This window comes from Actinomadura sp. NPDC000600 (assembly GCF_040492135.1).
Lineage (GTDB): Bacteria > Actinomycetota > Actinomycetes > Streptosporangiales > Streptosporangiaceae > Spirillospora.
Map to the genome: position 1 here is coordinate 1 of NZ_JBEUPD010000018.1, position 57,671 is coordinate 57,671.

46 protein-coding genes, 1 tRNA gene and 2 pseudogenes (1 of these 49 running past the window's edge) are annotated in these 57,671 nt (G+C 71.0%); 29 read left to right on the forward strand and 20 right to left on the reverse strand.

The genetic code is table 11. The features are described from left to right. Positions 1 to 351: 351 nt before the first annotated feature. Positions 352 to 1,989 carry an MFS transporter gene (locus ABWI07_RS24785; protein ID WP_353819957.1) on the forward strand — a complete coding sequence of 546 codons (1,638 nt, stop codon included), beginning with the start codon at positions 352 to 354 and terminating at the stop codon, positions 1,987 to 1,989. On the opposite strand, the gene ABWI07_RS24790 is transcribed toward ABWI07_RS24785, so the two are convergent. Next, positions 1,986 to 3,275, reverse strand: coding sequence for an adenosylmethionine--8-amino-7-oxononanoate transaminase (locus tag ABWI07_RS24790; protein ID WP_149262792.1), 1,290 nt, complete (start codon positions 3,273 to 3,275; stop codon positions 1,986 to 1,988). The genes ABWI07_RS24785 and ABWI07_RS24790 overlap by 4 nt on opposite strands. Positions 3,276 to 3,295: 20 nt before the next feature. After that, positions 3,296 to 4,774, reverse strand: a complete 1,479-nt coding sequence (locus ABWI07_RS24795) for a CCA tRNA nucleotidyltransferase (RefSeq protein ID WP_353819958.1) — start codon at positions 4,772 to 4,774, stop codon at positions 3,296 to 3,298. Positions 4,775 to 5,155: 381 nt separating this feature from the next. Between ABWI07_RS24795 and ABWI07_RS24800 the strand changes: the two genes are divergently transcribed. From ABWI07_RS24800 to ABWI07_RS24825, 6 genes are all read left to right on the forward strand, one after another. Beyond that, the gene (locus ABWI07_RS24800; protein ID WP_149262790.1) at positions 5,156 to 5,695 is read left to right on the forward strand and encodes an aminoacyl-tRNA deacylase; all 540 of its coding nucleotides are present in this window, start codon (positions 5,156 to 5,158) and stop codon (positions 5,693 to 5,695) included. Positions 5,696 to 5,768: 73 nt separating this feature from the next. Beyond that, the gene (locus ABWI07_RS24805; RefSeq protein WP_353819959.1) at positions 5,769 to 8,360 is read left to right on the forward strand and encodes a DUF6049 family protein; all 2,592 of its coding nucleotides are present in this window, start codon (positions 5,769 to 5,771) and stop codon (positions 8,358 to 8,360) included. Positions 8,361 to 8,382: 22 nt separating this feature from the next. Continuing rightward, positions 8,383 to 10,071 carry a murein biosynthesis integral membrane protein MurJ gene (gene murJ, locus ABWI07_RS24810; RefSeq protein WP_353819960.1) on the forward strand — a complete coding sequence of 563 codons (1,689 nt, stop codon included), beginning with the start codon at positions 8,383 to 8,385 and terminating at the stop codon, positions 10,069 to 10,071. Between the two features lie 164 nt (positions 10,072 to 10,235). Next, on the forward strand, positions 10,236 to 11,855 hold the full coding sequence (locus tag ABWI07_RS24815; protein WP_353819961.1) for a protein kinase family protein: 1,620 nt from the start codon (positions 10,236 to 10,238) through the stop codon (positions 11,853 to 11,855). A 186-nt stretch (positions 11,856 to 12,041) separates the two neighbouring features. Continuing rightward, a complete protein-coding gene (gene sigM, locus ABWI07_RS24820; protein WP_149262788.1) occupies positions 12,042 to 12,650 on the forward strand; it encodes an RNA polymerase sigma factor SigM in 609 nt (202 codons plus the stop codon). Then, complete coding sequence (locus ABWI07_RS24825; protein ID WP_149262787.1) at positions 12,647 to 13,429, forward strand: anti-sigma factor family protein; 783 nt, start codon at positions 12,647 to 12,649, stop codon at positions 13,427 to 13,429. Before sigM ends, ABWI07_RS24825 begins: the two co-directional genes overlap by 4 nt. A 223-nt stretch (positions 13,430 to 13,652) precedes the next feature. On the opposite strand, the gene ABWI07_RS24830 is transcribed toward ABWI07_RS24825, so the two are convergent. Beyond that, the gene (locus ABWI07_RS24830) at positions 13,653 to 14,225 is read right to left on the reverse strand and encodes a dienelactone hydrolase family protein (protein WP_149262786.1); all 573 of its coding nucleotides are present in this window, start codon (positions 14,223 to 14,225) and stop codon (positions 13,653 to 13,655) included. Positions 14,226 to 14,397: 172 nt separating this feature from the next. Here ABWI07_RS24830 and trxB point away from each other — a divergent pair, with 172 nt between their 5' ends. Both trxB and trxA read left to right on the forward strand, forming a co-directional pair. After that, a complete protein-coding gene (trxB, locus tag ABWI07_RS24835) occupies positions 14,398 to 15,351 on the forward strand; it encodes a thioredoxin-disulfide reductase (RefSeq protein WP_149262785.1) in 954 nt (317 codons plus the stop codon). Between the two features lie 161 nt (positions 15,352 to 15,512). Then, positions 15,513 to 15,827 carry a thioredoxin gene (gene trxA / locus ABWI07_RS24840; RefSeq protein ID WP_149262784.1) on the forward strand — a complete coding sequence of 105 codons (315 nt, stop codon included), beginning with the start codon at positions 15,513 to 15,515 and terminating at the stop codon, positions 15,825 to 15,827. Between the two features lie 91 nt (positions 15,828 to 15,918). Here the strand turns inward: trxA and ABWI07_RS24845 are convergent, their stop codons facing one another. Beyond that, entirely contained in the window at positions 15,919 to 16,536 is a 618-nt protein-coding gene (locus ABWI07_RS24845; protein ID WP_149262783.1) for a GNAT family N-acetyltransferase, read from the reverse strand. Between the two features lie 260 nt (positions 16,537 to 16,796). On the opposite strand from ABWI07_RS24845, the gene ABWI07_RS24850 reads away from it, so the two are divergent. The 3 genes from ABWI07_RS24850 to ABWI07_RS24860 all read left to right on the forward strand — a co-directional run bounded on the left by ABWI07_RS24850 (position 16,797) and on the right by ABWI07_RS24860 (position 21,487). Further along, positions 16,797 to 18,029, forward strand: coding sequence for an aminotransferase-like domain-containing protein (locus ABWI07_RS24850; protein ID WP_149262919.1), 1,233 nt, complete (start codon positions 16,797 to 16,799; stop codon positions 18,027 to 18,029). A 23-nt stretch (positions 18,030 to 18,052) separates the two neighbouring features. Then, a complete protein-coding gene (locus ABWI07_RS24855; protein ID WP_353820061.1) occupies positions 18,053 to 18,997 on the forward strand; it encodes a D-alanine--D-alanine ligase family protein in 945 nt (314 codons plus the stop codon). Positions 18,998 to 20,128: 1,131 nt separating this feature from the next. After that, positions 20,129 to 21,487, forward strand: coding sequence for a nitroreductase family deazaflavin-dependent oxidoreductase (locus ABWI07_RS24860; RefSeq protein ID WP_353820062.1), 1,359 nt, complete (start codon positions 20,129 to 20,131; stop codon positions 21,485 to 21,487). 205 nt (positions 21,488 to 21,692) lie between these two features. Here ABWI07_RS24860 and ABWI07_RS24865 read toward each other — a convergent pair whose 3' ends face one another. The 3 genes from ABWI07_RS24865 to rsmG all read right to left on the reverse strand — a co-directional run bounded on the left by ABWI07_RS24865 (position 21,693) and on the right by rsmG (position 24,519). After that, on the reverse strand, positions 21,693 to 22,685 hold the full coding sequence (locus ABWI07_RS24865; RefSeq protein WP_353819962.1) for a ParB/RepB/Spo0J family partition protein: 993 nt from the start codon (positions 22,683 to 22,685) through the stop codon (positions 21,693 to 21,695). Further along, a complete protein-coding gene (locus tag ABWI07_RS24870; protein ID WP_149262917.1) occupies positions 22,682 to 23,497 on the reverse strand; it encodes a ParA family protein in 816 nt (271 codons plus the stop codon). Before ABWI07_RS24870 ends, ABWI07_RS24865 begins: the two co-directional genes overlap by 4 nt. Positions 23,498 to 23,841: 344 nt before the next feature. After that, on the reverse strand, positions 23,842 to 24,519 hold the full coding sequence (rsmG, locus tag ABWI07_RS24875; RefSeq protein WP_149262780.1) for a 16S rRNA (guanine(527)-N(7))-methyltransferase RsmG: 678 nt from the start codon (positions 24,517 to 24,519) through the stop codon (positions 23,842 to 23,844). A 185-nt stretch (positions 24,520 to 24,704) separates the two neighbouring features. Between rsmG and ABWI07_RS24880 the strand changes: the two genes are divergently transcribed. After that, positions 24,705 to 25,163 (forward strand): DUF6458 family protein, encoded by a 459-nt coding sequence (locus tag ABWI07_RS24880; RefSeq protein WP_353819963.1) that lies wholly within the window; start codon positions 24,705 to 24,707, stop codon positions 25,161 to 25,163. Between the two features lie 324 nt (positions 25,164 to 25,487). On the opposite strand, the gene ABWI07_RS24885 is transcribed toward ABWI07_RS24880, so the two are convergent. From ABWI07_RS24885 to rpmH, 5 genes are read right to left on the reverse strand one after another with little or no spacing between them, the layout of a single operon-like run. Continuing rightward, on the reverse strand, positions 25,488 to 25,973 hold the full coding sequence (locus ABWI07_RS24885) for a Jag family protein (RefSeq protein ID WP_149262778.1): 486 nt from the start codon (positions 25,971 to 25,973) through the stop codon (positions 25,488 to 25,490). Positions 25,974 to 26,010: 37 nt separating this feature from the next. Beyond that, positions 26,011 to 27,015, reverse strand: a complete 1,005-nt coding sequence (gene yidC / locus ABWI07_RS24890) for a membrane protein insertase YidC (RefSeq protein WP_353819964.1) — start codon at positions 27,013 to 27,015, stop codon at positions 26,011 to 26,013. Continuing rightward, on the reverse strand, positions 27,008 to 27,376 hold the full coding sequence (gene yidD, locus ABWI07_RS24895; protein ID WP_149262776.1) for a membrane protein insertion efficiency factor YidD: 369 nt from the start codon (positions 27,374 to 27,376) through the stop codon (positions 27,008 to 27,010). The genes yidC and yidD overlap by 8 nt, the downstream gene beginning before the upstream one ends. Continuing rightward, positions 27,373 to 27,720 carry a ribonuclease P protein component gene (rnpA, locus tag ABWI07_RS24900; RefSeq protein ID WP_353819965.1) on the reverse strand — a complete coding sequence of 116 codons (348 nt, stop codon included), beginning with the start codon at positions 27,718 to 27,720 and terminating at the stop codon, positions 27,373 to 27,375. Before rnpA ends, yidD begins: the two co-directional genes overlap by 4 nt. A 34-nt stretch (positions 27,721 to 27,754) precedes the next feature. Beyond that, the gene (rpmH, locus tag ABWI07_RS24905) at positions 27,755 to 27,892 is read right to left on the reverse strand and encodes a 50S ribosomal protein L34 (RefSeq protein WP_021592695.1); all 138 of its coding nucleotides are present in this window, start codon (positions 27,890 to 27,892) and stop codon (positions 27,755 to 27,757) included. A 606-nt stretch (positions 27,893 to 28,498) separates the two neighbouring features. On the opposite strand from rpmH, the gene dnaA reads away from it, so the two are divergent. The 9 genes and pseudogenes from dnaA (at position 28,499) to ABWI07_RS24950 (ending at position 41,342) form a co-directional block, all read left to right on the forward strand. Next, on the forward strand, positions 28,499 to 30,595 hold the full coding sequence (dnaA, locus tag ABWI07_RS24910; RefSeq protein WP_353819966.1) for a chromosomal replication initiator protein DnaA: 2,097 nt from the start codon (positions 28,499 to 28,501) through the stop codon (positions 30,593 to 30,595). A 665-nt stretch (positions 30,596 to 31,260) separates the two neighbouring features. Further along, positions 31,261 to 32,403, forward strand: coding sequence for a DNA polymerase III subunit beta (gene dnaN / locus ABWI07_RS24915; RefSeq protein WP_149262773.1), 1,143 nt, complete (start codon positions 31,261 to 31,263; stop codon positions 32,401 to 32,403). 75 nt (positions 32,404 to 32,478) lie between these two features. Next, a pseudogene (gene gnd / locus ABWI07_RS24920) lies at positions 32,479 to 33,423 on the forward strand (phosphogluconate dehydrogenase (NAD(+)-dependent, decarboxylating)); the annotation flags it as partial. Between the two features lie 177 nt (positions 33,424 to 33,600). Further along, positions 33,601 to 34,743, forward strand: coding sequence for a DNA replication/repair protein RecF (gene recF / locus ABWI07_RS24925; protein WP_353819967.1), 1,143 nt, complete (start codon positions 33,601 to 33,603; stop codon positions 34,741 to 34,743). After that, entirely contained in the window at positions 34,740 to 35,258 is a 519-nt protein-coding gene (locus tag ABWI07_RS24930) for a DciA family protein (RefSeq protein WP_353819968.1), read from the forward strand. The genes recF and ABWI07_RS24930 overlap by 4 nt, the downstream gene beginning before the upstream one ends. A gap of 357 nt (positions 35,259 to 35,615) precedes the next feature. Next, positions 35,616 to 37,553, forward strand: a complete 1,938-nt coding sequence (gyrB, locus tag ABWI07_RS24935) for a DNA topoisomerase (ATP-hydrolyzing) subunit B (protein ID WP_353819970.1) — start codon at positions 35,616 to 35,618, stop codon at positions 37,551 to 37,553. Positions 37,554 to 37,635: 82 nt separating this feature from the next. Then, positions 37,636 to 40,140, forward strand: a complete 2,505-nt coding sequence (gene gyrA, locus ABWI07_RS24940; RefSeq protein WP_353819971.1) for a DNA gyrase subunit A — start codon at positions 37,636 to 37,638, stop codon at positions 40,138 to 40,140. Between the two features lie 663 nt (positions 40,141 to 40,803). Then, positions 40,804 to 41,178 (forward strand): annotated as a pseudogene (locus ABWI07_RS44500) (DUF3566 domain-containing protein); the annotation flags it as partial. Between the two features lie 90 nt (positions 41,179 to 41,268). Further along, positions 41,269 to 41,342, forward strand: a tRNA-Ile gene (locus tag ABWI07_RS24950). 626 nt (positions 41,343 to 41,968) lie between these two features. Here the strand turns inward: ABWI07_RS24950 and ABWI07_RS24955 are convergent. The 4 genes from ABWI07_RS24955 to ABWI07_RS24970 form a co-directional block, all read right to left on the reverse strand. Then, complete coding sequence (locus tag ABWI07_RS24955; RefSeq protein WP_353819973.1) at positions 41,969 to 42,889, reverse strand: hypothetical protein; 921 nt, start codon at positions 42,887 to 42,889, stop codon at positions 41,969 to 41,971. A 226-nt stretch (positions 42,890 to 43,115) separates the two neighbouring features. Next, a complete protein-coding gene (locus ABWI07_RS24960) occupies positions 43,116 to 43,892 on the reverse strand; it encodes an ABC transporter permease (RefSeq protein WP_353819974.1) in 777 nt (258 codons plus the stop codon). Beyond that, on the reverse strand, positions 43,889 to 45,412 hold the full coding sequence (locus ABWI07_RS24965; protein WP_353819975.1) for an ABC transporter permease subunit: 1,524 nt from the start codon (positions 45,410 to 45,412) through the stop codon (positions 43,889 to 43,891). Before ABWI07_RS24965 ends, ABWI07_RS24960 begins: the two co-directional genes overlap by 4 nt. Then, entirely contained in the window at positions 45,409 to 46,344 is a 936-nt protein-coding gene (locus ABWI07_RS24970) for an ATP-binding cassette domain-containing protein (RefSeq protein WP_353819976.1), read from the reverse strand. Before ABWI07_RS24970 ends, ABWI07_RS24965 begins: the two co-directional genes overlap by 4 nt. A gap of 182 nt (positions 46,345 to 46,526) precedes the next feature. Between ABWI07_RS24970 and ABWI07_RS24975 the strand changes: the two genes are divergently transcribed. The 3 genes from ABWI07_RS24975 (at position 46,527) to ABWI07_RS24985 (ending at position 49,698) form a co-directional block, all read left to right on the forward strand. Continuing rightward, positions 46,527 to 47,189, forward strand: a complete 663-nt coding sequence (locus ABWI07_RS24975) for a response regulator transcription factor (RefSeq protein WP_353819977.1) — start codon at positions 46,527 to 46,529, stop codon at positions 47,187 to 47,189. Then, positions 47,186 to 48,337, forward strand: a complete 1,152-nt coding sequence (locus ABWI07_RS24980; protein ID WP_353819978.1) for a sensor histidine kinase — start codon at positions 47,186 to 47,188, stop codon at positions 48,335 to 48,337. Before ABWI07_RS24975 ends, ABWI07_RS24980 begins: the two co-directional genes overlap by 4 nt. A 125-nt stretch (positions 48,338 to 48,462) precedes the next feature. Next, the gene (locus ABWI07_RS24985; protein ID WP_353819980.1) at positions 48,463 to 49,698 is read left to right on the forward strand and encodes an epoxide hydrolase family protein; all 1,236 of its coding nucleotides are present in this window, start codon (positions 48,463 to 48,465) and stop codon (positions 49,696 to 49,698) included. 61 nt (positions 49,699 to 49,759) lie between these two features. Here ABWI07_RS24985 and ABWI07_RS24990 read toward each other — a convergent pair whose 3' ends face one another. The 3 genes from ABWI07_RS24990 to ABWI07_RS25000 all read right to left on the reverse strand — a co-directional run bounded on the left by ABWI07_RS24990 (position 49,760) and on the right by ABWI07_RS25000 (position 52,045). Next, the gene (locus ABWI07_RS24990) at positions 49,760 to 50,110 is read right to left on the reverse strand and encodes a hypothetical protein (protein ID WP_149262760.1); all 351 of its coding nucleotides are present in this window, start codon (positions 50,108 to 50,110) and stop codon (positions 49,760 to 49,762) included. A gap of 170 nt (positions 50,111 to 50,280) precedes the next feature. Further along, positions 50,281 to 50,784 (reverse strand): DUF1269 domain-containing protein, encoded by a 504-nt coding sequence (locus ABWI07_RS24995; protein ID WP_149262759.1) that lies wholly within the window; start codon positions 50,782 to 50,784, stop codon positions 50,281 to 50,283. Between the two features lie 400 nt (positions 50,785 to 51,184). Next, on the reverse strand, positions 51,185 to 52,045 hold the full coding sequence (locus tag ABWI07_RS25000) for a dioxygenase family protein (protein WP_353819981.1): 861 nt from the start codon (positions 52,043 to 52,045) through the stop codon (positions 51,185 to 51,187). 343 nt (positions 52,046 to 52,388) lie between these two features. On the opposite strand from ABWI07_RS25000, the gene ABWI07_RS25005 reads away from it, so the two are divergent. The 4 genes from ABWI07_RS25005 (at position 52,389) to ABWI07_RS25020 (ending at position 56,127) form a co-directional block, all read left to right on the forward strand. Beyond that, a complete protein-coding gene (locus ABWI07_RS25005) occupies positions 52,389 to 53,126 on the forward strand; it encodes a bleomycin resistance protein (RefSeq protein WP_353819982.1) in 738 nt (245 codons plus the stop codon). 793 nt (positions 53,127 to 53,919) lie between these two features. Next, positions 53,920 to 54,153 carry a hypothetical protein gene (locus tag ABWI07_RS25010; protein ID WP_149262757.1) on the forward strand — a complete coding sequence of 78 codons (234 nt, stop codon included), beginning with the start codon at positions 53,920 to 53,922 and terminating at the stop codon, positions 54,151 to 54,153. After that, a complete protein-coding gene (locus ABWI07_RS25015) occupies positions 54,110 to 55,051 on the forward strand; it encodes a helix-turn-helix transcriptional regulator (protein ID WP_353819983.1) in 942 nt (313 codons plus the stop codon). The genes ABWI07_RS25010 and ABWI07_RS25015 overlap by 44 nt, the downstream gene beginning before the upstream one ends. A gap of 125 nt (positions 55,052 to 55,176) precedes the next feature. Next, positions 55,177 to 56,127: a DMT family transporter gene (locus ABWI07_RS25020; protein WP_353819984.1), complete on the forward strand. Its 951-nt coding sequence runs from the start codon at positions 55,177 to 55,179 to the stop codon at positions 56,125 to 56,127. Positions 56,128 to 56,318: 191 nt separating this feature from the next. Here the strand turns inward: ABWI07_RS25020 and ABWI07_RS25025 are convergent, their stop codons facing one another. Beyond that, positions 56,319 to 57,671: the 3' portion of a M64 family metallopeptidase gene (locus tag ABWI07_RS25025; RefSeq protein WP_353819985.1), read on the reverse strand. 441 nt of this gene lie beyond the right edge of the window; 1,353 of the gene's 1,794 nt are visible here — the last part of the coding sequence; the start codon falls outside the window, past its right edge; its stop codon occupies positions 56,319 to 56,321.

The window sequence follows — 57,671 nt, forward strand, 5'->3', positions numbered from 1 at the left end:
GGCGGAGCGCTAGAGCGCTCCGCCCCCCACAACTACGCGTGCGATCGCTGGCATCGCTCCGGCTCGCCTTGCGGCTCGCTGCGCGATCAGATTCTCGCTTCGCTCGAATCTGCCTTCGGACGCGATCGCGATCATCGAGGTCGTCGCGTGGTTGCGGCGTCGGCTGGGGTCGGCGCGTCCGCGTGGGCAGCGGGCTGCAGCGGGTGGTCGGGTGACGCTCGGGGGTGAGGGCGGCGCATCCCCGCAGCCGCGACCGGAGGGCCGTGTCACCGATGGCCGCGTTTCTCGGCGATGGAGGGGCTTCAGGTCGAAGGAGAGAAATGCATAGAAAACACGACATACGCTGATCTGATGCGGGCGGGTGAGTTGCGGGGGATCTTGGGAGGGCGGGATTTTCGGCGTCTCTACGGGACCCGGCTCGCCTCGCAGTTGACCGACGGCGTGTTCCAGGTGGCGCTCGCCGGATACGTGTTCTTCTCGCCCGAGCGGCAGGCCACGGCGGCCAAGGCGGCGGCCGCGTTCGCGGTGACGCTGCTGCCCTACTCGGCGCTCGGGCCGTTCGCCGGGGTGTTCATCGACCGGTGGCGGCGGCGGCAGATCCTCGTCTGGACGCCGGTGCTGCGCGCGCTGCTCGTGCTGCTCGTCGCCGGGCTCGTGGCGGGCGGGCAGGACGGGCTCGGCTTCTTCCTCGGCGTGCTCGTCGTGCTGGGCGTGAACCGCTTCTTCCTCGCCGCGCTGTCGGCGGCGCTCCCGCACGTGGTGCGCCGCGACCAGCTGGTCACGGCGAACGCGTTCACGGTCACGTCCGGGACGATCATCGCGTTCGCGGGGGCGGGCGCCGGCTACGGCCTCCGGCGGGTGTTCGGCGCCGGGCACGACGGGACGGCGCTGATCCTCGTGGTCGCGGCGGCGCTGTTCCTGCTGGCGGGGCTGATCGCGACGACCCTGCCGAAGGGCCTCCTCGGTCCGCACCGGACTTCCGAGGACGTCGCGCCCCGAGCGACTGCCCTAGCGGTGGCGGAGGCGACCCCAGCGACCGTGCCCGGGGTGGCGATGTCGGACACGTCACCCGCGTCGGAGACGGCCATGCCGGACGCGACGCCCGGCTCCGCGACGCCCGTGTCGGATGCCTCGCCCGGGCACGCGACGCCCGTGTCGGCCGCGTCGCCCATCCCAGGCGCACCCATGTCGAACGCCGCGGCTGGGGCGGGGACGCCCATGCCGGACGGGGCGGAAGTGCCGGGCCTGGCAGACGTGTCCGGTCGGGCGGAAGCGTCGGGCCGGGCGGACGTGTCGGAGGGGTCCGGCGGGGTCGGGGCGGGCGGGTCCGAGGCGCCGCGGGTCGTCGAGGTGCTGGGTGGTGTGCTGGGCGGGCTCGCGGACGGGGCGCGGCACATCGCGCGGCGGCCGCAGGCGGCGCTGGCGCTCGGCGCGATCTCGTTCCACCGGTTCCTGTACGGCGTCGTCCTGATCATGACGCTGCTGCTGTGCCGCAACCACTTCGCCGGCGACCCCGACCGCGGGCTGGAGACGTTCGCGCTGATGCTGGGGGTGTCCGGCGCCGGGTACTTCGCGGCGGCGCTGATCACCCCGCCGGTGGTGCGGCGCATCAGCAAGCAGGCGTGGGTGGCGTGGCAGCTCGGCGGGGCGGCGGTGGGCCTGCTCGTGCTGGGCATGCCGTTCGCGGAGCGCCCCTGGGCGGCCGGCGCCTTCCTCCTCGGCGTCGTGTCGCAGGGCGTCAAGCTGTGCGTCGACACGACGTTGCAGGAGACGATCGAGGACGCCTACCGGGGACGGGTCTTCGCCGTCTACGACATGCTGTTCAACGCGACGTTCGCCGCTGCCGCCGCCGCTGCCGCGACATGGCTGCCCGCTGACGGCCGCGCCACCGTCACCCTCCTCGCGGTGGTAGCCGCCTACGGGATGGGCGCGGTCGCCTACTGGACGGCGGCGTCCCGCATGCGCGGCCCCGCATACGCCCTGCGTTAGAGCGACTCCGCGATGGCCTGGAGGGCGGCGGCGATGTGGTGGACCTCGTCCTCGGTGCACACGTACGGCGGCATCGTGTAGACGAGCTTGCCGAAGGGCCGCAGCCATACTCCGTGCGCCATGGCGATCTCCTGCACGGACTGGACGTCCACCGGCTCGCGCGCCTCGACCACGCCGATCGCGCCGAGGACGCGGACGTCCGCCACTCCGGGGAAGTCGGCCGCGCCGTCGAGCTCGCTGGTCAGGACCGCCTCGATGGCGTCGACCTCGTCCCGCCAGTCGCGCGACAGAAGCAGGTCGATGGACGCGGACGCGACGGCCGCGGCCAGCGGGTTGGCCATGTAGGTGGGGCCGTGCATCAGCACGCCCGCCTCGCCGGAGGTGATGCCGTCGGCGACGCGGTCGGTGCACAGGGTCGCGGCCATCGTCATGTAGCCGCCGGTCAGGGCCTTGCCGAGGCACATGATGTCGGGGACGACCTCGGCGTGGTCGCAGCCCCACAGCTCGCCCGTCCGGCCGAAGCCGGTGGCGATCTCGTCGAGGATCAGCAGCAGGCCGTGCTCGTCGGCGATGTCGCGCAGGGCCTGGAGGTACTCGGGGGCGTAGAAGCGCATGCCGCCGGCACCCTGGACGATCGGCTCCGCGATGATCGCGGCGAGTTCGCCGGCGTGCTCGGCGGCCAGCTCCGCGAGCCCGCCCAGGTACGCCTCGTCGGGGTCGGCGCTGTAGCCGAGCGGGGGCGGGGGCGCGAAGACGTGCTGGGCGAGGACGTCGGTGAACATGTGGTGCATCCCGTTCACCGGGTCGCAGACGGCCATGTCGCCGAACGTGTCGCCGTGGTAGCCGCCCCGGACGGTGAGGAGCCGGCGCCGCTCGGGACGCCCCTGCGAGCGCCAGAACTGCAGCGCCATCTTGATCGCGACCTCGACCCCGACGGATCCGGAGTCGGCGAAGAACACCTTGGTCAGCGGCTCGGGGGTGATCTCGACCAGCCGCTCGGCGAGCCGCACGGCGGGCGGGTGCGTGAGCCCGCCGAACATCACGTGCGCCATCTTGCCGAGCTGCCCGGTGACGGCCGCGTTCAGCTTCGGGTGGTTGTAGCCGTGCACGGCCGCCCACCACGACGACATGCCGTCGATCAGCTCGGTGCCGTCCGCGAGGGTGAGCCGCACACCGCTCGCCGACACGACCGGCAGCGCGGACACCGCCGCCGGCATCGGCGCGTACGGGTGCCAGATGTGCTCCCGGTCGAACTCCAGCATCCGCTCGGTCTCGCGGGGGCTCATCCGGCCCAGTTGAAGCGGGATCACTCGCCGTCCCCCTCGCGATCGGCGGCCGGGGCGCCGACGCCCTCGGCGGCGGCCCAGCGGCGCAGCTCCTCGGCCGCCGCCTCCTTGCCGATCATGCCGCGGTCCAGGCGGAGTTCGAGGAGGAACTTGTAGGCGCGGCCGACGAGCGGGCCGGGGGCGATGCCGAGGATCTCCTGGATCTCGTTGCCGTCGATCTCCGGGCGGATCGCGGCCAGCTCCTCCTCTTCGGCCAGCCGCTCGATCCGCACCTCCAGGTCGTCGTAGGTGCGGCGCAGCCGGTCGGCCTTGCGCTTGTTGCGGGTCGTGCAGTCGGCGCGCGTCAGCTTGTGGAGGCGGGACAGGAGGGGTCCGGCGTCGCGGACGTACCGGCGGACGGCCGAGTCCGTCCACTCGCCGGTGCCGTAGCCGTGGAACCGCAGGTGCAGCTCCACCAGGCGGGAGACGCCGGAGATGACGTCCTTCGGGTAGCGCAGGGCGGTCAGCCGCTTGCGGGTCATCTTCGCGCCGACGACCTCGTGGTGGTGGAACGAGACGCGCCCGCCCGGCTCGAACCGGCGGGTCTTCGGCTTGCCGATGTCGTGCAGCAGCGCCGCGAGCCGCAGCACGAGGTCGGGGCCCTCCTTCTCCTGCGCGATCGCCTGCTCCAGGACGATCAGCGAGTGCTCGTAGACGTCCTTGTGCCGGTGGTGCTCGTCGATCTCCAGCCGCAGCTTCGGCAGCTCGGGCAGGACGTGCGCGGCGAGGCCGGTGTCGACCAGCAGCGCCAGGCCCTGCCGCGGGTACCGGCCGCAGAGCAGCTTGGACAGCTCGTCGCGGACGCGCTCGGCCGACACGATCTCGATGCGGCCGGCCATGTCCTTCATCGCGCGGACGACGTCGGGCGCGACGGTGAAGCCGAGCTGCGAGGTGAACCGGGCGGCGCGCATCATCCGGAGCGGGTCGTCGCTGAAGGAGTCCTCCGGGCGGCCGGGCGTCCGCAGCACCTTGCGCTGCAGGTCGGCCAGGCCGCCGAACGGGTCGACGAACTCGTGGCCGGGCAGCCGGGCCGCCATCGCGTTGACGGCGAAGTCGCGGCGGCGCAGGTCCTCCACCAAGGAGGTGCCGTAGGAGACCTCCGGCTTGCGGGACTTCGGGTCGTAGGACTCGCTGCGGTAGGTGGTGATCTCCAGCTCGACGCCGTCCTTGCGCAGGCCGACCGTGCCGAACTCGATCCCGATCGTCCAGTGCGCGTCCGCCCAGCCGCGGATGATCTCCAGGGTGCGCTCGGGCGGGGCGTCGGTGGTCAGGTCCACGTCCTTGGTGGGACGGCGCAGCAGCGCGTCCCGGACGGGCCCGCCGACCAGCGCCAGCTCGTGACCGGCCGCCGCGAACCGGGCGCCGAGCTCGTCGGCGACGGGCGCGATCCCGCGCAGCAGCTCGGCGATCGCGGTGCGCCGCGAGGACTCTGGGGTCACGTTCTGGTCAGGCACGGCCATCGAGCGTATTTCCTTGGTTGACGGGCTGACAAAGGACTTTCTGGCGAGCGCCGGGGTCCGCGCGGAAGTCTTTTCGGGGCCGAAGAAGGACAGGGCCCTTCACGTGCCGCGATCCCCGGGTTACGTTTCGGGCACCCCGATGACGCCCTGCGCGACCCGGTGAGCCTCCCGTACGACAACGGTAGCGGGATCCAAAAGGGCCACGGTCCGCCGCACGTGCGGTTGAGGCGCGTCGAGAGGGTCCGCGTGCCGTGCGCCAGGGATGAGACCGGCCGTTCCGGGTATGTGGGGGCTTTCCCCACTAAGTGTGCGAAGCACGAGGCCACAGGGATACCAGATCCGGGGATGAGCGGGGTCGACCCCCGCGGGACGGAGCCGAACATGAAGGACGCTCTCACCATCCACCGCGCGCTGCTCGGGTGGGAGACGGCGCATGAGATCGTGCGGCTGCCCCTCTCGATGACCTGGGCCGACGAACTGCCCAGGGCCCTCGGCCTGCCGCCGGACCGGTGCCTGGTGACGCGCGTCTACTCCTGCGAGGGCGATGGGCGCGGCCGGTCCTTCCTGGCCGGGGCGATCGTCCCGGCGGGGCGGTGGCCGTCCGCCGAGGCGGTGCGGCGCGGCGTCGGCGCCCGCAGCGTCCGGCACGCGCACGCGGACGTGGTCAACGCCGTCACCGAGTACGCCGCGGGCCTGGTCTGCCCGCTGCTCCTGCCCGACTCGATGCCCCTGCTGATCGACCGCGGCCTCGTGAACGGGCCCCACGCGAGCGACATCGTCTACACCGCGACCGGGGAGGCGTCCACGGCGCTCGGCATCAAGGCCGACGTCCTCTACTCCCTCTGCCGCGCGGAACCCGCCGACCTGCTGGCCCCGCGGGGCGCCGCGCCCGCGCCGGGCCTGGACCACGCGACGACCTGAGCCGCCCGTCAGGCGCGGCGGCGCCGGACGCCCCCTCCGGGACCGCCGCGGGCGGGCCGCGCCGGGCAACGCCATGAACATCGACGGACTACCATCGGGGCCGTGGTGCGGGAAATCAACGCCCGCCGTCCGCAGCCTGTCCTCGTGTCGCCGGACGGTTCGTGGACGGGCCCGGCGTGAGGGCGGACACGGCGTGAAAGCGGTCGGACGCGCGTTGGCGCTGGCCGCGCTAATGCCTTGTCTCGCGATGGCGGCCTCCCCGGCCATGGCGTCCCCCGCCGCCGTCCGGGCGCGGACCCCCGCCAAGGCCCCGGCCGGCGCCCCCGCGGCGACCCAGGCGCGCGCGCAGGTGGCGCTCGCGCTCACCAAGATCACCCCAAAGACCGTCACCGCGAAGTCGAAGATCGAGATTTCCGGAGCGGCGCGGAACCGTACCGAGCACGCGCTGGCCGGCCTCACCATGCGGCTGCGCTACAGCGCCCAGCCCGTGACCAGCCGGAGCCAGCTCGACCAGCTCGCGACCGGGCAGCAGACCGCGCTGCCCAACGTCGCCCCGCAGCAGCAGCCGCTCGCGCAGGCGTCCAGGCCCGGCGTGACCCAGGGCTGGAGCTTCCGGACCACGGCGCGGCAGCTGGGCCTCCGCGAACCCGTCGGCACCCCCGGCGTCTACCCGATGCGCGTCGAGGTGGTGAACTCCGCGCAGCAGGTCGTCGGCGGCCTCACGACCTTCCTCACGCTGATGCCGAAGCAGCGCAGCTTCAAGCCGGTGGCGGTCGGCTGGGTGCTGCCGCTGATCGACCGGATGCACCGTGCCAACGACCGCACGTTCATCGACGACGACCTCGGCAAGGAGCTGGCGCCCGGCGGCCGGCTCCGCAGGCTCGTGGACGCGGCCGCCGCCACCAACACGCCCGTCACGTGGGCCATCGACCCGGCGCTTCTGGACGACGTGAGGCAGATGGCGTCCGGCGCCTACTACGTGAAGGCGCCCGGGGCCAAGAAGGCCGTCCGCAAGGAGAAGAGCACTGTCGCGGCGACGTGGCTGACGGCCCTGAAGAGCGCCTCCAAGGGCGATCCCTACTTCGTCCTCCCGTACGGCGACGCCGACATCACGGCGCTCGTCCGGCACAAGATGAACCGCGACGTCCGCATCGCGTTCGACGCGCGGAACACGAGCCTCGTGGCGGAGATCCTCGGCCGCCGGCCCGACGCGCGCATCGCCTGGCCGGCGTCCGGCCTCGGCGGGCCGGACACGCTCGGGGCGCTCGCCAGGTACCCGCTGAAGGACGGCGGGTCGCTGCTGATGAGCAGCGCGCAGTTCGACAACCCCCCGTCGGGCGCGCAGCCGAACGCGACCACCGCGCTCCAGACGCAGCTCGGGGTCAGGAAGGCGCTCGTCTACGACCAGGCGGTCACCCAGATCCTCGGCGAGGGGTCGCGGTCGGCGTCCCGGGCGCTGCTGAGCGAGCAGCGCTTCCTCGCCGAGACCGCGATGATCGCCGCGGAGGCGCCGAGCGTCCCGCGGACGCTCGTCGTCGCGCCCGACCGGCACTGGGACCCCGCCGACGGGCTCGCCAAGAACCTGCTCACCTACACCAAGGGCGCGGGCTGGCTGCGCGAGGTCCCGCTGCGCTCGGTCGAGGCCGCCCAGCCGCAGGACCGCCCTCTCCGCGCCTACTCCGACAGCGACGAGAAGTACGAGCTCGGCGACGTCCACCTCCGCCAGACCGGGGCCATCGCGACGCGGGCGGCGACGTTCCAGGCCGTGATGACCGGCCCGGTCAAGATCTCCTACGAGCGCGCCGTGCTGCGGCTGGAATCGGTCGCCTGGAGGTCCTCGCAAGGGCGCGCCAAACGGGCCCGCAGGGAGCTGGAGGACGAGCTCAGGGCCGACATGCAGCTCGTCCGCGTCGTCCCGCCGAAGAACAGGCGCGTGCTCATGGGGGGCAGCTCGGGCAGGCTCCCCGTCCTGGTCGAGAACCGGCTGACCGGCCAGGCGGTGAAGGTCAGGCTCGTCGTGACCTCGAAGAACACCGCCAAGCTCCAGCTGGGAGGTCTGGAACCCGACGACGCGGTCATCGAGCTCGGGCCCGGGGAGCGGGCCCAGCGGTGGATCCCGGCGCAGGCGGCCGGAAACGGCAACTTCGACGTCCGCCTCGATCTACAGATTCCCGACGCGGGCGGCCGGACGTACGGTGACGGCGAGACCATCACGGTCACCGTGACCGGGTACGGGCGGCTCGCCCTGCTCATCACCGGCGGCGGACTTGCCGTACTCTTCGTGGGCGTCGGAGTGCGGGGCATCAGAGCGAGGCGCCGCCGGAAAGCGGAGGCAGCCGGTGACGGGTCGACCGGAATGGGATCGACAGGGACAGGGGAACCAGGGAGCGGGCTCCCCGGCCCCGGGTTCTCAGGGTCCGGCATACCCACCGCCGAGTACTCCGGGTCCCCAGGGGCAGGGATACCGGGCGCAGGGGTACCCGCAGGGCCGTCCGCCCCAGGGTCCGGGCCCTCAGGGGCCGCAGGGACCGGCGCCGACGGGCGGACCGGGCGCGGGGCAGGGCCCGCAGGCGCCCGTCCCGAGGACCCCGCCGCCGTACCCGGGACCGCCGCCGACGGGCAGGCCGCCGGGCGCGGCGAACATCGCCGCCGAGACGGCGGTTGACATCCCCCTCCCAGGCGGAGGCGTGCCCGGCGCCGACACCACCGTGGTGGACACGCCGCCGGCGCAGGAGGGCAAGGGCTCGTCCGGCATCCTGAAGTCCGGCGCGATCATGGCGGTGGGCACGCTCGCGTCCCGCGTCACGGGGTTCCTGCGCACCGCCGTCATCGTCGCCGCGCTCGGCACCGGGCTGCTCGCCAACGCCTACAACACCGCCAACACCATCCCCAACCAGATCTACGACCTGCTGCTCGGCGGCATCCTCACCAGCGTCATCGTCCCCCTGCTGGTGCGGGCCAAGCAGCGCGACCAGGTCGCCGGGGAGCAGTACGAGCAGCGCGTCTTCACCCTCGCGGTGATCGGCCTCGGCATCCTCACCGTCGTGTCGGTGCTGCTCGCGCCGCTGTTCATCGACGTCCTGGCGGGCAGCTACGACGGCGACCAGCGCGCGGTCGCCATCCTGTTCGCGCGGTTCTTCCTCCCCCAGCTGTTCTTCTACGGCGTCGGGGCGTTCGCCGGGGCCATCCTCAACACGCGCGGCAGCTTCGGCGCGCCGATGTGGGCGCCCGTCCTGAACAACATCGTCGTGATCGCGGTCGGCGGCGCGTTCCTCGCGATCACCACCGGCCGCGTCGACCCGTCCAGCATCACCGACCAGCAGCTCATGCTGCTGTCCATCGGCACGACCGGCGGGATCGTCCTGCAGACGGTCGCGCTGTGGCCGTCGCTGCGCCGCGTCGGGTTCCGGTGGCGGCCCCGGCTGGACTTCCACCGCGGCGAGCTCGGCGAGGTCGGGCGGATGGCCGGCTGGACGCTGCTGTACGTCGTCGCCGCCCAGGGCGCGTTCGCCGTCGTCACCGCGCTGACGAACCGGGCCGGGAAGCTGGCGTTCCAGCAGGGCCTCGGCGAGGGCTACGGCTACACCCCCTACTTCAACGCCTACCAGCTCTTCCAGCTGCCCTACGCGATCGTCGGGGTGTCGGTGATCACCGCGCTGCTGCCGCGGATGAGCCGGTTCGCCGCCGAGGGCAAGACCGCCGACGTGCGCGCCGCGTTCTCCAGCGGGCTCCGGCTCTCCTCCGTGATCATCATGCCGGCGGCGGCGCTGATGCTGGTGCTCGGGCCCGAGATCACCACCGTGCTGTTCGCGCACGGCAACACCAACGCCGACGACGCGCTGGTGATCGCGCGGGTCATGCAGATGTTCGCGGTCGCACTCGTCCCGTTCTCCATCTACCAGCTGATGCTGCGGGTCTTCTACTCCTACGGCGACACCCGGACGCCCGCCCTGATCGGCCTCGTCGTCACCTCCTTCAACATCGCGATGGCGTTCACCGCCTCCAGCGTCCTCGACCTCAAGTGGATCGTGGTCGGCATCGCGGGCGGGTTCGCGCTCAGCAACCTGGTCGGAACGATCACCTGCTGGCTGGTGCTGCGCCGCAAGCTCGGCGGCATGGACGGGCGCCGCATCATCGGCGGCCACCTCAAGCTGCTCGTCGCGATCTGGCCGCTGATCGGGTTCGCCTACGCCGCCCACACGGTCGCGGACGCGCTGGGCGGCACCGACACGATGCTGCCCGCGCTGGTCACGCTGGTCGCCGGATCCGTCGGCGGCGGGCTGCTGTACGTGCTCTTCGCCAGGCTGATGCGGGTGGAGGAGATCCAGACGACCATCGCCACGTTCGCCCGCCGGCTGCCCGGGCGCGCAAAGTAAAAAAGGACGCGCGGCGATAAGGCGGCCACTCGCGTGAGTAACCACTACCATGTGGGGGACTACGGCTTGCGGGGCGACACCCTGGGGAACGCAAAGAGGAGGGTCGGAGGCGTAAGCTGCCACGCCACGAACATGGGATCTGACCACCTGTGCAGGACGTTGCCGTGAGCACGTCAGTCATCGAGCCCGGCACCCGTCTCGCCGGCCGCTACCGGCTCGAGGAGCGCATCAGCGACTCGGGCGGCTCGTCGCTCTGGAAGGCCATCGACGAGATCCTCGCGCGGGCGGTCGCCGTCCGCACCTTCGACGCCGAGTTCCCCCGGATCGCCGAGGCGGTCACGTCCGCGCGCTCGGCCAGCCGGCTGACCGACCCGCGCCTCACCCAGGTGTTCGACGCCGACGACTCGGGCGAGAGCGCCTACATCGTCAGCGAATGGGTCGCCGGCGAGACCCTGGAGGGCATGCTCGGCAAGGCCCCGCTGGAGCCCGGCCGCGCCGCGACCCTGCTGTACGAGGCGTCCGAGGCGCTCGCCGCCGCCCACGCCGCCGGGCTCTCGCACCTGTGCCTCACCCCCCGCGACCTCGTCTGGACGACCGGCGGCACCGTCAAGATCCTCGGCGTCGCCACCGACGCCGTCCTCTGCGACCGCGAGTCCGACGACGCCGCCGCGGAGGACGTCCGCGGCCTCGGCCGGATGCTGTACGCGGCGCTCACCGCCCACTGGCCCGGCGACGAGGACGGCTCCGCGCTGCCCGCCGCGCCGGCGTCCGACGGCGTCCCGCACGCGCCCCGCCAGGTCCAGGCCGGCATCTCGCATGCGATCGACGCGATCGTCTGCCGCTGCCTCGGGATCGGCACGGGCGAGCCTCTCGCGTCCCCCGCCGAGCTGGCCAAGGCGCTGCGCGGCGTCCCGCGCACCCCGCTGCCCCTGTTCGCCGGGCTCGGCCACACCCCGCCCGCGGCCCCGCGCCAGACGGCCCCGCCGAGGCGTCCCGCGGCCCCTCCGTCGCCGCCGCCGGCGGCGACGCAGCCGCACCAGCAGCACCGGGCGCCCGCGCCCGAACCGTCCGCGGCCTCGCACGTCCCGCCGCCGCGTGCCCAGCGGCACGCCGCCCCGCCCCCGCCCCCGCCGGCGACGTCCACCCGGACGACGCCCACGCACGGCCACGGCGGCCCCAAGCGCCAGACCAACCGCGCCCTGATCGGCGTCGCGGCGGCCGCGCTGACCGTCATCGTCGGGCTCGGCGCCTGGGCGCTGTCAGGTCCCGGCGGCGACGACCCCAAGGGCGGCCACCCCAGCGACAACTCCCAGACGAGCTCCCCGCCCAAGCCGTCCGTCGTGAAGCTCGTCCCGCAGGACATCGATCCCGCTGAGCGCCCCGTGGGCGGCCACCTCGACGGCACGATCGGCAAGAACCTCCAGACGGTCATCGACGGCAGGCCCAGCGGCGCCTGGGAGACGCAGAGCTACGCCGACGCCGACTTCGGCCGGTACTCGAAGGGCCTCGGCGTGCTGCTCGACATGGGCAAGCCCGTCAAGGTCGCCAGCGTGAAGGTCAGCTCCCCGGTGAGCTCCGGGACGCTGCAAGTCCGCGTCGGCGACTCGCAGACCCCGACCGATCTGCAGCGCGTCGGCGAGCAGACGCCCACCGGGGGAGAGGTGACCATCACCGCGAACCCGCAGGCCACGGGCCGCTACGTGGTCGTGTGGTTCACCAAGCTGCCGAGCGGCCCGTTCAAGGGGAAGCTCGGTGAGGTCACCGTCTACGGGACGGCCGGCTGATCACGTTCCGGCAAGGGCCCGACATGAGCTGTGACGTGGAGCGGCGCATGTCTGTATCGTGCCTGTGAGCAGATTGTCCCCTCGCCCCCAGGAACCCGTGGTGCCTACCTCAGCAGCCGGTCGCGGACGCCCGGCGCCGGCCGGGCGTCCCGAACGAGAAAGCGGTCGCTCATGACGTCGGTGAGCATGCGTCGCGTAGGCGAAGTTCCCGACAAGGAGCTCCTCGCCCGGCACGCCCAGGGGGACCCGCACGCCTTCGCCGAACTCGTGCACCGCCACCGCGACCGCATGTGGGCGGTCGCGCTGCGCACCCTCGGCGACCCGGAGGAGGCGGCCGACGCGCTGCAGGACGCGTGCCTCTCCGCGTTCCGCGCCGCCGGGCGGTTCCGCGGGGACGCCGCCGTCACCACCTGGCTCCACCGCATCGTGGTGAACGCCTGCCTCGACCGCGTCCGGCGCAAGTCCGTCCGGCCGGCGACGCCGATGGGCGACGACGCGACGTTCGACGCCGTCGCGCCCAAGATGCCCGACCCGACCGACGCGCACGGCGTCTCCCTCGACGTCCGCACCGCCCTGGAGCAGCTCCCGTACGAGCAGCGGGCCGCCCTCGTCCTGGTCGACATGATGGGCTACTCGGTCGACGACGCCGCGCAGGTCATGGAGGTCCCGCCCGGGACGATCAAGAGCCGGTGCGCGCGGGGCCGCGCCCGGCTGGCGCCCCTTCTCGTCCACCACCGGAACCGACGCGAGCCCAGGAACGTCGGAGGTGTGGAAGGAGGTGGCATGCCCAAGTGAACCCCGCACACCTCGACTACGACGTCCTGGCCGACCTGGCCGAAGGACTCCTCGAAGACGACGAAGCCGCCTCCGTCAACGCGCACCTGGAAACCTGCGCCGACTGCCGGGAGCTGTCCGCCGACCTTGCGGACGTCTCCCGGATACTGGCGGAGGCACCGATGCCGCCCATGCCCGCCGAGCTGGCCGAACGCATCGACACCGCCCTCGCGGCGGAGTCGATGCACACCGCCACCGTGGCGAGCCTGGAGCAGCGGCGCGGAAGGCGCCATTGGCGGATACTGTCGGCGGCCGCGGCGGCGGTCGTCGTGCTCGGCGGCGGAGCGACGGTCGGCAAGGTCGCGCTGGACGGCGCGAGCAGCAGTGACAGCACGGCGCACCAGCCGGCCCCGCAGCACTCCCTGACCGATCCGAGTTCCGGCACCGGATCAGGGGTGCCGAAGGTCGCGCCCGGCGAACCGGCGCCCGCGTTCAAGGTCGCCCACAGCGGTACCGACTACCGGTCCGGCACGCTGGGCGAGCAGGTCGGCGGCGTCGTCACCGGCGAGCAGAAGCTGCGCGCCGAGGCCGCCGCGCCCGACCCCCGGCTCCACGGGTGCGTCACGGGCGTCGCCGGTTCGCAGGCGCCCTTGCTCGTCGACCAGGCGAGTTACGAGGGAAAGCCGGCGATCATCATCGCCGCACCCGGCGACCAGCCCGGCAAGCGCGACATCTGGGTCGTCGGACCGGACTGCTCACCGCAGTCCCACCACCTGCTGAAGCAGCTGAAGAACGCCTGACCCGCCAAGCCCCGAACCGGGCACCCACCTGTTGAGGCCATGGACGGCCGACCCCGTCCATGGCCTTTCACATGACGCAGGGTCCGGCTGAGACGCTCGGTCCTCTATGTGATGCCGACTCCGCAAGGGAAGTTCGCGGAGCCCGCACCAGCAATTGCCAGGCCCCCACCCCGGGTCACTCGCCGGGGTGCCGCAACGGTGCCCTGGCGATGCGGGGCGGGGGTCAGAGGGAGGCAAGGAAGTCCAGGGCCGTCGCCCAGGCGCGTTCGGCCGCCTCGGCGTCGTAGTCGGGCAGGTCCGGGTCGGTGAACAGGTGGCCCGCGCCGCGGTAGCGGAACACCTCCACGTCCGCGCCCGCCTTGCGCATCCGCAGGTACCACGCGTTCAGCCAGTCGACGGGCTCCCAGGTGTCGGGATCGGCGACGTGCAGCTGCACCGGGATGTCGGTGGTCGCGTCCTCCGCGATGTCGGACGTGCCGTGCATCAGCAGCAGCCCGCCTGCCTTCTCGTCGGCGAACGCGAGGTTCTGGGCGATGGAGCCGCCCAGCGAGAACCCCGCGTAGACGAGCCCGCCCTCCCCCATCAGCGGCGCGGCCGCCACGACGCCCCGGTGCAGCAGCTCGTCCCGCCCGATCTCGTCCTTGATCGCGATCCCGGCCTCGGCGTCGTCGACGACACGCCCGTCGTAGAGGTCGGGGACATGCACCTCGTGCCCGGCCGCACGGAGCCGGTCGGCCGCCTGGTGCACCGCGGGCCGCAGCCCGTACATCGAGTGGAAGAGCAGAATGCGTGCCATGCGCCACAGCCTAGAGCGCCTCCGGCCCCCGGCCGGCGGGCGGACAGTCCCCGGCCGGCGGGCGGACGGCCCGGCGCCGCGTGCCGGGGAATCAGCGGGGCCTAGGATCGGTTGACGCGACTGTGAGGCCGGGTCGTGCGGCACCGACGGCCAACGAGGAGAGGCAAGAACTGTGAGCGACGTCCGTAACGTCATCATCATCGGCTCGGGCCCCGCGGGCTACACGGCCGCCGTCTACGCGGCCCGCGGCGACCTGAAGCCGCTGGTGTTCGAGGGTTCGGTGACGGCCGGCGGTGCGCTGATGAACACCACCGACGTGGAGAACTTCCCCGGCTTCCCCGACGGGATCATGGGTCCCGACCTGATGGACAACCTGCGCAAGCAGGCCGAGCGCTTCGGCGCCGAGCTCATCACCGACGACGTCACCGAGGTCGACCTGACCGCCGACCCGAAGGTCGTCAAGGTCGGCGACGAGACCCACCTCGCCAAGACCGTGATCGTCGCGACCGGCTCCGGGTACCGGGAGCTGGGGCTGCCGGACGAGAAGCGGCTGTCCGGGCGCGGCGTCTCCTGGTGTGCCACCTGTGACGGGTTCTTCTTCCGCGAGCAGGACATCGCCGTCGTCGGCGGCGGCGACACCGCCATGGAAGAGGCGATCTTCCTGACCAAGTTCGCCCGCTCGGTGACCGTGGTCCACCGCCGGGACGAGCTGCGCGCGTCCAAGATCATGCAGGACCGGGCGTTCGCCAACGAGAAGATCAAGTTCCTGTGGGACAGCGAGGTCGCCGCGATCCACGGCGACGACCGGGTGACCGGGGTGACGGTCCGCAACACCAGGACCGGCGCGGAGTCCAGCCTGGAGATCACCGGGCTGTTCATCGCGATCGGCCACGACCCGCGCAGCGAGCTGTTCGCGGGCCAGCTGGAGACCGACACCGACGGCTACCTGCTGGTCGACGCCCCCACCACGAAGACGAAGATCCCCGGCGTGTTCGCCTGCGGCGACGTGGTCGACCACATCTACCGGCAGGCCATCACCGCCGCCGGCAGCGGCTGCTCGGCCGCCATCGACGCCGAGCGCTGGCTGCAGGACCGGGACGCCGCCGAGACCGTCCCGCAGGCCTGACCGCAACGCGGGCCGCCGGCCGCACCACCGGCCCGACCCCCCGCGGCACCCGACCTCACCACCACCCGCCGCCGGCCCGGCGTTTCCGCCGGGCCGGCGCTGCGGTGGGCTGCATCGAGCGGGGGAGCGTCCCCGCCCCACGCGAGAACCGAAGGAGACCGATGAAAGCCGTGACCGACGCCGACTTCGCGTCCGAGGTGCTGGAGAACGACAAGCCCGTTCTCGTCGACTTCTGGGCGGAATGGTGCGGCCCGTGCCGGATGGTGGCGCCGATCCTGGAGGAGATCTCCAAGGAGCACGGCGACAAGCTCCAGATCGTCAAGCTGAACATCGACGAGAACCCGCGGGTCCCGCAGCAGTACGGCGTCATGCAGATCCCGACGATGAACGTCTACAAGGGCGGCGAGGTCGTCAAGCAGATCATGGGCGCCAAGCCGAAGGCCGCGCTGCTGAGGGATCTCGCCGAGTTCATCTGAGCCTTCCCGAGTCGCCTCCCGTCTCCCGCGGCGAGCGCGAGTGTGGCCCGCACTCCACCCGGAGTGCGGGCCACACGCCGTTCAGAAGGCCTCAGACGGGCCGCAGCGCCCCTTCCGGGGTCATGGAGCCCAGGAGCCGTTCGAGCGCCACCTCGACGTCCTCACGCCACGACAGCGCCGACTTCAACTCCAGCCGCAGCCGCGGGTACCGGTGGTGCGGCCGGACGGTCTTGAACCCGACCGACAGCAGGTAGTCGGCGGGCACCATGCACCCGCCCTCCTCGCCCTTCAGGTCGCCGAACGCCTCGATCGCCTTCACGGCGCGGCGCGTCAGGTCCTTCGCGACGCCCTGGACGAGCATCCGCCCGATGCCGCCGCCCGCGAACTCCGGCAGGACGTGCGCCGTCATGAGCAGCACCGCGTCCGCGCTCACCGGGCTCGTCGGGAACGCGACCGAACGCGGCACGTACAGCGGCGGCGCGTACATCACGAAGCCCGCCGGGACGTCGTCCACGTAGACGATCTTGCCGCAGCTGCCCCACTCGAGGAGGGTGGAGGAGATCCACGCCTCCTTCTCCAGCCCCGCGTCGCCGCTCTCCTGGGCACGGTCCCGGCTCACCGGATCCAGCTCCCAGAACACGCAGCCGCGGCAGCGGTGCGGCAGATCATCAAGGTTGTCCAGCGTGATGTTGACGAGACGACGCGACACCGGGTCGGCACCCCCTGCTGCGATCCTCGCCCGCCGGCCTGGACCCGTGGCGGCGGAAGTTCCCGGCAACCATCCGGGACCCGCGGGCATCGTATCGGACAGGAGTTTCCCCAATGCCGCGGCACGCCACACCCGGGCGCCTCGCCGCGTCCCCCATGACGTAGTTTGCATGGAAGCCGTTTCCGCCCCGGAGGTGCCTCGTGGAACAGCACTCGCGCACGGATGCCTATGCCGACCGTTACGCCGCCCGTGCCGCCGGCATGGTGCCGTCGGAGATCCGGGCCCTGTTCGCGATGGTCGCCCGCCCCGAGGTCGTCTCGCTCGCGGGCGGCGCGCCCTACGTCTCCGCGCTCCCCCTCGACGCCGTCGGACAGATGATCGGCGAGCTCGTCGCCGGCCGGGGCGCCGAGGCCCTCCAGTACGGCTCCGCCCAGGGCGACGAGCAGCTCCGCGAGCACATCTGCGAGGTCATGTCGCTGGAGGGCGTCCAGGCGTCCGCGGACGACGTGGTCGTCACCGTCGGTGCACAGCAGGCGCTCGACCTCATCACGAAGATCTTCGTCGACCCGGGCGACGTGGTCCTCGCGGAGGCCCCCTCCTACGTCGGCGCGCTCGGCACGTTCGCCGCCTACCAGGCCGACGTGGTCCACGTGCCGTTGGACGAGGGCGGCCTCATCCCGGCCGCGCTGCGCGAGACCCTCGCACGCCTCCGCGCCCAGGGGCGCCGGGTCAAGTTCCTCTACACCGTCCCGACGTTCCAGAACCCCGCGGGCGTCACCCTCACCACGGCCCGCCGCGCCCAGATCCTGGAGATCTGCGCCGAGTACGACGTCCTGGTCGTCGAGGACAACCCCTACGGGCTCCTCGGCTTCGACGGCGAGCCCATGCGGGCCCTCCGCGCGGACGACGCCGAGCGCGTCATCTACCTCGGCTCGTTCTCCAAGACGATCGCGTCCGGGCTCCGCGTCGGCTGGGTGCTGGCCCCGCACGCGGTCCGGGCGAAGCTCGTGCTGGCCGCCGAGTCCGCGATCCTGTGCCCGTCGAACTTCTCCCAGCTCGCCGTCCGCGAGTACCTCGCGACCCAGCCGTGGCGAGAGCAGATCAAGGACTTCCGGGAGCTGTACCGGGCGCGCCGTGACGCGATGCTGGAGTCCCTTGACCAGCTCATGCCCGAGGGTTGCACCTGGACCCGCCCCGCGGGCGGCTTCTTCGTCTGGCTCACCCTCCCCGAGGGCCTCGACGCCAAGGCGATGGCGCCCCGCGCGATCGCCGAGCGCGTCGCCTACGTCCCCGGCACCGGCTTCTACGCGGACGGCACCGGCCACCGGCACATGCGCCTGTCGTACTGCTTCCCCGAGCCGCACCGGATCCGCGAGGGCGTCCGCCGGCTGGCCGGGGTGGTGGAGCAGGAGATCCGCCTCCGGGAGACCTTCGGAGGAACCACCGGCGGCTCGTCCACCGGCGTCCAGACGCCGGGCCCGGACGTCGTCTGACTGTTTCACGTGAAACGAGGGGCATCTTGGAACTCGGGCATGTCGTCGTCCTCGCCGGAGGGCTCTCCTACGAGCGGGAGGTCTCGCTCCGCTCCGGCCGCCGCGTCGCCGACGCGCTGCGCGCACGCGACATCCCGGTCGAACTCCGCGACGCCGACGCGACACTCCTGGACTCCCTGACCGACGACCCGCCGGACGTCGTCTTCCCCGTCCTGCACGGCGCGGCGGGGGAGGACGGCTCGATCCGCGACGTCCTCGGACTCCTGGACGTCCCCTACGTCGGCGCCCGCCCGGACGCATGTCGCGTCGCATGGGACAAGCCGACCGCCAAGTCCGTCGTGCGGCACGCGGGCCTCCGGACGCCCGAGTCCGTCGCGCTGCCGAAGGAGATCTTCCACGACCTCGGCGCGGCGTCGGTCCTGGACCAGATCGTCCGCAGCCTCGGCCTCCCCCTGTTCGTGAAGCCGACCCGCGGCGGCTCGGCCCTCGGCGCCTCCGTCGTCCACGAGGCGTCCGAGTTGTCCGCCGCCATGGTCGGCTGCTTCGCCTACGGCGACGCCGCCCTCGTCGAGCGCTACATCGAGGGCACCGAGGTCGCGGTCAGCGTCATCGAGCGCGACGGCGTCCCGACCGCCCTCCCCGCCGTCGAGATAGTCGCCCCTGGCGGCCGCTACGACTACACGGCCCGCTACGACGCCGGCGACACCGAGTTCGTCACGCCGGCCCGCCTCACGCCGGACGCGACCGCCCGCGCCACCGCCGCCGCCGTGACCGCCCACCGCGCCCTGGGCCTCCGTGACCTCTCCCGAACCGACCTCATCGTCTCCGCCGACGGCGAGGTCCACTTCCTGGAGGTCAACGTCGCCCCCGGCATGACCGAGACAAGCCTCCTCCCCCGAGCCATCAGCGTGGCCGACCTGGACATGGGCGAAGTCTGCGAGTCCCTCCTCCAGGCCAACGTCCGCTAACGACGCCCCGCCGCCTCCAACCCGACCCTGACGCGCCCTCCGGCCGTTTCACGTGAAACACCCCCGCCCCGACGCCAACCTCCAGAGGCACGCCCCACCAGGCGCCGTCGACCACCGTCCACCGCAACGCCACCCGCGCCAGAGCACGCGCCGTACCGCAGGACGACCCGTACCGCAGGACGACCCGTATCGGAGCGCGCGCCGTATCGGAGCGCGAGCCGTACCGGAGCGCGAGCCGTACCAGAGCGCGAGCCGTATCGGAGCGCGGCCCTTATCGGAGCGAGGGCCCGGGTCATGCCGGAGCGCGACCCGTACCGGGACGCGACCCGCGCTGGCATGCCGATCCAGGCTGCAGGGGGCCCAGCGCCTCGCTGGCCGCCGTCCGTTCTCAGCCCATGCCGAGACGTGATGCCGCCCGGGGGATGCCCTCGCCGGTCCTCTGGGGCCCTTGAAGCTGCCTTGCTCCGGGAGGTTGGGCGGCGAGGTGGGGGCCCGTCCCCGCAATCTCTCTCCTCCCACGGTGGGAGCCCCGTCTCAAGGCGAACGCCGAACTTGACGACGGGTTGGCTCCTTGGAGATGGACCAGAGCGGTTCCCTTGCCGCGAGTGTTACCCGGCCCAGGCGACGGCCGACTGGCTCGTGGTGGCCGCCTCCCGGTGAGCCCGCGCTTGTTTCACGTGAAACGAGCACCATCACCCGTCCGCCTGAGGGTAGCGAGACGACGGAGCTGTGCAGCTCCGCCGAGGGCAGGGAAGGTCGATCAGGCGGGGACACCCAACCGACTGCCACCAACTGGAAGCTCCGCTACTTCGGCCTCGGCTCGAGGAAGGTCGTGAGTACGCCGAGAGGACCTGTTCGCGCGTCGTGACGTCCTCGGACAGAGTTGCCGCTCGGAAGTAGTCGCCGAAGGACGGCTGCTGGGGAGTTCGCACGCCACTCCGCGCGTCGCCAAGGAGCCCGTCTCGGAGGTCGGGGCTTTCGCCTCTACGTCCGCGTCTCTTCGCCGAACGACCATGGGGCAAGGCTCGCCGACCCGGACGGGCGAGGTGGCAGGAGGGGGATTCCATGTTCGTCCGAAACCGTGTGGTCAATCCCGTCATGGGATGGCTACTGCGTTCGCCGCTGCACCGCATGGTGAGCGGCCGCGTCGCCCTGATCACGGTCACCGGTCGCAGGACAGGCCGCGTATACAGGTTCCCGGTCATGTACGCGCGAGCGGGAGACAGGATCTACGTGCTCGTCGGGCAGCACACCCGCAAGACATGGTGGCGCAACGTACGCCGCCCGGCTCCTGTTCGCGTGCTCGTCGCCGGTCGCTGGTTGGACGGGACGGCCGAAGTGCTGGAGGGAGCGGAGGCGGAGGCCGCCAAGGAGGCGTATCTCGCCCGGTTTCCCAAAGCCGCAAGGGCGGTCGATCGGGACACTCCGGTAGTCCGGATCACGCCGCGTCCGGAGCCGTCGGCGGACGCACCTCCTCAGCATCGCGTCCTGGTGTCCCGGTATGGCGGGCCGGAAGTCCTGCGGCTCGTCGAGGAGCCCATTCCGGAGCCGGGCCCGGGCGAGGCACGGGTGAAGATCTCCGCGGCGGGCGTGAGTTTCACCGATGTCCTCATCCGAGAGGGCGTCTACCCCGGCGGCCCCCGGCCCCCCTTCACCCCGGGATACGACCTCGTCGGGGTCGTGGACGCGGTCGGTCCCGGGACCACCGGAGCGGCGCCGGGCGACCGTGTCAGCGCGCTCGTGGAGTACGGCGGATACGCCCAATACCTGTGCGTTCCGGCCACCCGCCTCCTGCCAGTGCCGGACGGCGTGGACGCCGCCGGGGCCGTGTGCCTTCCGCTGACCTACGTCACCGCCTACCAACTGCTCCATCGGGCGGCCCACGTGCAGCAGGGGGAGCGGGTACTCGTGCATGGGGCGGCAGGAGCAGTGGGAAGCGCCGTGCTCCAACTGGGCCGGCTGGCCGGGCTGGAGATGTACGGAACGGCCACCGCCGAGCAGGCCGATCTCGTCACGAAGCTGGGCGCGACGCCGATCGACCATGTCTCCGAAGATGTCGTGGGGCGCGTTCGCAGGGAGACCGGCGACGGCGTGGACGTGGTGCTGGACGGAATCGGTGGTGCGGTCGCCCTGCGCTCGTACCGGGCGCTCCGTCCGGACGGGCGCCTGATCATGTTCGGGCACTACGCCACCTTGCGGGCGGGACGCCGGAACCTGCCCCGGACCCTCGGCTTCTATACGGCAGGGACCGCGGTGCTGCTCGGCTCCGCGCTTCCCCGTGGCCGGCGGGTCGGCTTCTACAGGATCGCCGAACTCCGAGACCTCCACCCCGACTGGTATCGGGACGACCTGGCCCGGCTCTTCGATCTGCTGACCGAAGGCCGGATCGCGCCGAACGTGGCCGATCGACTCCCGTTGAAGGACGCGCGGAGCGCGCACGAGCGCATCGGCCGCGGCGAGGTGACCGGACGGCTGGTCCTCCTACCGTGAACCTCCGCCCGGTCCCCGTGGTCATGCTGCGCGGTTCGTGTCGGGCTCCTGGCGTCCCCCAGTAGACGAGGGGCGCCGTTGCACGACGCCGCGAGCCCGCTCCACGGGGGCAGGGATGTTTCACGGGAAACATCGGGGGAGCAGGCGGGAAAGCGAAGCGCCCCGGAGCCGTGGGATCCGGGGCGCGCAGCGGTGTGGGGCGGCTTTAGGAGTCGCCGACTCCTCCGTCCTCAGGGGCCATGGACTTGATGATGCGGTCGAGGTCCTCCAGTGTGGCGAACTCGACGACGATCTTGCCCTTGTTGCGGCCCATGTCGACGCGGACCTTGGTCTCGTACCGGTCGGAGAGGCGGTCGGCCAGCTCCTTGAGGCCGGGCGCCACCGGCTTCTTGCGGCGGCCCGGTCGCGGTGCCTTCGGCTCGTCCTCCACCTCGCGGAGCGCGATCATCTCTTCCAGCGCGCGGACCGAGAGGCCCTCCTGGACGATCCGCTGTGCCAGATGCTCCTGGGCCTCCACGCTGTCGAGGGAGAGCAGCGCGCGGGCGTGACCGGCGGACAGCACTCCGGCGGCCACCCGGCGCTGAACGGCCGGCGGCAGGTTCAGCAGGCGGAGCGTGTTGGTGATGTGCGGACGCGACCGGCCGATCCGGGTGGCGAGCTGCTCGTGGGTGGCGCCGAAGTCCTGGAGCAGCTGCTGGTACGCGGCCGCCTCCTCCAACGGGTTGAGCTGCTGCCGGTGGAGGTTCTCCATGAGCGCGTCACGGAGCAGGTCGTTGTCGCCGGTGTCGCGGACGATCGCCGGGATGACGTCCAGCCCGGCCATCTGGGACGCGCGCCAGCGGCGCTCGCCCATGATGAGCTCGTAGTCGTACTCCTCCGAGGGGGACCTGCGCACGACGATCGGCTGGAGCAGCCCGACGATGCCGATCGACTCCGCGAGCTCCTCCAGGGCCTGCTCGTCGAAGTGCTCGCGGGGCTGGCGCGGGTTGACCGTGATGGAACGGACGGGCAGTTCCGCGAAATGGGCTCCGGCGACCGGTTCGAGGGCCGGTGCGGGAGCGGCCGTTCCGTCCGAGACGGAGCCGCCGGGGTATCCCGGCTCGCTCGCGCCGTTCGGCTCGGCCGACGTCGGCATGGGCGGGGCGGTGGGAATGAGGGCACCGAGGCCCCGGCCCAGACCGCGTCGCTGCTGGCTCACTGGACGGCTCCTCCGTGGGCCATTTCCGAGGCGGCCTCGCTGTAGGCGAGGGCGCCGCTCGATCCGGGGTCGTAGGTCATGACGGACTGCCCGTAGCTGGGCGCCTCGGACACCCGGACACTGCGGGGGATCACCGTGTTGAGGACGACGTCGCCGAAGTGGCTCCGGACGTCTTCGGCGACCTGCGCGGCGAGGCGGGTCCGGGCGTCGTACATCGTCAGCAGGATGGTGGACACCCGCAGTTTGGGGTTGAGGTGCGCCTTCACGAGGTCGACGGTCCGGATGAGCTGGCCGAGGCCCTCCAGCGCGTAGTACTCGCACTGGATCGGGATGAGCAGCTCGTCCCCGCCGACGAGGGCGTTCACCGTGAGCAGGCCGAGCGACGGCGGGCAGTCGATCAGCACGTAGTCGAACTTCTCGATGTCGTAGGAGTCCAGCGCGCGCCGCAGGCGCGACTCGCGGGCCACCTTGGAGACCAGCTCGATCTCCGCGCCCGCGAGGTTGAGGGTCGCGGGCGCGCAGTAGAGGTTGGGGATCTCCGGCGCCGGGACGATGATGTCGGCCAGCGCCATGTCCTCGATCAGCACGTCGTAGATCGACGGGACCTCGGCATGGTGCTCGACGCCGAGGGCGGTGGACGCGTTGCCCTGCGGGTCGAGGTCGACCACCAGCACCTGGGCGCCGTGCATCGCGAGAGAGGCGGCGATGTTCACCGAGCTGGTGGTCTTGCCGACGCCTCCCTTCTGGTTGGCGATGGTGATGACCCGGCACTTGTCCGGCCGCGGCCACTCCCGCTCCCTGCGGCTCGCCATCGTCTTGAGCGCGGTGCCGGCTGTTTCACGTGAAACCTTGGCGTCCCGCAGCGCCTCTCGCACGAGTTCTGACTCCCCCTGAGTTGGTCCGCCGCGCGGGCTCGGCGCCTGCGCGCCGGCGTTCGTCGGCACGTAGCCGACGTTCTCCGCGGTCCCGGACGTCGTGTTACCCCACATCGCGTGCCCTGAGGGCGCGGTGCCCGGCGACGATCCCGGGTCCTGCCGCGTCCCACCGGCGGCGGGCGCCTGGGCGCCCTCGTCCGCGCCGGGCGCGCCCGGGCCGGACGGCTGTTCGTCGGGGGATTCGTCGGCGCGGTCAGGCCTGCCCAGTCCTGGTCCCGTGCTCATGAAGACCTCTTCCTCGACCCTTTGGCGCGCCGGGGGGCGCGCTGCCGTCGCCCGACAACCTCTTCTCGGCCGGCGACCACACGGACGAGTGTTGTCGGCGGATCGACCATACCGCGCCCGACTTGCAGCAGTTCCGTCGAGCGCACCCCGAACCGCTTCAGCACCGGCTCCGCCTCCTCCAACTCGGCCGCGGCCCGCTCGCCCTTGAGCGCGAGGAGCTCGCCGCCCGGGCGCAGCAGCGGAAGCGCCCACCGGGCCAGGCGTTCGAGGGGCGCCACGGCGCGTGCCGTGGCGACGTCCACCGCGAACTCGTCAGTCACGTCCTCGGCCCGGGCCCGCCGGACCTCGACGTTACGCAGGTCGAGCAGCTCGACGCACTCGTTCAGGAACGTCGTGCGCCGCAGCAGCGGTTCCAGCAGCGTGATCCGCAGATCGGGCCGGACGATGGCCAGGACGATGCCCGGCAGCCCCGCGCCCGAACCGATGTCGACGACCTCGGCGTTCTCCGGTATCGCCGCCGAGACCACCGCGCAGTTGATCAGATGCCGTTCCCAGAGCCGGTCGGCCTCGCGCGGACCGATGAGCCCGCGTTCGACCCCGGCCTTCGCGAGGAACGCCGCGTAGCGCTCCGCGACCGGCAGCGCGTCACCGAATACCTCACGTGCAATCCCCACCAGACGAATCGTTCCACAAAACCCGGTGCCGCCGTACACGCGAAACGTTCCCGTGGTGAACAGGGCGCTGTAGTGGGAGGACCCTTGCGTTATGGCAAGAACCACATGACCCGCCCGCATATTCGCCGGGCGTGGGGTAGAGCCTGCGGTGTCGCCCGTCCGTCCCCCGGAAGGAGCTCCGACACATGGGAATCGGAGTCAGTCTCGCATTCATCGCCCTTGGGGCGATTCTGGCGTTCGCCATCCGCGTTGACCTCAGCGGCCTCGACATCCACATGGTCGGATGGATCCTGATCCTGGTCGGACTGATCAGCATGGGATTCACGCTCAAGTACACCCGGCCGCGCCGCGCGGCCGGACGTGTGGCCGGGGCAGATCCCGCGTACGGGGACGAGCCCGGCACGGTGGTCCGCGAGGAGCACATCATCGAGGACCCGCCGCCGCCCGGCGGCCGCCCGGCCGAGCGTGTCGACCGCGTCGTGGAGCACCCCGCCGACACCGGGGTCACGCACAGCGGCCATCCGCAGGACCCCTCGTACGCCCAGGACCCCGCGGTCCAGAACGACCCGGCGATCCAGAACACCACCTCGGTCGGCGGCGGCGACGTCCAGCGCCGACGGTGGCGCCGGACCGTCAGGCGGTAGTACCGAGAGCCTGCTCGGTGTGCCAGGGCGGCGGTGCACACCGAGCTCCCCAGGGCCCCGCGTCGGCCAGGGCGCGGGGCCCTCTCATGCCCTGAAACGCCGCCCATCCCGCGCGACCCTGCCGAGCGGTGACGCGGAACGCCCGGAACGACGGATCGCGGACATCGCACCCCCATCGGGATCGGCTCTCTACCGCCTCCGCTCCGAGCGTCCTCTCCGCCCAGCACCGGCTCCCAGTCGGACGCCGGTTCTCAGCCGGTCGACGTCCGGAAAGGCGACGGCCCCGACCGGAGATCCGGTCGGGGCCGTGTGATGCCCGGGTGGTCAGGCGGGGAAGACGACCACGTAGCGGTCGGGCTCCTCGCCCTCGGACTCGCTGCGCAGGCCCGCCGCGGCGACCGCGTCGTGGACGATCTTGCGCTCGAACGGGGTCATCGGGGCGAGCGGCTTCGGCTCGCCGGACTGCTTGACCTCGTCCGCGACGTCCGTTCCGAGCTTGGTGAGCTCGGCGCGGCGCCGCTCGCGGTACCCGCCGATGTCCAGCATGAGGCGGGTGCGGTTGCCGGTCTGGCGGTGGACGGCGAGCCGGGTGAGCTCCTGGAGCGCCTCCAGCACCTCGCCGCGCTTGCCGACCAGCTCGTCCAGGGAACCGCCGACGACGGCGACGATGGCGCGCTCGCCCTCGACGTCCATGTCGATGTCGCCGTCGTAGTCACCGATGTCCAGCAGGCCCTCGATGTAGTCGGCGGCGATCTCGCCTTCCTGCTCGAGCGCCTGGACGTCGACCTCGGTGGTGTCGGTCTGGCTCAACGCGGTCTCCTTCTCCGGCACGTGCTCGGGGTCCAAACTAGCGCTTCTGGGTGCCGCTGCGCTTGCTGCGCGACTTGCGGGTCGGCTGGTTGCGCACGACCTTCGGCTTGTCCTCGGGCTCGGGGGCCGGCTCCGGCTCCTTCTTCAGTTTCGCCTTGATGCCGGACGCCGGGGCCTGGCCGTTCTTGGACGCGCCCGTCTTGGAGCCGGAGGGCTTCGAACCGGCGGCCTTGGGGCCGGTCTTCGTCCCCGCCGTGGCCGCCGCGGCCGCGGCGTCCGTCCCGGGCGGTGGGTACCGCTTGTAGATGTAGTGCTGCTGGGCCAGGGTCCAGCTGTTGGACGTCACCCAGTACATGAGGACGCCCAGTGGGAAGCCGAGGCCGAAGAGGCCGAACAGCGGCGCCAGGAAGACCATCATCTTCTGCGCCTGCATCATCGGGTTGGCCTCGTCCGCGACCGGCTGCCGCTTCATGCTGGCCCGGACGGTGAAGAAGGTCGTGACAGAGCTGATCACCACGGCGATGCCGGTGACGACGATCGCCGTCCAGCTCTTGGGGTCGGTGCCCCAGGCGTTCAGGAACGTGTCCGGGATGTGGGCGCCGAAGATGTTCGCGTTCTGCGCGCTCGCCACCAGGTCGGACGAGACGGCGAAGACGCTCTGCCCCGGCTTGGCGTCCGAGATCCGCTTCAGCGTCTGGAACAGCCCGATGAAGATGGGCATCTGCACCAGGAGCGGCAGGCAACCCGACAGCGGGTTGGCGCCGTTCTCCTGGTAGAGCTTCATGACCTCCTGGTTGAGGCGCTGCTTGTCGTTCTTGTACTTCTTGCGCAGCGCCTGAACCTTCGGGTTCAGCTCTTGCATCTTGCGCGAAGCGTGGATCTGCTTCACGAAGAGGGGGACGAGGAGCAGCCGCAGGAGGACGGTGAGGAGGATGATCGAACCGCCCCACGCCCATCCGCTGTCCTTGGGGACGACCGTACTGAGCCCCGTGTGGATCCACACGATGAGCTGAGAGACGATCTCGTACAACCAATCAAGCACCGGGCAGCTCCTTGTGCTCTGCTAGGGCGGGGCCGCTCTCCTCGCGGCCGGAGTTCGAGGAAGCCGCCGCGCGCTCTCCGGGCGTCTTCTTCGGCGGTACCGGGTCGTAACCGCCTGGGTGGAACGGATGGCACCGCGCGATCCGGCGGGCCGTCAGCCACGTGCCGCGCAACGCCCCGTGCACCTGGAGGGCCTCCAGGCCGTATGCGCTGCAGCTGGGGTGGAAGCGACACTGCTGCCCGAGCAGGGGACTCAAGAAGCGGCGGTAGGCGCGGACGAGAAGGATCAGCACGGCCGCGACGGGACCCGGGTGGCCCGTCGGATGCTGCGCGGGGACTGCCGTCCCCTGCGGACTTCTCATCTTCGCCCCTTGGACGCGGGCCGCAGCAGCCGGTCGAGCGCCGACTCCAGATCCGCGGCCAGTTCGTCTGGTCGCGCCGCTCCCGCGCGGGGGTTGGCGCGCACTACGAGCAGGCTACCCGCTGGGAGGCGGTCGAGGTGCGGGCGCATCAGGTGGCGGAGCCGGCGCCGCGTCGCGTTGCGGACGACGGCGTTGCCGACGGTGCGGGCCACGATGAACCCGACCAGCGGCTGCGCCGCCGCGTGCGTGGCCTCGTCCGGGCGTAGCAGGTGAACCACGACAGTTGGCCGTCCGGCGCGGCGACCGCGCCGGACGGCCAACGAGAAGTCGTCCCGCCGCCGCATCCGGTTTCCGGACGGCAGCACTGTGAGGGGTGGCTCAGACCGCGATGCGGGCGCGGCCCTTGCCACGCCGGCTCGACAGGATCGCGCGGCCGGCGCGCGTGCGCATGCGCAGCCGGAAGCCGTGCTTCTTGTGGCGGCGACGGTTGTTCGGCTGGAAGGTACGCTTGCTCACTTTGAGGCTCCAGTGCTGCGGTCGGTTCGTCTTGAGGACTTGAAGCTTCGAAGGCTCGCATCGAGGGCCGCGTACGGTCCCCCGCAGCGGGGGCCCACCCGAGCGTTCCTGAGGGGCTGCCGGCGGGCACGCGGCATCTCCGTCGATGCGACTCGACCTCAGAACGTTACGGGGTATCCGGGGGGCCGGTCAAACGGAGGCCGCCGCCGGTGGACGCCGCGGAGCCGGCGCCGCAGGACGGGCGGGATCGGTGGTGACCGTGTTGCGGCCGTGCCCGGCAGGGGTTAAGGTCGTCCCGGCGAGCCGACACTTCTTCGACGAATCCGATGTCGGCGATCAGCCCCAAGCCCCCCGTTCGAGAACCACCCCTTACCGGCCCTCACCGAGGCCGGTCCCTTGTCGACCGCGTACCCCTGAACCCGCCTCACGGGTTTTACACAGGGTCCTCCATGCCTATGCACAGCATGTGGACAACTCTGTGGACAACTCGTGAGAGAGTAAGTCTCCCGCGTCGCGGCAGTGCCCTGCGAGGCGTGCGGCATCCCGCGGGACAGCCGAGCAGTCAGGTACTCCGTTCGGCGGAGTTGTGGGGAGGGGACCTTGCGCATGGACGGTCAGGATCTCGGATCGGTCTGGGCCCGCACCCTCACCGCGCTCTCCGAGAGCGATCTGTCGCCGAGCTACCGCGCATGGCTGCCCATGGTCCGCCCGCTTGCGCTCGTGGAGGGTACGGCGCTGCTCGCCGCGCCCAACGAGTTCGCCAAGGACGCCCTGGAGACACGCCTCCGCAACCTCATCACGCAGGCCCTTTCCCACGAGCTGGGCAGGGAGATCCGCGTCGCGGTGACCGTCCAGCCGGAGCCGCCGGGCGGTGCCCGTCCCGGTGCGGGCGAGCCCCTTTCCGCGCCGCTTCCGGGGCCGGGCGCAGGGCTCGGCATGCACGACTCCACACCTTCTTATGGGGAGCCCTACGGGGAGCGGGGGCACGACGAGCGCGACCGCGACCGGGACCGTCCCTATACCGATCAGCCCTACGGCGAGCAGCCGTACGGAGACCAGTCGTACGGAGACCAGTCGTCCTACCCGGAACGGCCCGACCGCCCTTATCCGGAGCAGCCGTACGGAGATCAGGGATACCGGCCGCAGTCGGGAGTTACCCACAACCCCGGTTCGCCCGGAGGTTATCCACAGGCTCAGGACGACGACCGTGGAACGTATCCCCCGGCGCCCCGCCCGCCCGCCTACGGGGCGGGCCCCGGCGGCCGCGGCCCGGCGCCGTACGAAGGGCGCGGCTACCCGAGCTACGGGGGGCAGGAAGGCTTCGGCGGCGAGCCTCCAGGGCGGCCGCCGCACTCCCACCTGAACGACCGCACGCTCGGCCCCCTGCGTCCCGGAGGTCGTCCAGAGCAGCAGGGCCGCGAACCCCAGCGCCCTGGGAACGAGGCTCCGCTCGGGCACTCGGACGACACCTTCCAGAGCGGCGAGCAGCCCTATCCCGGGAGCGAGCAGTCCTACACGGGCGGTGGAGGCGAGCAGCCCTACCGGAATGAAGGCGTCTTCAGGGACGAGGAGGGCTCCGACTCCAGGGTCCCTGGCTCGGATCCCCGCGGTCCTACGTCCGACCCACGCGCGCCCGCACCGGCACAGCAGTCCGGTGCGTCCGAGCATGCGCGGCTGAACCCGAAATACACGTTCGAGACGTTCGTCATCGGCTCGTCGAACAGGTTCGCGCACGCCGCCGCGGTCGCTGTCGCGGAGCAGCCGGCCAAGGCGTACAACCCGCTGTTCGTCTACGGCGACTCGGGCCTGGGCAAGACGCACCTGCTGCACGCCATCGGCCACTACGCGCAGAGCCTCTTCAACGGGGCGCGCGTCCGCTACGTGAGCTCCGAGGAGTTCACGAACGACTTCATCAACTCGATCCGCGACGGCAAGGCCGACGGGTTCCGCCGCCGCTACCGGGATGTGGACATCCTCCTCGTCGACGACATCCAGTTCCTTGAGGGCAAGGAGCAGACGCAGGAGGAGTTCTTCCACACGTTCAACACACTGCACAACGCGAGCAAGCAGATCGTGATCTCCAGCGACCGGCCGCCCAAGGAGCTCGTCACGCTGGAGGACCGGCTCCGCAACCGGTTCGAGTGGGGCCTGACGACCGACGTCCAGCCGCCCGAGCTGGAGACCCGGATCGCGATCCTGCAGAAGAAGGCGCGCCAGGAGGGCCTCGCCGCGCCGCCCGACGTGCTGGAGTTCATCGCCTCGCAGATCGCGACGAACATCCGCGAACTGGAGGGCGCGCTGATCCGGGTCACGGCGTTCGCGAGCCTGAACCGGCAGTCGGTCGACATGAAGCTCGCCGAGATCGTGCTGAAGGACCTCATCCCGAACGACTCCGGCCCCGAGATCACCGCCGCGATGATCATGGCGCAGACGGTCGAGTACTTCGGGACGACGATCGAGGACCTGTGCGGCCCCTCCCGCTCGCGGATGCTCGTCACCGCCCGGCAGATCGCGATGTACCTGTGCCGGGAGCTGACGGACCTGTCCCTTCCCAAGATCGGCCAGCAGTTCGGGGGGCGCGACCACACCACGGTCATGCACGCCGAACGCAAGATCCGCTCGCTGATGGCCGAGCGCCGGGCGATCTACAACCAGGTCACCGAGCTGACGGGCCGCATCAAGCACCAGGCCCGCAAGCGCTGAGCCCCCTCCTTCGTACACACTGTGGACAGACCGGCGCGACGCCTGTGGACGGGTCCCCGCCGCGCCGTCCACACCCTGTTCAAGGCAAAGAACCGACAAAAGGCGCGCGTCCTCCGAGAATCGGCCGCGCTCCTCACAACTTGTGGAAAACTCTGGGGATTTTCGCGGATAACCCTGTGGGCAACCGTTGGAGAAGCTGAGGATGAACAGTGGACGGGTGTGGACCGGCTGTGCACCGCCGCCCGGCCTTCTGGGGAAAACCGGTGGACGGGCTGGGGACGGCTTGGGGACCGAGCCGGCGGCCGGTCGTCCCGTCGTCCCCAGTTCAGGCGAACGGGCGGCGAACCCGCGGATGACCCGTGGAGAACTCGTGGATAACCGGGGGATGACATGAGGACGACGTGTGGGGACGAAATCGCCGTCCCCAGGCGCCGTCGCGCCGTCCACGCCCCGTGCACAGCGCCGGTGGACAGAGAAACGCGCTCTCACCTGCGAGGACGGCTGTTGTCCACACTATCCACGGCCCCTATTACTGGTACTGCTCTACTTCTCTATCCAAGAAAAGATCCATCTCAAGTCAGGGCCTGGGGACAACGCGCTGCGAGCGCCCCGGCCCGGACGAGATCAGCTCACCCTTGTCCGACACCTGCAGGAGGCGGGTCCCTTTGAAGTTCCGCATCGACAGAGACGCCCTGGCCGACGCCGTCGCCTGGACCGCGCGCACGCTCCCCGTCCGTCCCCCGGTGCCGGTCCTCGCGGGCATGCACATCGTGGCCGGGGGTGAGGACAACGGCGACCGCCTGAAGCTGTCCGCGTTCGACTACGAGGTCTCGGCGCAGGTGTCCACGGACATCGACGTCGAGGAGGCCGGGACGGCGCTGGTGTCCGGGCGGCTCCTCGCCGAGATCTCGCGCAGCCTTCCTCCCCACCCTGTGGAGGTGACGACGGACGGCGCGAAGGTGATGCTCCGCTGCGGCAGCGCGAAGTTCACACTCCTCACCATGCCTGTGGAGGACTACCCGACGCTGCCGGAGATGCCGCCCGCCGCGGGATCGGTGGGCAGCGACGAGTTCGCCGCCGCCGTCTCCCAGGTCGCGATCGCCGCGGGCAAGGACGACACGATCCCCATGCTGACCGGCGTCCGGGTGGAGATCGAGGGTGAGACCGTCACGCTGGCGTCCACGGACCGCTACCGGCTCGCCGTCCGCGAGCTGCACTGGAAGCCCGAGCGCCCCGACTTCTCCGCCGTCGCGCTCGTCCCGGCCCGCACGCTGGCCGACACCGCCAAGTCGCTGACGGCGGGCGCGGAGGTGTCGATCGCGCTCGGCGGGACCGGCGGCACCGGCGAAGGCATGATCGGTTTCGAGGGCGGCGGCCGCCGCACCACGTCCCGGCTGCTGGACGGCGACTTCGTCAAGTACCGCTCGCTGCTGCCGAGCGAGTACGCGGGCCTCGCCGAGGTCCAGACCGCCTCGTTCATCGAGGCCGTCAAGCGCGTCTCCCTGGTGGCGGAGCGCAACACCCCCGTCCGGCTCTCGTTCAGCCAGGGCGAGGTCGTCCTGGAGGCCGGGACCGGGGACGAGGCTCAGGCCGTGGAGGCCCTGGAGGCGTCCCTGGAGGGCGAGGACATCGACATCGCCTTCAACCCCGCGTTCCTCCTCGACGGGCTCTCCGCGATCGGCTCGGACGTGGCCAGGCTGTCCTTCACCACCCCGACCAAGCCGGCCGTCCTCACCGGGAAGCCGCCGCAGGACGGGGAGAACCCGAACTACCGTTACCTGATCATGCCGGTCCGTTTGTCTGGATAAGACCTCCGCTCCGGGGCATGGCATCCGGGATGTCCCGCGGGGGAGCCGCGCCCCCGCGGGAAGGCAGAGCAGGCACGCACAGGGGAGAGTGAGCGTTTCATGGAGCTTGGGATCATCGGCCTGGGCAAGATGGGCGGCAACATGGCCGAGCGGCTGCGCCGCGGCGGCCACACCGTCGTCGGCTACGACCGCGACCCGGAGGTCAGCGACGTCGGCTCGGTCGAGGAACTGGTCGAGCGCCTGTCCCCGCCGCGCGCCGTGTGGGTGATGGTGCCCGCGGGCAAGCCGACGGCGGAGACCGTCCACAAGCTGGGGGAGGTCCTGGAGCAGGGCGACCTCGTCGTGGACGGCGGGAATTCACACTATGTGGACGACCGGAAGCACGGCGAGGAGCTGGCCGCCAAGGGCATCGGGTTCGTCGACTGCGGTGTGAGCGGCGGCGTGTGGGGCCTGGAGAACGGCTACGCGCTCATGGTCGGCGGCGACGAGGAGCACGTGAAGCGGCTGATGCCGATCTTCGAGACGCTCAAGCCGGAGGGCGAGTTCGGCTTCGTCCACTCCGGCAAGATCGGCGCCGGCCACTTCGTGAAGATGGTCCACAACGGCATCGAGTACGCGATGATGCAGGCCTTCGGTGAGGGCTACGAGCTGATCGAGGCCAGCGACATCGTCACCAACGTCCCGGAGACGTTCCTGAGCTGGCAGGAGGGCACGGTCATCCGCTCCTGGCTGCTCGACCTGCTGAACCGCGCGCTCGCCGACGACCCCGAGCTGGACGACCTGCGCGGCTACGCCAACGACTCCGGCGAGGGCCGCTGGACCGTCCAGGCCGCCGTCGACCACGCCGTCCCGCTGCCCGCGATCACGGCGTCCCTGTTCACCCGCTTCGCCTCCCGCCAGGACGACTCCCCCGCGATGCGCGTCGTCGCCGCCCTCCGCAACCAGTTCGGCGGCCACGCCGTCGAAACGGCCAAGGGCGCCGACTCCCCCGGCGCCGACGTCAACCCCCCTTCGGTCTGACCCCCAGTTATCCACAGTTGTGGGTTCCGGCCCCGGCTCTCGGCGGTGTGTTCCAGGCTGGGAGTGGGGTCGGCCCCCCTGGGCGGGCGGGGTGTGCACAGGCTGGGGGCCGTGTGCACAAAGCTGGAGGCGGGGAGGCGCGCCGGGGGTGTGGGGGAGGCTCTACGCTCGTGTGTTGTGCACGTCGCCCACCTTTCGTTGCAGGACTTCCGCTCGTATCCGGCCGCCGAGGTCGCGTTGGAGCCGGGAGTCACCGCGTTCGTGGGGCCTAACGGGCAGGGCAAGACGAACCTGGTCGAGGCCATCGGGTACGTCGCCTCGCACGGCAGCCACAGGGCCGCGACGGACGCGCCGCTCGTCCGGCACGGGGCGCCGCGGGCCATCGTCCGGGCCGGGGTGGTGAAGGACGACCGCAAGGCGCTGATCGAGCTGGAGATCAACCCGGGCAAGGCGAACCGGGCGCGGCTCAACCGGTCCCCCGTCCCCAGGCCGCGCGAGATCCTGGGGATGCTGCGGACGGTGCTGTTCGCCCCGGAGGACCTCTCGCTCGTGAAAGGCGACCCGGGGGAGCGGCGCCGGTTCATGGACGAGTTGCTGACCGCGCGGGCCCCGCGGTTCGCGGGCGTGCGGTCCGACTATGACCGCGTCCTCAAGCAGCGCAACGCCCTGTTGAAATCGGCGGCCGCGCATAGGCGCTCCCCCGGTCCGGAGGTGCTCGCCACCCTGGACGTGTGGGATTCGCACCTGGCACGCACGGGGGCGGAGCTCCTGGCGGGGAGGCTTGACCTCGTCGAGGCGCTGCGCCCGCTCGCGGCGCGGGCCTATGCGGCGCTCGCTCCGCACAGCGGCGCGGCCGATCTGATCTACAGGAGCTCCCTGGGAGACGCGGAGTTGTCCACAGACCGTGGACAACTGGCCGAGCAGATCCTCAAGGCGGTGGCCGAGTCGCGCAAACAGGAGCTGGAGCGCGGCGTGAGCCTCGTCGGCCCGCACCGCGACGAGCTGGTCCTGCGCCTGGGGGAGCTCCCGGCGCGCGGCTACGCCAGCCACGGCGAGTCGTGGTCGTTCGCGCTCGGGCTGCGGCTGGCCGCGTTCGACCTGCTCCGCGCGGACGGCGACGACCCCGTCCTCATCCTGGACGACGTGTTCGCCGAGCTGGACACCGGGCGGCGCAGCCGGCTGGCCGAGATGGTCGCGCCGGCCGAGCAGGTCCTGATCACGGCGGCCGTCCCCGCCGACGTCCCCGCCGAACTGACGGGCGGCTCGTATACCGTCTCCGACGGCGAGGTCGTGCGTGACTCCAAGGGGGCGAGCGCGTGAGTGATCCACAGGATGTGCACAAGTCCGACGAAGCCGGGACGCCTCCCGCCAAGTCGGGGATCGAGCTGGCCCGCGAGGCGCTGGCCCAGGCGAAGGCGGACGCCCTCAAGCGCGGCACCCTCCCCGGGCAGGGGGGCAAGCGCAAGGGCACCGGCCGGGTCGGGCGCGTGCGGGAGCCCGGGCGGGGCGGCGACCCCAAGCTGTTCGGGGCGGCGATCCGGGAGCTGCTGGCGACCCGCGGCTGGGAGCAGCGCGCGGCGGTCGGCGGCGTGTTCGGCAACTGGGCCGGCATCGTCGGCGCCGAACTGGCCGAGCACACCCGGCCGGACCACTTCGAGGACGGCGAGCTCACCGTCGCCGCCGACTCGACGACCTGGGCCACGCAGCTCCGCCTGCTGTCGTCCACGCTCGTGCGGCGGCTGAACGAGGAGCTCGGGCACGGGACCGTCCGCCGGGTCAAGGTGGTGGGGCCCTCGTCCGGGCCGCGCCGGACGGGCGCGTGGCGCGCGCGCTGAGCCCGTGACCCGGGGCCTCACCGAGTGTCAGTGGCGGGTGGGAACATCTGTTCGGTGAGAGGACGTTCAGTTCAGCGGCGAGCGCCACGTAGGCCAGATAACCCCCCTGACCCAATGGGGGGATGTGTCTCCGGGGCCGCTCGGCCGCCACACGCGCACACAGCGCTCGTGAGTGCCACTTTTCACCGCGTCACCCGGTAGAATGAATGCGGGTTCAGGATGCTGCGCCGCCATGGGGTGCCCGGGGCTCTGACCAACGCGAACAGAGCACGACCGGGTGCCCTCGTGTGTGTTACGGGGCACACCGCGCCTCCCTCGGGCGCGGAGCGGCAGACATCCCCGGCAGGAGGATCTCCTTTGGCGTACGACGCTAGTTCGATCACTGTCCTTGAAGGGCTTGAGGCGGTTCGCAAGCGCCCGGGCATGTACATCGGCTCGACCGGTGAGCGCGGCCTGCACCACCTCGTCTACGAGATCGTGGACAACGCCGTCGACGAGGCCTTGGCCGGCTATGCCGACGACATCGTGGTCACGCTCATGGCCGACGGCGGCGTCAGCGTCCTCGACAACGGCCGCGGCATCCCGGTCGGCATGCACCCTGTGGAGAAGCGCCCCGCCATCGAGCTGGTGCTGACCACGCTGCACGCGGGCGGCAAGTTCGACGGCAAGTCCTACGCCGTCTCGGGCGGCCTGCACGGTGTCGGCTCGGCCGTGGTGAACGCGCTGTCCACCCGGATGGAGGCGGAGGTCCGCACCGACGGCCACGTGTGGCGCCAGTCCTACACGTGGCAGGGGCCCGAGATGGAGCTCCAGAAGGGCGAGGAGACCGACGAGACCGGGACCCTCATCACGTTCTGGCCCGACCCGGAGATCTTCGAGACCACCGAGTGGAACTTCGAGACCCTCTCCCGCCGCATGCAGGAGATGGCGTTCCTCAACCGCGGCCTGTCCATCACGCTGCGGGACGAGCGCCCCGACCACTCCAACGGCGAGCCGCACGTCGTCCGGTACCACTACGAGGGCGGCATCGAGGACTTCGTCCGCTACATCAACGCGCGCAAGGACGCCGCGCACGAGTCGGTCATCTACTTCAGCGACGACACCACCGGCATGTCGGTCGAGATCGCCATGCAGTGGAACTCGTCCTACTCCGAGTCGGTGCACACCTTCGCCAACACGATCAACACGGCGGAGGGCGGCACCCACGAGGAGGGCTTCCGCGCGTCGCTCACCACGATCGTCAACCGGTACGCCCGCGACAAGGGCCTGCTCCGCGACAAGGACGACAACCTGACCGGCGAGGACGTCCGCGAGGGCCTCACCGCGATCATCTCGATCAAGCTGGCCGACCCCCAGTTCGAGGGGCAGACCAAGACCAAGCTCGGCAACACCGAGGCCAAGTCGTTCGTGCAGCGGGCCTGCAACGTCTACCTGCGCGACTGGTTCGAGGAGAACCCGGGCGAGGCCAAGGAGATCATCAACAAGGCCTCGCAGGCGGCGCGCGCGCGGGTCGCGGCGCGGCAGGCGCGCGACCTGACCCGGCGCAAGAGCCTGCTGGAGTCGACGTCCCTGCCCGGCAAGCTGTCGGACTGCCAGTCCACCGACCCGGCCAAGTCCGAGCTCTACATCGTCGAGGGCGACTCGGCGGGCGGCTCGGCCAAGGGCGGCCGCAACCCGCACTTCCAGGCCATCCTCCCGATCCGCGGCAAGATCCTGAACGTGGAGAAGGCCAGGATCGACAAGATCCTGAAGAACAACGAGGTGCAGGCGATCATCACCGCCCTCGGCACCGGGGTGCACGACGAGTTCGACATCTCCAAGCTGCGCTATCACAAGATCATCCTGATGTCGGACGCCGACGTGGACGGCCACCACATCAACACGCTGCTGATGACGCTGCTGTTCCGGTTCATGAAGCCGCTGATCGAGGCCGGCCACGTGTACCTGTCGCAGCCGCCGCTCTACAAGATCAAGTGGGACGCGCGGGGCAACGAGGCCGACTACGCCTTCTCCGACTCCGAGCGCGACGCGATCATCGAGGCCGGGATCGCCGCGGGCAAGCGCGACCCCCGCCCGCGCGACCAGGTGCAGCGGTTCAAGGGCCTCGGCGAGATGAACGCCAACGAGCTGTGGGACACCACCATGGACCCCGACAACCGGGTCCTCCTGCAGGTGCAGCTGGACGACGCCGCCCAGGCCGACGAGCTGTTCAGCGTGCTCATGGGCGAGGAGGTCGAGCCCCGCCGGGAGTTCATCCAGCGCAACGCCAAGGACGTGCGCTTCCTCGACATCTGAGGTACGCCCCCAGGCCGGCGGCCCGGCCTGACTCCCAGAGGCGGACGTACTTCCTTCCCACCGAGCAGAAGAGGTCTTGAGAGTGACGGACGTGACCACAGAGGGTGGACACCCGGGCGAGCGGATCGAACCGGTCGACATCCAGGTCGAGATGCAGAAGAGCTATCTCGACTACGCGATGTCGGTCATCGTCGCGCGCGCGCTGCCCGAGGTGCGCGACGGCCTCAAACCCGTCCACCGCCGCGTCCTGTACGCGATGTACGACGGCGGCTACCGGCCCGACCGCGGCTACTTCAAGTGCGCCCGCGTCGTCGGCGACGTCATGGGGAACTACCACCCGCACGGCGACTCGGCCATCTACGACGCGCTCGTCCGGCTCGCCCAGCCGTGGTCGATGCGGTACCCGCTGGTCGACGGCAACGGCAACTTCGGCTCGCGCGGCAACGACCCCGCCGCGGCCATGCGGTACACCGAGTGCCGCATGGCGCCCCTGGCGATGGAGCTCCTGCGCGACATCGACAAGGAGACCGTCGACTTCTCCCCGAACTACGACGGCCGCTCGCAGGAGCCCGACGTCCTGCCGTCCCGGTACCCGAACCTGCTGGTCAACGGGTCCGCCGGCATCGCGGTCGGGATGGCGACGAACATCCCGCCGCACAACCTGCGCGAGGTCGCCGACGGCGTCCGCTGGTACCTGGAGAACTACGGCGCGTCCGACGAGGAGCTGCTCGAGGCGCTGATCGAGCGGGTCAAGGGCCCCGACTTCCCGACCGCCGGGCTCATCGTCGGCCGCAAGGGCATCGAGGACGCCTACCGCACCGGCCGCGGCTCCATCACCATGCGGGCCGTCGTCGAGGTCGAGGAGATCCAGGGCCGCACCTGCCTCGTCGTCACCGAGCTCCCCTACCAGGTCAACCCGGACAACCTCGCCCTCAAGATCGCCGACGGGGTGAAGGACGGCAAGCTCGACGGCATCGCCGACGTCCGCGACGAGACCTCCGGCCGGACCGGGCAGCGCCTGGTGATCGTCCTCAAGCGGGACGCCGTGGCCAAGGTCGTCCTGAACAACCTGTACAAGCACACGCAGCTGCAGGAGACGTTCGGCGCGAACATGCTCGCGCTGGTGGACGGCGTGCCGCGCACCCTGCGCATCGACCAATTCGTCCGGCACTGGGTCGCGCACCAGATCGACGTCATCGTCCGCCGCACCCGGTTCCTGCTCCGCAAGGCCGAGGAGCGCGCCCACATCCTGCGCGCCCTGCTCAAGGCCCTCGACCGCATCGACGAGGTCATCGCCCTGATCCGGCGCTCGCCGTCCGCCTCGGAGGCGCAGCAGGGCCTGATGAACCTGCTGGAGATCGACGAGATCCAGGCGCAGGCCATCCTGGACATGCAGCTGCGCAAGCTCGCCGCCCTGGAGCGCCAGCAGATCACCGACGAGTACGACAAGCTCATGGCGGAGATCGCCGACTACAACGAGATCCTCGCCTCCCCCGAGCGGCAGCGCCAGATCGTCGCCGACGAGCTCGCCCCGATCGTCGAGAAGTTCGGCGACGAGCGGCGCACCCAGATCATCCCGTTCGACGGGGACGTGTCGTACGAGGACCTCATCGCCGAAGAGGACGTCGTCGTCACCATCACCCGCGGCGGCTACGCCAAGCGCACCCGCACCGACCTCTACCGCGCGCAGCGGCGCGGCGGCAAGGGCGTCCGCGGCGCGCAGCTGAAGCAGGACGACATCGTCGACCAGTTCTTCGTCACCACGACGCACCACTGGATCCTGTTCTTCACCAACAAGGGCCGCGTCTACCGGGCCAAGGCCTACGAGCTGCCCGACTCCGGCCGCGACTCGCGGGGCCAGCACGTCGCGAACCTGCTCGCCTTCCAGCCCGACGAGCACATCGCCCAGGTGATGGACCTGCGCGACTACGACGTCGCCCCCTACCTCGTGCTAGGCACGAAGAAGGGCCGCGTCAAGAAGACCGCGCTGCGCGACTTCGACTCGCCCCGCACCGGCGGCATCATCGCCATCAACCTCGTCGACGACGACGAGGTGATCGCGGCGCGGCTCGTGTCGTCCGACGACAACCTGCTGATGGTCTCCACCGGCGCCCAGGCGATCCGGTTCCGCGCCGACGACGAGTCGCTGCGGCCCATGGGGCGCGCCACCTCCGGCGTCATCGGCATGCGTTTCGAGGAGGACCAGGAGGTCCTCAACATGCTCGTCGTGCAGGACACCTCGCAGGACGTCCTGGTGGCCACCCGTGGCGGCTACGCCAAGCGCACTCCGGTGGACCAATACCCGCTCCAGGGACGTGGGGGTAAGGGCGTTCTCACCGCTAAGATCGTGGAATCTCGCGGAATGTTGGTAGGGGCTCTGATGGTCGGCCCGGACGACGAGGTGTTCGCGATGACGTCGAACGGCGGCGTCATCCGTACCACCGCCGCCGAGATCAAGCAGTCCGGCAGGCAGACCATGGGCGTCCGCCTGATGAACCTCGCCGACGGGGACAGCGTGGTGGCCATCGCGAGGAACGTAGAGTCCATGGAGGACTCTGACGAAGCCGAAGGGGGCGACGGTGAGTGACGTATCCTGCATCGTCACCGAGCCGCTAGGCCAGGAGGACACGTGAGCACCGAGCCCGGCCAGGACAACGACGGGTCCGGCACCGCCGGCGCCGGCGAGGGCGACGACCGGAAACCCGGCGCCAAGTCCGGCCCTGCCAAGCGCACCGGCAAGTCCGGTGCGAAGCCGGGCAAGACGGTGTCGGCCGCGGCCGCCAAGTCCGGGCGCGACGAGACGACCGTCGACATCGACACCGGCGCGACGGACCCCACCGGCAAGGGCACGGACGAGACGCGGTCCGACCTCGCCCAGATCGACGACGCGCCCGCCAAGGCGGCCGGCGCGCCCGAGATCGCCCCGGTGAAGGACACCGCCGAGCCGCCCAAGCCTCCCAAGCCCGCACCGCCGGCCGCCGGGGAGAGCACTCCGGCCGGTTCCGCGGGAGGCGCCGGCCCGGCGGGCTGGGCCAAACCCGCCGAGCCGTCCGGTTCGGTCTCGACAGGACGTACGGACAAGCCCGGCACGGCGTTCAATTCGTCGGGCGGACCGTCCGGCAACTCCACGTCGGGATCGTCCGGCTCGGGCGGCCGCGGCTTCGCCGGCACCGTCCTCAAGGACCGGCCGTCCGCCTCCACCTCGGTGGCCCCCGCCGGCGCCTCCAACAAGCCCGTGCCGGGCAAGCCCGCCCGCAAGGCCCAGCTCCAACTCGCCAGGCTCGAACCCTGGTCGGTGATGAAGTTCAGCTTCGTCATGTCGCTGGTCTGCTTCGTCGTCCTGCTGGTCGCCGTCATCGTCCTGTACGTGATCCTGTCCGGGCTCGGCGTCTTCGACGCGATCAGCGACACCGTCAACAGCCTCACCAAGGAGCAGGGCGAGACCACCGGAGGCGTCGACGCCGGAAGCTGGTTCTCCTTCGTCCGCGTCTTCGGCTACACCGTCCTCGTCGGCGCCCTGAACGTCCTCCTCATCACCGCCCTCTCCACGGTCGGCTCCGTCATCTACAACCTCGCCGCCGACCTCGTGGGCGGCGTCGAGGTCACCCTCAAGGAGGCCGAGTAGCCCCACCCGCCGCCGCCCGGCAATCGATTTCCGGTTGCCAGCCCAGATGGGGTAACCTCTCGTTGCGCCGCCAGGGCGGCGGCACATTCCGGGCCTATAGCTCAGTCGGTTAGAGCGCATCCCTGATAAGGATGAGGCCGGAGGTTCAAGTCCTCCTAGGCCCACTCGGAGTTGGGAGTGGTGTGGTCGAAGCCCTTTGGGCTTCTTCCCCGCCACTCCTTCGTCGTGTTTGCCCGGGGGGCGACCCCCGGACCCCCGATGTGGGGGCTCCGCCCCCACGCCCCCTGCCGGTTGCGGTCCTTGGTCATGTGGCCGTTTGCGCGGGGCTGTTGTTTGTGGGGCTCCGCCCCTACACCCCCTGTCGGTTGCGGTCTTTGAGCAAGTGGCCGTTTGTGGGGCTGCGCCCCTACAGCCCTCCTGGTTGCGGTGGGGGCGCTTCCTGCCTTGTCCGTCGGGCCGTTCTGGCCGGGAGCGGGGTGGCTCTGGCGCCAGGTCCCTGGGCCTTGCTCGATCTCAGCCATTACCATCCCACGATGGAAGACGATCTCAACTGTCTGCGTTGCGGGGCGAACGGCCTGGAGCAGGGGTACCTGCTCGACTCCGGAGACAGTGCGTCCGGTGACACCCGGTGGGTCGAAGGGCCTGTTGAACGCAACTGGGCTGGTCACGCGAAACTCAAGAACAGAAGGGTGTGGCATGTTGTCGCGCTCCGCTGTCCCCGGTGTTCTCACTTGGAGTTGCTCGCCCCCGCCTCGAAGGACTGATCCATACCTGCGGTGGGTGTGGGGGTTTAGAAGGGTGGGCTGTAGGGGCGGGTTTTGACGGCCTCGTAGATGGCGCGTAGCCAGGGTTGGCGGACGTCGCTCAGGCGCGCCAGCGTGTTGAGGAACACGTCTCCGCTGGGGCGGAATGGGCCGTTCGGTAGCAGTGGGGGTAGGTCGTCCAGGCGGGCATCGTCGGCGGGGATCCTGCCTGCTCTTGGGACGGGGCATGGGGCCTGGCAGAAGGCCAAGTACGTCCACACGTTGGCGGCCAGTGGCACTGGGGCTGCGGTACCGGACGGCTTCCATGTGTCGTCGGTCTGCGGGTGTTGGGGGACCAAGGCGATCTCCGCGGTGGTGGCGGGTAGGCCCGGTCCGGCGAGAGCCAGGGTCTTCGGCGGTGGGCCCGGAGGCAGCAGGGCGTCCAGGGGGCGGCGGAACACCTCGGCGACGAGGCCGTCAGGGACGGTGACGTGCACGCCGGCCGACACCGCCAGCACGCGGGCCAGTGCGTCCGCCACGGCCGCCGCCCACAGCGGGCTCCACATGCCGGGCGGTTCGGTCGGCGGTGTCCCCGGCCGTTCCTCGCGGAGCTCGTCCCAGCGGATCACACGCGGGGCGGGGGCGTCGTCGGCGAGACGGCGCACGGCCCGCGGGTCCAGCCGAACCGTCTGCCACAGCGAGCAGTCGTCGATCCGGGTCGCGACCGCCTGCCCGCACTGGACGCACGCCAGGTTCGGGCCGTCCCTGCCGTCCAACCCCATGCAGTAGCCATCGCACCGCTCTGGGATCAGCCTGGTGCCGCGGACATCGCCCGGTGCCACCAGGATCGTTCCCTGCGGCCCATCGGCCAGGCCGTACACCGGCGCGTAGATGCCCCGAGCCTCCGCCTCTTCGGGGCTGACCTCGGCCCACGGCCGCGACGGCGGTCCGAAATGCTCTGGATCCACCGCGTACGTCCCGGGCTCCATGAGCGCGGGAAGCAGTCGATGGCCATACGTCTGGCGAGCGTGGACAGGGAGCGCGACCCGCGACACCGGCACGGTCAGCGCGGCCCCGCATTCCGCACATGCAAAGACGACCACGCGTCCTCCCGGCCGGATCGACCCACTTTCAGATCATTCCACCCGGAACGCGTGGACGAGATCGTCCGCATGGTCACGACCCATCAGGGCTCTACGCGTCGCGTGTGCGTAGTAGGGCGCCGCCGGTCACGAGTGCGGCGGTGGCCCATGCGGCGGTTACGCCGAGACCGGCCCAGGGACCGAGGGGCTGGTCGTGCAGATCTGTCGTGGCCTGGATGGTGAGCCCGGCGCTCATCGGCCCGATCTGCCGGAGCAGGCGCTCCCAGTGCGGGTCGCCGATCGCCTGGGAGAGGACGGGGAGAAGGTAGAGCAGGCCTAGGACGCCTCCGATGCTGGTCGCGGAGTCCCGCACGATGGCGGCCATGCCTAGGCTCAGCAGGCCGATCAGGGCCAGGTAGAGGATCGACCCGGCGGCCGCACGCAGCGTGGGCCCGTCGGACAGAGACAGGGCGTGGTGGCCGTGGGCGGCTGTGAAGCCGTTGCCGGGCAGGATGAGGCGTCCGGCCAGGAGCGAGCCGAGAACCGCGACGGTGCCGGCCGCGCCCACGATGCCGGTGAGGATGACGGCTTTCGCCGCGAGAGCTGCGGCCCGGCGTGGCATCGCGGTCAGGGTGGTGCGGATCATTCCTGTGCCGTACTCGCCGGCGACGACCAGTACGGCGAGGACGGCAACCAGTGTCTGGCCGAGTTGGACGCCGGTGAGGCTCAGCTTCGCCGGGTCGCCCCCGCAGCCGGCGGAGTCGCATCTCACCACCGAGGCCGCCCCGGCGCTCAGCGCCACCGTCGCAGCGATCATGCCGAGCAGCAGCCACAGGGGGCCGGCGACGGTCCGGATCTTCGTCCACTCCGCGTGCAGGGCCGGTCTCATGCGTCCCTCCTACGGAGGAGAACGACGGCAATGGCCAGGCTTGCCGCCGCGTAGCAGGCCAGGACGGCGATCCCCGCCCACGGAGCCAGCGGGTAGTAGCCGTTGTACGGCGTGTAGATGCTCGAGACCTGGTGATAGGGCACGAGCGTCTGCTGGGAGGCGAACGCCGCACCCGGGGTCACCCGGGTCAGCCAGTTCGACACGCTCACGGGCATGAACGGGTTGGCGACCAGGATGTAAGGCAGCACGATGACCGCCATGGCGGTGGTGACCGCGCCGGCACCGTGCCGGAGGACGGCGCCGAGGGAGAGCGCCATGATCGAGGCGATGGCGAGCAGCGCCGCGATCCCCAACTCCACCCGTAGCTCGGTCCACGCGGTCACCGGAAAGATGTACACGCCGTTGGCGTGGGCGAGCCGCTCGCCGAGGGGTACCGCGACGGCCGCTCCCGCGAGCCCGGCGACGAAGGTGACGCCTCCTAGCACGATCGCCTTGGCGACCAGGACCCTGCCGCGGCTCGGTTCGGCTGCCATGGTCACCCGGATCAGGTTCTCGCGGTACTCCGCGGTGATGAACAGCGCCCCTACGACGATCACCACGACCAGTGCGGCGAACGTGCCGATGAGGATCTCTCCGAGGGTGCCGCCGGTCGGCAGGGTCTCGCGAACGGCCGGTGCCATGTCGCCCGCGCCGGTCACCGTGAGGGTCCCGCCGGTTTCCGTGACCGAGCCCGAGGTGTTCGGCGGGTAGCCGGCGAAGGTGGGGGATTCGGCTCCCACCTGGTCGCCCGTCCATTCGCCACCGGCCCAGAGCCCCTGGACGCGAAGATCCCCGAAGGCGGCGGTGGACACACTGCCGCGCGTCCCCATGCCGTCCATGTAAGGCGGAGAGGCGACGAACAGCCCGCCTTGCGCGGTCGGTCCGAGCCACCTCGCGTGCACGGTGCCCACCTTCGTCCAGTGGGTGCCGTCCGCGGAGGCATAGCCGGTGATCACGTCGCCCGAACGGTCCAGCCGCAGCCGGCGGACGGCGGAGGCGGGGCCGGGGAGGCCGGCCGTGTCGTGGACGTGGTCGGCCTGCATCCGCACGCCGTGGCGGCCGGTCACCATGATCGCCACGTAGGGCGATCCCTGGCGGGTGCTCTGCTTGATGAGGAGTCCGGCCTTCGCCCAAGGCACGGTGCCGGACCGCAGCTCCCCCGGGCCGTCCGGAATGCTGCTCGTGAGCGCGGAGACGGAGACGGTGATGCCGCCGTTTCCGGACAGCGGCCGGTGCACGAAGTAGAAGCTGTCGGTCACCGGCTCGCCGCCCGGCCCGATCGGCACGGGCGGTGAGCCCTTCTGATCGCTGCTCGCCCCGGTGAGCACGGCGAACAGCACCAGCATCAGCGCCGCGGCCGCCATGCCGATCACCGAGCTGCGGACGGTCCGGAACTTGGTCCATTCCGCGTGCAGCAAGCGGAGGAAGCCGTCCCGCCCGGCCCTTCGGCCGGATCGGTTCGGCGTGACGGTGGAGGTCATCGCCGCACCTCCGGCGGCGTCGCGGTGCGGAACTCGACCGCGTCGCGGGTGAGCTCCATGTAGGCCTCTTCCAGCGTGGCGCGGTGCGCCGAGACCTCCGAGAACGGGACCGCGCTCTGGTTGAGCAACGCCACGATGCGATCCGCCGGCAGGCCCGAGACGGTGAGGGCGTCCCGGCCGGTGACCGCGACGTCCGCGCCCGCATGCCCGAGCACGGTCATCGCGTCCGGCCCGGCCGTGGTGCGCACGGCCACCCGGTCACGGGACGCGGCCGCGAGGAGGTCGGCCACGTCGGCGTCGGCGATGGTCCTGCCGCGCCCGGCCACGACGAGGTGGTCGGCGGTGTCCTGCACCTCGCTCATCAGGTGGCTGGACACCAGGACGGCACGGCCCTCGGCGGCCAACGACCGCAGGAAGCCGCGTATCCAGACGATGCCCTCCGGGTCCATGCCGTTGAACGGCTCGTCGAGCATGATGATCGGCGGGTCGCCCAGCAGGGCCGCGGCGATCCCGAGCCGCTGCCGCATGCCGAGCGAGAAGCCGCCGGCCTTGCGCCGGGCCGCCGAGGCCAGGCCGACCTGCTCGATCACCTGGTCCACCCGCCGCGTGCTCAGGCCCTGGGAATGCGCCAGCCAGAGCAGGTGGTCGCGAGCGCTCCGGCCGGGGTGCAGCGCCGCCGCGTCCAGCAGGGAACCGAGGTGGCTCAGCGGACGCCGGAGGCTGCGGTACGGCCTCCCCCCGATGAGCGCGGCGCCCGCGTCGACGGCGACGAGGCCGAGGATCGCCCGCATCGTGGTGGACTTCCCCGCCCCGTTGGGCCCCACGAAGCCGGTCACCACCCCCGGACGGACGGTGAAGGACATGCCGTCGAGGGCCCGGGTCGCCCCGTACCGCTTGTGCAGCCCGGCGACGGTGATCTGCGCGGCGCTCATCGGAGGGAGCGGCCGGTCCGGTGTGGTCTCATGCCGGCCGTTTCTACCCGCCGCCCGGTTCCCGCCCGGTCTCAGCCGCTGCGACCTGGTTGGAACCCGCGACCTGGCATCGTTGACGCCATGGCACCTCGGACCGGCGGCCCGTCCCGCCGCCCTTCCCCCGCGACAGGCGGTGATTCACCGTGAGGGTCCTGGTGGTCGAGGACTTCGAGGTGCTGGCCCGCTCGATCGGCACCGGGCTGCGCCGCGAGGGTATGGCCGTCGACGTCGTGCTGGACGGGACCGACGCCCTCGGCCGCCTGGCCGTCACGCGCTATGACGTGGTGATCCTCGACCGCGACCTGCCCGGCGTCGGCGGCGACGACATCTGCCGGCGGCTCGCCGGGGAGCGCTTCCCCGGCCGCGTGCTGATGCTGACCGCGGCGGACACGGTCGAAGACCGCGTCGCCGGACTCGGCCTCGGCGCGGACGACTACCTGCCCAAACCGTTCGCATTCGCCGAACTGGTCGCGCGTGTCAGGGCCCTCGCCCGCCGCTCCGCTCCGCCGGTCCCGCCCACGCTCTCCTGCGGGGACATCACCCTGGACCCTGCTCGCCGGGTGGCGTTCCGCGCCGGCCGGCGCCTCGAGCTCAGCCCGAAGGAGTTCGCGCTCCTCGAATGCCTGCTGGCCTCGCCAGGCCTGGTCCTGCCCGCCGAAGAACTGCTCGAGCGGGTCTGGGACGAGGCGGCCGACCCCTTCACGTCCGCGGTCAAGCACGCCATGCACCGGCTCCGGGCCAAGCTCGGCGACCCGCCGGTGATCGAGACCATCCGTGAGGGCGGCTACCGGATCGGGACGCCATGAGCGGCCCCGAGGGGGTACCCAGGCGGTCCTTGCAGGTCCGGCTCGCGTTCTTCTACGCCGCGGGGATCTTCGTCGCCGGGATCGTGGTCCTCGCGGTCGCCACCGTCCCCCTGGCCGGCGTCCAGTCGACCGTTCCCATCGACGGCTCAGCGCCAGGCGCGATCACCGGCACCGGGCATGGAATCGGTCCGCGCCGGCTCCTCATCGGCTCCGCCGTCGCGCTCGCCGTCCTCGTCCCCGTCGCCCTCGCCGCCGGCTGGTTCGTCGCCGACCGCTTCCTCAGGCCGCTGCGGGCCATCACCGCCACCGCCACCGCCATCTCCGCGGGGAACCTCCACCACCGCCTCGACCTCGGCGAACCCACCGACGAGCTGACCGCGCTGGGCGGCGTCCTCGACGGCCTCTTCGCCCGTCTCCAAGCGTCCTTCGACGCCCAACGACACTTCGTCGCCAACGCCTCCCACGAGTTGCGCACGCCCCTCGCCGGCCTGCGCACCCTCCTCGAAGTCGCCCTCGCCGACCCCGACGCCGACGCCGACAGCCTGCGCGCGGCCTGCCGGGAGGCCCTCGCCCTCGGCGGACATCAGGAACGGCTCGTCCAAGCACTGCTCGTCCTGGCCACCAGCGAGCGCGGGGCGCCCCGCCTCGACACCCTCGACCTCGCCCAGGTCGTGCGAGCGGTGGCCGCGTCCCGTCGCGACCTGGCAAGGGAGAGGGGCATCGACCTCGCCGAACATCTGACGTCCGCGGTCACGGTCGGGGACCCGGGACTCGTCGAAAGCCTCGTCACCAACCTCATCGACAACGCCATCCGGCACAACCACCCCGGCGGGCACGTGGAGGTCAGCACTCAGAGCTCCGGCACCCAGGCGATCCTGTCGATCATCAACGGTGGGCCGGTCATTCGCGACGACCAGATCCCCGGCCTCCTCCAGCCCTTCCAGAGACTGGCGCGGGACCGTAGCGGCGGCCGCAGCGGATACGGTCTCGGCCTCGCCATCGTCAACGCCGTCGCGCAAGCTCACCAGGCCACCCTCACCACCGTCGCGCGTCCCGAAGGCGGGTTGGCCATCACCGTCCGATTCGCGCGCCCTTCTCCCGGAACGCCCCTGCGGCAGGAGGACGGCGGCTCAAAAAGCGCGACCTAGAGGTCGTCCTCCTCGATGCCTGGTTGCGGAGGCGGATGACCAGGGACAGCATGGCGTTGTCGGCACGCTGAGCAACCGGCAGAAGGCCGACGGCACCGCTTCCCCGCATCACAAGGAATATCGCCTTGAGCAGTCCGCACGCCTTTCCTCTGGATCCCACGCCGATCCATGTGTCCGACGAGGTCCTGGACGACTTGCGCGCCCGTCTCGCAGCGACCCGTCCGCCGCTGGACGAGGGGAACGAGGACTGGTCCTACGGCGTCCCGGACGGCTATCTCCGTGGGCTGGTCGCCTACTGGCGGGACGGCTACGACTGGCGCAAGGCCGAGGCCGCCATCAACGCCTACGAGCACTACCAGGTGAGCGTCGCCGGTATCCCGGTGCACTTCATGCGCAAGCCCGGTCGCGGGCCACGCCCGATCCCGTTGATCCTCACCCATGGCTGGCCGTGGACGTTCTGGCACTGGTCGAAGGTGATCGACCCGCTCGCCGACCCGGCCGCGTTCGGCGGTGACCCGGCCGACGCGTTCGACGTCATCGTGCCGTCCCTGCCCGGCTTCGGCTTCCCCGGTCCGCTCACCGGCTTCCCGGACGTCAACTTCTGGAAGGTCTCCGACCTCTGGCACACCCTGATGACGGAGACGCTGGGATACGAGAAGTACGCCGCCGGGGGCTGCGACATCGGCGGGATCGTCACCAGCCAGCTCGGCCACAAGTACGCCGACGAGCTGTACGGCATCCACATCGGCTCCGGGCTGCCGCTCGACTTCTTCAACGGGCCCCGCGCCTGGGACTTCGCCCGGAACCGGCCCCTCACCGACGATCAGCCCGACGACGTCCGGGCCCGCATCATCGAGATGGACCACCGCTGGGCGCCCCACCTCGCCGTGCACATGCTCGACGGCGCCACACTGGCCCACGGGCTGAGCGACTCACCCGCCGGACTGCTCGCCTGGCTGCTGGAGCGATGGAACGCCTGGAGCGACAACGGCGGCGACGTCGAGTCCGTCTTCAGCAAGGACGACATGCTCACCCACGCCACGATCTACTGGGCGAACAACTCCATCGCCACGTCGATGCGCTACTACGCCAACGCCAACCGCTACCCCTGGGCCCCCGCTCACGACGGTACCCCGGTCGTGCAGGCCCCGGTCGGCCTCACCTTCGTCACGTACGAGAACCCGCCCGGCATCCGCACCGCCGACGAGCGCGTCCGGGCGTTCAAGGCCGGCCCGCAGGCCGGCTGGTTCAACCACGTCAACGTCAACGCACACGAACATGGCGGCCACTTCATCCCCTGGGAGAATCCCGACGCCTGGGTGAGCGACCTGCGCCGCACCTTCCACGGCCGCAGACCCTGAACGGTCCCGCGCCAGTCGTAGTGGCGTGTGTCCATGGTGGGCGGCCGGCGGTGAGCTGCCGTTAGAGAGAATTGCGGGTACGGGGGGCCAGGTCGTCTACTACCTGGGCGACCGCCTCGACCAGCGCTCTGCCTGTTGGAGTGCCGATCACCGTCCACACTTCGCGGTCTTCCTCTTCGACGCCGGTGACGCCGCTGACTCCGCTCAGCGCATCCGCGATGCGGCGGCGCAGTTCGGATTCGAGGGGGTCGGTACGGATGAACTCCATGACCCAGACGCTGACGCTCCACAACGGCCCCGAGCGGAGCTTGGAGGCCGATACGGCGCGCAGGTGTGGCTCGTCCGTCTTGCGAATCCACTCCTCGGCAATCCCGGAGTCGAGCGGCTGAACCTGCTGGACGTCATCACTCACGCGACGAGGTTAGTGCGGATCATCGGCGACAAGTCCAGGTCCAAAGGGAAGTGCGCGAAAGTCGCGCGCCGCCGAGCCGGCTGAGCGGGATGTCAGACCGGCTCGGCGTTTCACTGCGATCTGCGGGTTCGGCATCGTCGCGCCTTAGGTCCCGCCGTGGAGTCGGTAGATCAGGCGGGCTGGGGTGCGCGGGCGGCCTTGACGGCCTCGCGCAGATGCTCCTCCTGCTCGGGGGACAGCGAGGTCTGGATGAGCCTGCCGCCCAGCGGCGCCATTTCCGGGACGGCCTTTTCGGGATTGCGCTTGTCGACCAGGACGAACACGGCCGCCGTGCCGGGCGGCAGGTTCTCGGCGAGATCGCGCATGAACTCGTCGTCGACGCCGATGTCGGCCGAGGCGCCCATGGCGGCACCGGCGGCACCGCCGATGGCCATGCCGAGCAGCGGCATGAAGAAGATCAGCCCGATGAGCCCGCCCCATGCGGCGCCGCCGAGCGCACCGCCCGCGGCGAGGTTGCGGGCCTGATGGAGCTTGATCTTGCCGTCTTCCCTGCGCTCGACGATGACGACGTCCGCCAGCTCGATGATGTGCTCCTTGTGCAGTTGGACGAGCTTCTCGCGCGCCTGCTCGGCGTGCGGCAGGTCGTCGTAGGCGACGGCGATCAGGTCGCTCATGTTTCCCCCGTATGCCTCCTGCTACCGGGCGCAGGAGGGTGCGTGTGCGCTGTCTGCGACGGTTCCCGGCGTGCCGACCACCCGCGATCTGTCGGGATGCCTGAGAAGTCCCCAATGTGTGGTCTGAGGCAAACCCTTGGCGACGCTCTCTTGGCTCGGAGTGGAACGAAACGTGGACTGCGATTGGCGAAGTCGCTGCGGCACAGGCGTCGGAGCCAGTTGGATCATGCCTTGTCGGGACCGGTCGAGAGACGGTTATCCAGATTGGAGGGGTGTTTCTCCACAGGTTGTGGATAACCGGCGTTTCGCTGTGGCTCTACGAGGGCGACGTCAACTCTCGAACCTTGTCACAGTGCGGGAGGAGCGGGCGGTGGTGGGCGCCGATCCGCGGGACCGAAGGTCACGCCGGCTCTCTGCTCAGGATCAGGTCGAACTCGGCGTGCCGGAACGGGGCTTGGACGCCGTTCCGCGCGGCCGCCTCCGCGTCGTCCGACTCCGGAAAATCGACGACGAGGCTTTGTTTGACCGCGAAGACCGCGTCGGAGTCCAGGTAGGGGCTGCCCGCCACGAAGACGTGAGTGGTCAGTGGCGTGTGGCCCTCCGCTCGGACGATGAAATGGATGTGCGCCGGACGGTAGGGATGGCGTCCGGTGGCTTCCAGGAACCGTCCGATCGGGCCGTCCGTCGGGATCGGGTAATGGCTGGGCAGGACGGTCCGGAATCGGAACCGGCCTTCGTGGTCGGTGTGGAAAAGGCCGCGGCCGTTGCCCGACGGTTGCACCCCCGGCTGCTGGACGTCGTAGAAGCCCTTCTCGTTGCACTGCCAGACGTCCACCTCCGCGTCAGGTAGGGGCGTCCCGTCGGTGCTCAAGACTCGCCCGGACACCACGCACGGTTGTGCTTCTCCGACCAGGTCGATGCTGTCGCCAAGCGCGCGCGGGGGCGACTTGACCATGTGGAACGGGCCCAAGACGGTGCTCTCGGTGCCGCCCTCCTGCTCGTTCAGGGTCTCCACCAGCATGGAGACGCCTAGGACGTCCGACAGCAGGACGAACTCTTGGCGCGTGTCCGTGCAGGTCTTGCCGACGGCGGTGAGGAACTCGATCGCCTGCTCCCACTCGCGGATCGTGGGCCGGACCTCGCCGACGAACGCGTGCAGGTGGCGGGTGAGCGCGTCGACGATCTCGCGGAGCCGCGGGTCGGGGGTGTCGCGGAAACTGTCCTGGACGGCCCGGGTCGCGGTGTCCTCATTGAAGTCCACGGATGCCCTCCTTTCCACAACCTGTGGAAAACTTTGCGGTGGGATCATCCCCACGCTCGGGAGTGATGCCGCCGAGCCGCTCCGCCAGGGTGGGATCGACCTCCATGGGTCTTTCCGCGCCCCTGGAGATCGCCCTCGGTGCGCCGGCGGCCGCCCTGCCGGTGACCGCGATCACCCTCACATCATGCTCCACCTCCCCTGTTCACGCCCGCCTGGCCCACGCGTCCGCACGGCGATCCGGCCCGTTGATGAGTGCGCTGTTCCCGTCCTGGAGCCGGAGGTGGAGCGACTCTTGTACTAATCAAACTTGACTAACGCCGAGCGGTCTTCCTAGGCTCCGGCCATGGGCGAGAAGGCGATACCGATCTTTCCGTGCCGGTCGATCGAGCTGACCTGGGACTTCTACCGGGCGCTCGGGTTCGAGCGGTCCACCTGGCAGACCCGTCCCAACCCGTACCTCGCGGTCCGGCGCGGTGACGTGGAGCTGCAGTTCTTCGGGTGGAAGAAGCATGACCCGGCCGTGTCCATGAACATGTGCTACATCACCACCACGGAGGTGGACGCCCTCTACGAGGCGTTTCGCGGCGGGCTCCGCCAGGCCCTCGGCCGGGTCCCGGCCCGTGGGCTCCCTCGGTTGGGTGCCTTGCGGGACATGTCGTACGGCGTCCGGCAGTTCCTGCTCACCGACCCGGATGGGCTCCAACTCCGCATCGGCCAGGCCATCTCGGACGACCCGCGCCATGCGCCCATCCCGGAGGACGAGACGGCCCGGGCCTTCCACATGGCCGCCCTTCTGGTCGAGTCGAAGGGGGACCATCGGGCCGCGGCTCGGATTCTCGACCGTCTGCTGCGCTCGGGTGAGGCGCTGACCCCGTCCGAACGGCTGAGGGCTCTCGTCCTGCGCACCGACGCGGCCGTCCACATGGAGGAATGGCTTCGCGCCCGCACCCTCCTGGCCGAGGCTCGCGCGATCGACCTGTCTGACTCGTCCGGCCTCGCCGACGACCTCCGCCGCCTGGCCGACCTTGAGGCCGCCGTCCCCGCCGACGACGCGGATCCACCGACCCGAGGTGCGCGCTGACGGAACCGGCGGGGCCGCGCGGGGCGGTGCCCGGCGGTACCGCAGCTCAGGGCGGGCCCAGGCCGGAGGCGCGGCCTTCGCCCTCGTCATCCCCAAGCCGATGTGCGGTGCTGGGGACGCGGTTGGGGATTGTTGTGGGCAACGCCGTCCACCGGTTCGGCGAGGTTGTGGAGGGGATTCGCCCACAGGGTGTGAACGGGGTGTGGAGCATGCCGGCGCGGAGCGGCTTCTCCCGCTGGTCAGCGGCTTTTCCACGAGGTGGACAACTGAGCGCGCGGGTTGGGGGCGACCTGGGGAAGAATGTGGATCCGGAGCCGCGCGGCCGTACCCAGGTTGTGCACGAGAGTTATCCACAGGTTGTGGATTCTGTGGACGGAGTGGCCGCCTCGGTCATGCTGGGAAGGGCGGCGGCCGACAGGCCGCCCGGACCGTGGAAAGCCCGGCTGTTCTGGGGATCCGCCTGTGGACGCGACCTCCGGACCGCCTGTTGCGGCGACGAGGAAGGTGTGCGCGATGGTTGCCCACAGCCTGTGGATGACGGTGCTCGGAGGTCCCTGGCCGGACGCGGCGCTTTCCCCCTGACCCGGACACGGCGGGATGAGGGCGGGGGCGATTTCTGTTGGTCTGTTCATGACTCGCGTGACTCGGCTCGGCGCCACGGAGGCGAGCGCCGCGCCACGCCCGGCGGCACAGGGGTTTCCGTGCCCCGATCGGTCCGGGGGCGGTGCGAGGCCGTGCATGAAAGCCGTCCCGACCTGCGAACATTTGTTCGAACGCGTGCTAGTCTCCCCGCATGGGGCAGTTGCTGAACGAGCCGGTCCGGGCCGAGCACGACCCGGCGGGGCGGCTCACCGCGTACGAGTGGCGGGGGGCGCGCTACGCGGTCGACGCGGTGCTGAAGACCTACGGATCGGCCCAGGAGGGCAGGGTCTACCGCTTCCGGGTGACCGGCGCGGAGGGCGTGGCCGTTGTGGAGCTCGGCCGTGACGAGGACCGCTGGCGGCTCCGGCACGTCTTCTCGGCCTGACCGGCGCGCGGTGGGCGGGGGCCCGCGCGACGCCAGGGGAGTCGACCGCACGCTGTGGACCCGCGTGAGCGGCATCCAGGGCGCGCCGCTCGACCTGCTGACGGCCCGCATCGGCCGCCGGCATTACGCGCCGCACACCCACGACGAGTACGCCATCGGCGTCACCGTCGACGGCACGGAGACGATGCTCTACCGGGGCGAGAGGATCTACTCGGCGGCCGGCAGCGTCGTCGTGATCGAGCCGGGTGAGGCGCACACCGGTGGTCCGGCGCGTCCGGAGGGCTTCGCCTACCTGTGCCTCTACCCCGCGACCGACCTTCTGGGCGCGGCGACGACCGCGGAGCCCGGCCCGGTTCCGGCCGAACCCCACTTCGCGAACCCGATCGTCGACGACCGGCGGCTCGGCGAGGCGCTCCGCCTCGCCCACCACGCCCTGAGGCTCGGCGCCGATCCGCTCGAGGGCGAGTCGCGGCTTCTCGGCGTGCTGGGCGCGCTCGTCCGGCGGCACGCGGTGTCCGGCCCGAAGGCGCCTCCGGCCCACCGCAGGGTCGAGGCCGGCCGCATAGCGAGCACGGTCGCGACCCGCCTGTCCGACGAACTGGTCGCCCCGCCCACGCTCGCCGAAGTCGCCACCGACCTCGGGCTTTCGCGTTACCAACTGCTCCGCGCCTTCCGGGACGCGATGGGAATGCCGCCCTACGCATGGCTCGCCCAGCACCGCGTGGCCCGCGCCCGGGCGCTGCTGGACGCGGGGCACCGTCCCGCCGAGGCGGCGACGCTCGTCGGGTTCGCCGACCAGGCGCACCTCACCCGCTGGTTCCGCCGCGTACTGGGCGTCACCCCGGGCGCGTACCGCAACAGCGTTCAAGACAGCCCGACTCGCCCGACCACATCCTGAATGTCCGTCCCGGGGCAAACCCCGGGTGCCTGGGCCGTGTCCCTCCGAAAGCGACGCGCCTGCTTCACCGCGGTCAGGGGCCGGGAGCGGGGCTCAGGCGGAGGCGGATGAGAACGGAGGTCGGGTTGAGTCGCCGTGGCTGGATGCTGTTCGCGCTGATGAGCGTGCTGTGGGGCATCCCCTATCTGCTGATCAAGGTGGCGGTCGAGAGCGTCTCGGTCCCCATGGTGGTGTTCGCCCGCACCGCGCTCGGTGCGCTCATCCTGCTGCCGCTGGCGATCAGGGCCGGGCGGCTGGACGTGGTCCGCCGCCACTGGCTCCCGCTCCTGGTGTTCACCGCGGTCGAGATCCTCGGCCCGTGGGCGCTGCTGTCGGACGCCGAGAACCGGCTGACCAGCTCCATGACGGGCCTGCTCATCGCCGCCGTCCCGATCATCGGCGTGGTGCTCGCCCGGCTGACCGGGGACGCCGAGCGGCTCGGCCCCGTCCGCTGGGCGGGGCTGCTGGTCGGGCTGGCCGGCGTGGGCGTGCTCGCCGGCCCGCACCTCGGCGGCGGCAGCGCGTGGGCGATCGGCGAGGTCATGCTGGTCGCGCTCGGATACGCCATCGCCCCGATGATCGCCACACGGCGCCTCCAGGACCTCCCGAGCCTGCACATGGCCGCGTTCGCGCTGGCGATCGCCGCGCTCGCCTACACCGGCCCGGCCGTCGCCACCTGGCCGAGCGCCATGCCCGACGGCCGGGTCCTCGCCGCGCTCGTCGCGCTCGGCCTGGTCTGCACGGCCCTGGCGTTCATCGTGTTCTTCGAGCTGATCCGGGAGGTCGGCACGTCGAGGGGCATGGTGTTCACCTACGTGAACCCGGCCGTGGCGGTCGTGGCCGGGGTCGTGTTCCTCGACGAGCCCCTCACCGGGACGATCATCGCGTCCTTCGTGCTGATCCTCGGCGGTTCCGTCCTCGCCACCGCGCGCCGCTCCGCGTCCGCCGACCCGGACCCCCTGCCCGACAACGACGCCACCGCCTACGCCCACGACCCCGCCGCGGAACCCGCACCGGAGCCGGCCCCCGAGCTCTGAGCCGCCAGGCACCCGGTCGGCGCCGAGTCGAGGCGCCGACCGCCGAGGCGATCCAGCAAGGGAGCGGCTCGGCCCTGCCAAGCCGATCGTGGGTCAGTACGGCCCGTCCAGTGGTGGTCTCGGTCAGCGGAGGTGGCTTTGAGCGTGGCGGGCTCGCCGCCCTGCAGGACGGTGAGCGTGGCGGGTCTCGGTCAGCGGAGGGTCGCTATGAACCTGCCGGGCTTGCCGATGTTGCCCGCCGGGTCGATCGCGCGGTACTCGATGGTGTGGCGGCCCTTGCCGAGCCTGCCGTAGGTGAGGCTGTCGATGACCGTGCCGTTCTCGGTGAACAGCCAGGGCGCGGACGAGTCGGTCGGCCAGCCGAAGTAGTTGAACCAGCCGTCACCGTCCACACGGAACTCGGAGACGACCACGCCTGGACGGTCGTCCGCGCCGGTGAGCCGCATGGTGAAGGGGCCGTCGAAGACGTACTCGGGCGTGCGCCCAGGGCGAATCCGGCTCTCGGCCGCCTTGGACAACTCGAAGGCCACTGTCGGCGCCTGCGCGTCGATCGTCCACGTGCGGCTCTTGGAGCCGACCCGTGCGACGAGTGTGTGCGTGCCCTTGGCCAAGCGGAACCGTCCGAGATCGATGTCCCGGTCGCCTCCGCGTACGCGGTGCCCGTCCAGTTCCCAGCTCACCTTGGGCGCGCTCTGCACAGGGTGGGTCGTCTCCACGTACACGACGGAATCGCCCCCCACGGGCTTGTCAGTCGGCGTGGACGAGCTGAAATCGACAGGCACGTTCTCAGGCGGAGTGGTCAGGCCGGTGTCGACCGTCCATGTCCGCACCTGCGTGAGCGCGGCGGACGACCGGATGGCCGGGTCGCGGACGAATCCGGTGGGGTCGGTGACCGTCATCTCAACCGTGTGCGTGCCCTCCCCAAGGTGGAGCCTGGACAGATCGAGGTTCGCGCCTCGCCCGACGGTCTTCCCATCGACCGTCCATGCGACGGACAACGAATGACCGCTCGGATGCATCTTCTCGACCCACAGCACACGGTCGTCGCCCACCGGGGCGTTGGTGGGCGTGTTCGCCTGGACGAGGTTGACCTTGCCTGAGATCCGCTGGGTCATCCGCTCACGCGCGACCTGGTCGTAGTAGTAGCCGAGCGTCTTCATCATCGAGTGCCGGCTCGGCCTCCACACACCCTTACTGGAGTAGAGGCCGCCTTCGTAGCGTCCAATGGTGCCCCCGGCCTCGCTCCGCTCACCGAGCCATCGCCACCACTTCTGCTTCTGCGCCGTCATCTCCTTCTCAGTCAGCAGCGTGTGGTGGATGGAGTTGGGCTCAGGACCGGTATACGTGCCCCCAGGGACGCCCCGCTGGTAGTAGTCGTACTCGTCGTCGAGCCCACCCAGGGAGTGGCCGAGTTCGTGCGGCGCGATGAGCGCCGACATCGCGTTGCCTCCGGATGCCGTCGCATAGGCGCCCCCTGCACCGCCGTAGGTGTCGCTGTTGGCGAGCGCGAGGATCTGACGGTTCCCCACGGTCGTGCCTTGGAC

Bases quoted from the DNA above. Each gene is read 5' to 3' on its own strand.
- ABWI07_RS24785 (WP_353819957.1), top strand. From the start codon at position 352: ATGCGGGCGGGTGAGTTGCGGGGGATCTTGGGAGGGCGGGATTTTCGG.
- ABWI07_RS24790 (WP_149262792.1), bottom strand. From the start codon at position 3,275: ATGAGCCCCCGCGAGACCGAGCGGATGCTGGAGTTCGACCGGGAGCAC.
- ABWI07_RS24795 (WP_353819958.1), bottom strand. From the start codon at position 4,774: ATGGCCGTGCCTGACCAGAACGTGACCCCAGAGTCCTCGCGGCGCACC.
- ABWI07_RS24800 (WP_149262790.1), top strand. From the start codon at position 5,156: ATGAAGGACGCTCTCACCATCCACCGCGCGCTGCTCGGGTGGGAGACG.
- ABWI07_RS24805 (WP_353819959.1), top strand. From the start codon at position 5,769: ATGAACATCGACGGACTACCATCGGGGCCGTGGTGCGGGAAATCAACG.
- sigM (WP_149262788.1), top strand. From the start codon at position 12,042: ATGCGTCGCGTAGGCGAAGTTCCCGACAAGGAGCTCCTCGCCCGGCAC.
- ABWI07_RS24830 (WP_149262786.1), bottom strand. From the start codon at position 14,225: ATGGCACGCATTCTGCTCTTCCACTCGATGTACGGGCTGCGGCCCGCG.
- trxA (WP_149262784.1), top strand. From the start codon at position 15,513: ATGAAAGCCGTGACCGACGCCGACTTCGCGTCCGAGGTGCTGGAGAAC.
- ABWI07_RS24850 (WP_149262919.1), top strand. From the start codon at position 16,797: ATGGTGCCGTCGGAGATCCGGGCCCTGTTCGCGATGGTCGCCCGCCCC.
- ABWI07_RS24860 (WP_353820062.1), top strand. From the start codon at position 20,129: ATGGTGAGCGGCCGCGTCGCCCTGATCACGGTCACCGGTCGCAGGACA.
- ABWI07_RS24870 (WP_149262917.1), bottom strand. From the start codon at position 23,497: ATGGCGAGCCGCAGGGAGCGGGAGTGGCCGCGGCCGGACAAGTGCCGG.
- ABWI07_RS24880 (WP_353819963.1), top strand. From the start codon at position 24,705: ATGGGAATCGGAGTCAGTCTCGCATTCATCGCCCTTGGGGCGATTCTG.
- yidD (WP_149262776.1), bottom strand. From the start codon at position 27,376: ATGAGAAGTCCGCAGGGGACGGCAGTCCCCGCGCAGCATCCGACGGGC.
- rnpA (WP_353819965.1), bottom strand. From the start codon at position 27,720: ATGCGGCGGCGGGACGACTTCTCGTTGGCCGTCCGGCGCGGTCGCCGC.
- dnaA (WP_353819966.1), top strand. From the start codon at position 28,499: ATGGACGGTCAGGATCTCGGATCGGTCTGGGCCCGCACCCTCACCGCG.
- ABWI07_RS24960 (WP_353819974.1), bottom strand. From the start codon at position 43,892: ATGAGACCGGCCCTGCACGCGGAGTGGACGAAGATCCGGACCGTCGCC.
- ABWI07_RS24965 (WP_353819975.1), bottom strand. From the start codon at position 45,412: ATGACCTCCACCGTCACGCCGAACCGATCCGGCCGAAGGGCCGGGCGG.
- ABWI07_RS24970 (WP_353819976.1), bottom strand. From the start codon at position 46,344: ATGAGCGCCGCGCAGATCACCGTCGCCGGGCTGCACAAGCGGTACGGG.
- ABWI07_RS24980 (WP_353819978.1), top strand. From the start codon at position 47,186: ATGAGCGGCCCCGAGGGGGTACCCAGGCGGTCCTTGCAGGTCCGGCTC.
- ABWI07_RS24995 (WP_149262759.1), bottom strand. From the start codon at position 50,784: ATGAGCGACCTGATCGCCGTCGCCTACGACGACCTGCCGCACGCCGAG.
- ABWI07_RS25005 (WP_353819982.1), top strand. From the start codon at position 52,389: ATGGGCGAGAAGGCGATACCGATCTTTCCGTGCCGGTCGATCGAGCTG.
- ABWI07_RS25010 (WP_149262757.1), top strand. From the start codon at position 53,920: ATGGGGCAGTTGCTGAACGAGCCGGTCCGGGCCGAGCACGACCCGGCG.